The sequence below is a fragment of the Alicyclobacillus suci genome (genome assembly GCF_017329615.1).
Taxonomy (GTDB): domain Bacteria; phylum Bacillota; class Bacilli; order Alicyclobacillales; family Alicyclobacillaceae; genus Alicyclobacillus; species Alicyclobacillus suci.
Genome location: NZ_JAFMTW010000002.1, coordinates 57361 through 114315 on the forward strand (window position 1 = coordinate 57361; position 56955 = coordinate 114315).

Genomic DNA, 56955 nt, shown 5'->3' on the forward strand with positions numbered 1-56955 from the left:
GCACTTGTTACAGGAGAGCAATCTTCGCTACAAGCGCTGGAACCGTTGGTTTCTACTCCTGCCGTCGCTGTCTAAGATTGATAGTTTATGCCTCTTGACGACGGCAATTGGGTTCTTTTTGTTGTTTGCAGCGATGGCCATCGGTGACGTGTGGGGGAAGCTCGTGTTACATCAATGGCTTGTGTGGTCCGCCAAACCGATTGCGACCATCATCGTTTGGGTCATGTATGGCGTATTTCTCGGTTTGCGCGTTCGCCGTTCGGGCACGACACGAGGCATGATGATTTATCAGGTGGCATGTTTTGTCGCGACGCTGGTCAACTTAGGTGCGATTGGCCACCTATTGCCGCTACACCAACCGGTGTCACCGTAAAGTGAGGGAGTTTTGATGAGACGTATACGCGTGGCGTCACGCCGCAGTCAGTTGGCGATGACGCAGACAAACTGGGTGATTGACGCGCTTCGCGCCCGGCGCCCTGATTGGACATTTGAAATTGTCCCTATTACGACAAAAGGGGACGAGATTCTCAATGTAACCCTTTCGAAAGTCGGTGGCAAGGGGTTGTTTGTCTCCGAGATTGAAGCCGTGCTCACCTCGCACCAGGCCGATCTCGCTGTACATAGCTTAAAAGACGTTCCTTACGAACTCGCCGACGGGCTTGTGTTGGCGGGGATTCCGCAACGCGAAGATCCGCGTGATGCACTGGTGTCAAGCGACGGGCAGACACTGTCTGATTTGCCGACGGGCGCGATTGTCGGCACATCCAGCCTTCGCCGGATGGCTCTGCTAAAGAATTTACGACCAGATTTACATGTTGAGCCATTGCGCGGCAATATCGACTCGCGCCTCAGGCGCGCGGAGCGAGGGGAATTTGCGGCAATTATCTTGGCGGCGGCAGGACTTGTGCGCATGGGTTGGCAGAACAGGGTGAGTGAATTTTTACAACCGGACGATTTTATACCGGCCATTGGACAAGGTGTTCTTGGGGTGGAGTGTCGGGAGAGCGACGCGGAGCTCGTTGAGGAATTGAAGGCGTGGACTGACGTCCCGACTGCCTTGTGTGCGCAAGCGGAGCGAACGCTTTTGACGACGCTTCAGGGGAGTTGCCAAGTACCGATTGCGGGCTATGCGCAGCTGGACCAGGACGGCATCATCACTTTGACTGGCTTTGTCGCGGCTCCGGATGGAAGCAAAAGTTTGCGCGAGCAGGCGAGCGGGCGCGATGCCGTAGCAGTCGGGAAAACGGTCGCCGAGGCGTTACTCGCGCGGGGTGCAGACGAGTACTTGCGAAGCGCACAAGGGGAATAGCTGGCATGAATTCGACAGTGGTCATTACCCAGTCCGGAGATAGGGGCCGAAGTTTGGTTGACCGTCTCACAGGACTGGGTGTTTGTGCGATTCATTGGCCACTGGTTAAAACAGTGGTCTACAGCGATTCGGACATCGCGCGTCAATGTCGCTGTTTGCCAGAGCAGGTAGACGGCATTCTGGTCACGTCACTGACGGCGGCACGCGTGTTGGCAAAACAGTATCCATCGAGGGATTGGCGATGGGGACAAGCGGTTTGTTATTGTATAGGAGAGGCGACGGCGACGCCGCTCCGGGATATCGGGGTTCGCTGTGTCGTCTACCCGCAGGTTCGGGATGCGAGTGACCTGGCGCACGCGATACTTTCCGAGTGGCCCAATGGTGGCAAGACATTTGTTTTCGCGCGAGGTGTTCAGGCGAGACGAGTGTTAGTGGCGGCGCTTCGTGACGGCGGACACAAGGTGTTTGAGCTCGAAGTCTACGACACGGTCCCAACGCCTGTCGAACAATTGCCAAGGCTGCCTGTCAATCGCGCATTGGTTTGGGTTTTATTTAGTCCGTCAGGTGTTTCCTCGCTGTTGCAATCGGTCGCTCATATCCGAGCGGACGTGCAACAGGGGAGGAGTGCGGTTGTCGCATTTGGCCGGACAACGGCGTCTGCTCTTGATTCGGCAGGCATTCCTGTAGCGTTGATGCCGACTGAGCTGACACATGACGGTTTAATCGATACACTTTTGCAATTTTTGAAGGAGGAAGAGGAATATGGAATTTGAACGGCATCGGCGGTTGCGGGCAACCAGCGGCATACGAAATCTGGTTCGGGAGAACCATGTGACGGTCAATGATTTAGTGTATCCGATGTTTGTGGAGGAAGGGTTGTCTGGTACCAGCGAGATCAGTGCGATGCCGGGTGTCATGCATTATGGTATCGACGCGTTCCGTCGGGAGATTCACCGCCTATCTGAACTCGGAATCCCTGGCATCATTATTTTTGGCGTTCCGTCGGAGAAGGATGAAATGGCGTCATCGGCTTATGCGCCAAAAGGTGTCGTCCAGGAAGCCGTTCGCGCCGCGAAGGCGGAGAATCCGGATTTGGTCGTCATGACGGATGTCTGTCTTTGCCAATATAGCTCGACTGGACATTGCGGCATCGTTCGCAATGGCAAAATCGTCAACGACGATTCGTTGACCTTGATTGCGAAGACCGCCTTGTCCCATGCCGAGGCTGGTGCTGACATCGTGGCGCCGTCTGATATGATGGACGGTCGGGTCGCGCGAATTCGCGAAGTGCTCGACGAAAATAAATTTGAAGATGTATCCATTTTCTCGTACGCAGTGAAGTATGCGAGCGCGTTTTACGGACCGTTCCGCGAAGCGGCACATTCGACCCCTTCGTTTGGCGACCGCAAGTCGTACCAGATGGATCCCGCCAATGTCCGCGAAGCAATGCGTGAAGCGGCCTCGGATATCGCTGAAGGTGCCGATATCCTGATGGTCAAGCCGGCGCTTTCGTACATGGACGTCATGCAGCAAATCCGCGACGCCTACGACCTGCCGATTGGTACGTACAACGTTAGTGCGGAGTACAGCATGGTCAAAGCTGCCGCGATGCAGGGATGGATTGACGAGCGGGCGATTGTCATGGAAATGATGACTTCGTTTAAACGAGCCGGTGCGGATATCATTCTGACGTATCACGCGCCGGATGTGGCCCGTTGGCTGAAGGAAGAAAATCGCTAAGCATCGGTCCGACCGAGGTCGCCGCGACCATGGATTCGTGCGCGCTCCTCGGACAGACGCTGATCTAGTGAGGCGTAGAATCTACAGGGAGCGTGATGAGACAATGGCTGGACCGAAATCGACGGCTGCGTTTGAGCGCGCCAAACAGGTTTTGCCTGGTGGTGTAAATAGTCCTGTGCGGGCGTTTAAATCTGTTCATGGGACACCGTTCTTTGCCGAGCGCGGAGAAGGACCTTATTTATACGACATCGACGGCAATCGTTACGTCGACTACTTAATGAGTTGGGGGCCGCTTATTTGGGGGCATGCACACCCACAAATTGTTTCAGCTGTCCAAGAAGTGGCTGGATTGGGCACCAGTTTTGGCGTACCGACGGAGTTGGAGACGCAGGTCGCGGAGAAAATCGTGGAACTGGTTCCGTCGATTGAAGTCGTGCGCATGGTCAACAGTGGTACGGAGGCGACGATGAGCGCCGTGCGTCTGGCGCGTGCGGCCACGCAGCGCTCTTATGTGGTGAAGTTTATCGGTTGCTACCATGGTCATGCTGATCACTTCCTCGTCAAGGCAGGGTCCGGGGTTGCTGATTTGGGCCTGCCCGATAGCCCTGGCGTCCCAAAGGAGACGGCGGAGCGCACGATTGCAGTGCCGTATAATGATATTGACGCGCTTCGCGACGTCTTTTTGCAGCGCGGCGAGGAGATTGCTGCGGTCATTATTGAACCGGTGGCGGGGAATATGGGTTGCGTTTTGCCGAAGCCCGGATACCTCCAGGCGGTGCGCGAACTGACGAGGAGTTACGAAACGCTCCTCATTTTCGACGAAGTCATTACGGGCTTCCGCGTCGCGCTCGGGGGTGCCCAGGCACGCTTTGGGATTGAGCCGGACTTGACTACGTTTGGCAAGGTCATCGGCGCTGGGCTGCCGGTTGGCGCGTATGGCGGTCGCCGTGATCTGATGGAGTTGATTGCGCCAAGCGGCCCAGTGTACCAGGGTGGCACACTTTCAGGCAATCCACTCGCGATGTCTGCAGGGCTTGTTTCGTTGAAGATGTTGGAGGCGGCCGATAAGACAGGCTTTTATGATAAACTCCAAGCCTATGGGCAACAGGTGGTGGATGCGTTTGTCGATCACGGCAAACAACACGGCATCCCCACCTACGGACATGCCTTAGGCGGCTTGTTCGGACTGTTCTTCCACGACGGCCCTGTCTACGACTTTGATGGCGCGCGCGCGAGCGACAGCGCTATGTACGAGCGCTTTTTCCACGCGATGCTCGATAGAGGTGTGACATTTGCTCCTTCTCCGCTAGAATCTGCGTTCGTTTCGGGCGTTCATGGGGATAAGGAGTTAGATATCACACTGTCCGCTATCTCGTCCGTCTTTCAAACGCTTGGCGCTTGACTGAACGTCATCAATTACATGGGATAACCACAGCCGGATAGACGGATTGCTTGTCTCTTGTGGCACTCTGGACACGCTATCGACATATGTGCGCAATCGTGTACATACATTGGTGATGGAATCTGCTTGGCGTGCGAGGAGGGGCTTAGGATGTCTGAACAAGCTCGAGAACCGCTCATCCGGCTGCCGATCGATCAGGAGATTTTCATGGAAACTGTGACCAGCACAGACTCTGTGGAAGATGCGACGGTCGCCACGGAAGTGGTTGCGTTTGAGAAGGACGGCGACGTGTACGAGTTGCACGGTGCCGTGGTCTTTGCTGGTTATGTGCGTTCGTCGGAAGACGGTGGCGGGGCCGAGGCGTCGTTCTCCGTCGGCACGGAAGAGGAATCTGCTGTTCGCCATATTCACCATCGCCTGCCGTTTGTCTTGCGTGTCCCTGTGGAAGCGCAGCAAGGCGGCGTGGTGAACGTGAAGAGCCGGCTGTCGGGCTGGGCACTGGACGTCGTGAGCGACCATTGGCTGAATGTCAAAGGCGTATTGGAGATTCATGGCCTAGTCGGCGACGAGGGGTATCACTTTCAGTGCGGTGCACAGGAAGGAAGCCGACCGTTTTTACGGGAGCAATTGGTGGTCGAGGAGCCGGTGTATGGCGTGTCTGACCCGGAATTTGCAGACGGATTCGCGAATCAGACGTCACCATCGGTGGAACTGTCGAACGAAGCCGACTTGGGCGCTGTAGATGAGGCGATTGAGGAAGAAGTGAACGCCACGGCGGAGGCTGATACGACAGTCGGGGAAGAAGCGAACGCCGTGTCGGAAATTGAAGCACATGTGGCAGATGAAGTAAAAGCAGACGACGCGGAGGTAGATGCGGACACCGTCGGTCAAACCTACGATACAAACGACTATCACGCCAGTGAAGAACCATCTCCGGAGCTAGTGGGCGCACAAGCCGACATGTGGCGACACGAAGACGGTGACGCGGATGAGGATAGTCAACCAAATGGAGTGGAATCTTCCCACGACCAAACCGACGCACGCACGGGTGACAATCACGGATTGGAGAAAGTGAGTGAGGCGCGCAGGGGTCATGGCTGGGCCGAAGAGGAAGCACGGGGAAGCGAATCGCATGAACAACCGTCGCCATCAGCGCAACCACCGGCGGTCGAATCCGTTCGCAGTGAATTGGTCAATTTGGACCGCTTCTTTGTTTCACCAACGCCGCAAGCCGAAGCGCCAACTGCAGCACAAACGGAACCCACACCGGTTGCCTCGTTCGAGTTTGAGCACCAACTCGACGATGAAGTGCTCGAAGCTCCCGTAGAGGATGCTGTGCAAAGCGCAGAGCTTAAAGAGGATCTTCGCAGCGAACCGCGTGAGATTCCGAAGTTCACGATTTCTAGTGCGGTGCCGACGGATGACCAGAATCTGCTGGATGTCGAATCAGTGGCAGAAGTGGTGGAAGAACCGCGAGCGGAGGCCGTGCCATCGGTATTGAAATCGGATTTGTGGTCGTTTGTCGATTTTAATGGGCCGGAACCGCGTTACACGCTGCGCTACGCGATTGTCGCAGAAGAAGAGACGTTAGAGATGGTCGCCGAGCGCTGTGGATGCCTCCCGAGTGAATTGAGTCGCATCAATGATTGCCCCAATGGTCAGGTTACTCCGGGCCAAGCGCTGCGGATTCCAGACGTGCCGTTTACGATTCCTCGCGTGCCGTCGGCGTAACGGCAGCAAGTTGGGTCGAAGCATTCCGAATGAACGAGATTCAGGGCCGCGAGTGATTCGCTGGCCCTGTTGGCGCTTGACCCTTAATATTTCGCTGCGCGTACTTCGTTCAACGCGACAACTCGTCCCATTCACTGACAGTCGCCAATTTGGCTTGTCGCACGCGGCCCATCAGCCTGAGGTTGGCTTCTATACCTGATTGGCCAGGGCCGCGCGCGTTTCAAGGTGCCCCGATGAACATAGCGACAAAGACAATAAACAGTAGCATCAGAATGAGCAAATCGAGTGCGCTTGGCCAAAAAATTGACCTGAGAAACAGAAGGAAAATCGCTAGGGCGAGGATAATCTTCACGAATCTCAACAGGGAATAGAACAGTCGCATGGGCAAACCCTCCTTACATCGGGTCACTAATGTATATGCGCGTGTCCCCTTCAGGTATTTGTCCTGTGACAAGAGTTCTTTGCATTTGTTAAGATAGGGACGTAATTTCAGGAGACGGACAGGCTTTGGCCTTGACGACGTTTGGGGGAAGATAGTTGAATCAATCAATGAATCCTGGAGGGCAAGGTGTGTGGCGAGGCTGGTATTGGCGTTTTGTCGGTACGACGGTGGTGGTCCTCGCGATACTGGAACTTGTCGCGTACTATGTTTCGAAGGGGAGATACTCCTTTATTCAGACTGGCGAGTTGGGCATGTTTATCGCCGCAATTCTGGTGGTTCAGCGGGTGAAGGAGCGCCGTATGGCGAATACGCTCTTGGTGACCATCCTCGGGTTTGTCATCAACCTGATTTTTCAGCTGACCATCGGCTATAAAGGTACCCTTTACTATGGGTGGGGGTATTTCGTTGAACAAAATGCCATTATCGGCGGTATCGGGATTTTGTTTTCGATAGTTTATTCGCGGACGTCGGCGTGGTCTGACCGCCGACGTGCCCAAGCGCAAGCGAAGCGACAAGCGACATCTACAAAGACGGATGGTCGCGATGAAGTGAAGCCAGTGCGCGTGCACCGCGTGAAAAAGAAACGCGGCCGGGGGCGTCGGCCGCGGTAAGTGGCGAGTGGTTTTATCTCGACAAGACTTGACAATTCCGTATGAAATCCGTACTATACAAAGCACCTATTGCCATATGAACGGCGTTGAAAGGGAGGAGTAAGGCGGTTTCGATTGTCCAGAGACGGTGCAGCGCGCTGAAATGCACCGCTTTCGTCCGTCTGAAGGTCGCCCTTGAGCTGCTTACCCCGGGTCATTCCGTTATCGATGTCGAGTGTTTCGTTCGTCTCGCGATGAGCGGAAAATTCAGGTGGTAACGCGGAGCCTATCCGTCCTGAGGACGGATAGGCTTTTTTTGGTTCAGGAACGATTGCATGCTGCCGCGCGTTATGGCAGACAGGTATTTCGATAAGAGGAGGCAATCTCATGACAGCAAGGGAACATGAACTTTCAACCGTTTATGATCCGCGCGCAGTCGAACAGCGCATCTATGAAACATGGGAACAAAGAGGCTATTTTCGGGCCGGTCGTCATCCCGAACGACCGCCGTTTTCGATTGTGATGCCACCGCCGAATGTGACGGGCGTACTGCATCTTGGTCACGCATTGGACAACACATTACAGGACATCACCATTCGTTATAAGCGGTTGAATGGATTTGACGCGTTGTGGGTTCCTGGTACTGACCACGCCGGCATTGCCACACAAGCACGCGTCGAACGGTCCATTCAAGAATCCGAAGGAAAATCGCGCCATGACCTTGGTCGCGAAGCATTTGTCGAGCGCGTCTGGGATTGGAAGCATCAATATGGCGATGCCATTACGCGGCAAATTCGCGCACTCGGCAGTTCTTGTGATTGGAGCCGCGAGCGGTTCACAATGGACGAAGGGCTGTCTGCAGCTGTTCGTGAAGTGTTCGTCCGACTCTATGAAAAAGGTCTTATCTATCGGGGACATCGGATTATCAACTGGTGCCCGCGGTGTGCCACGGCGCTGTCTGACATCGAGGTTGAGCACAAAGAGCAAACCGGTCATCTCTACCATATCCGCTATCCGCTAAGCGATGGTAGCGGGGAAGTTATCATTGCGACGACGCGGCCTGAGACGATGTTTGCGGACGTCGCGGTCGCAGTGCACCCAGATGACGAGCGTTATACACAAATGATTGGCAAGATGGTTCGCCTTCCGCTTACAAATCGGGAGATACCTGTGATTGCCGATGACTATGTCGACATCGAGTATGGGACAGGATGTTTGAAAATCACCCCAGCCCATGATCCCAACGATTTTGAGGTTGGCGAACGCCATCACTTAGAACAACTGCAGTGTATCGACGCGGATGGGCGCTTGAATGTGCTGGCGGGCGAGTTCCAAGGGCTCACGCGCGAGCAGGCTCGCAGTGCTGTCGTCGACGCGCTAGAGCAAGGTGGACAGTTGGTTCGGACGGAGGAAATTTCGCATTCAGTCGGCCACTGTAGTCGGTGTGATACGGTCGTCGAGCCATTCTTATCTGACCAATGGTTCGTCCGCATGGAGGATTTGGCGCGTCCTGCCTTGGCTGGTGTCGAGCGGGGTGAACTACAGTTCGTACCTCAGCGTTTCACCAAGGTCTTCGTACACTGGTTGGAGAACGTCCGGGATTGGTGTATCTCGCGGCAACTCTGGTGGGGGCATCGCATCCCAGCCTGGTACTGTGACGACTGTGGGGAACTGAGCGTCTCCAAGACCGATTTGACAGAATGTCCACATTGTCACAGTAAACAGTTACGCCAGGATGAAGACGTGCTGGATACATGGTTTTCCTCCGCGTTGTGGCCGTTCTCGACACTGGATTGGCCAAATCTTGAAGCACCGGATTTTCAGCGGTATTATCCGACGAGCGCTTTGATGACAGGGTACGATATCTTGTTCTTCTGGGTTGCTCGGATGGTCTTCATGGGCCGTGAATTCACTGGCAAAATGCCGTTTTCAACGGTTGTCCTGCACGGGTTGGTTCGCGATGCACAAGGACAGAAAATGTCCAAGAGTAAGGGCAACGGCGTTGATCCGATGGAAGTCATTGACCAGTACGGCGCCGACGCGCTGCGCTTTATGTTGGCGACTTCGACGTCGCCTGGTAACGACCAACGGTTCACGTGGGACAAAATCGAAGGGGCGCGCAATTTTATCAACAAAATTTGGAATGCCTCCCGGTTCGTATTGATGAACTTGGATGCCGATTTTGAGCCGCTCGATTTCACAGGTCGACAACTTGATGTGGCCGATAGGTGGATATTGCATCGGTTGTCAGAAACCGTTGATGCGGTGACACATCATCTAGATCACTATGACTTCGGCGAGGCAGCGCGGGCGATGTACGACTTCGCTTGGGATGATTTTTGCGATTGGTATATCGAGTTTTCCAAGCTTGCACTCTATGGGGATGACGGAGCGCGCAAGGCGGTTGCACAAACGGTTTTGCATCGGGTATTGACCTCACTTTTAAAGCTGCTTCACCCGTATATCCCGTTTGTGACAGAGGAGATCTGGCAAGCGTTGCCGAACACTTCGGAGGCTCTCATTATCGAAGTGTGGCCAAAGGCCGACGATGCACTTTGCGACGACCAGGCGGTCAGTCAAATGCGGCTGGTGATGGATGCGATTCGCGCTGTCCGCAACGTCCGCGCAGAATTGCAGGTTCCACCCAGCAAGCCGGTGTCGATGTACATTCGCTGTGAAAGTGCGGATTATGTCCAACTATTTGAGTCCGTTCGCCATTATATCGCCCGTTTTTGCAACAGCGACGATTTGACGATTGCCGCAGGTGGTGACGCGCCGGAGAAATCCGCTACGCAAGTGGTGACTGGTGCCGTGATCCACATTCCACAGGCGGGACTCATTGATGTGGAGGCGGAGTTGGCTCGGTTGCGTCGGGAGGAATCGCGCCTCGTCGGAGAGGTCGAGCGCATTGAGAAAAAACTTGCGAATGCCGGATTTGTCGCGAAAGCGCCCGAAGCTGTGGTCGCCAAAGAACGAGAGAAAATGGAAGATTACCAAGTGAAGTTGCGGGCGGTCCAGGAACGTATTTCGGATTTGCAGCAATGATTTAATCGAGGTGTCAGTAGTGAATGTGCAAGAGGCATTTGCGTGGGTGGAATCTTTGAGCAGATTCGGCATTAAACCGGGTCTGTCTCGGGTTCAGCGCGTCTTGGCCGCCCTTGGTAATCCGCAGGTGGGCCTTCGCTTTTATCATGTGGCAGGGACCAACGGAAAAGGCTCGGTCTGTGCTATGCTTTGTGCGATGTCGATGGCTGTCGGGCATCGGACAGGCTTATATACCTCGCCTGGTTTTGACGGCTTGAATGGCCGAATGGTGATAGATGGTCAGCCGATTGATGATTCGTCGTTTGCTACCTATGCGACGGTCATTCGTGAGGCCATTGAACAGGCGTCGAGCGAAGACCCACTGACGGAGTTCGAAGTCCTTACCGTGATGGCGCTGTTGTACTTCGCGGATAAACAGGTGGATGTGGTCGTGTGGGAGACGGGTCTTGGCGGACGCTATGACGCGACGAGCGTCGTGACGCCGATGGTGACGGCTATCACGAATGTATCGTACGACCACGTTGAGATTTTAGGACCTACACTGGCGGATATCGCTTATGATAAGGCAGGGATTATTAAGCCGAACATACCGTTTGTGACAGGAGCGGAGGGTGAAGCGTACGGTATCGTAGAGAAGGTCGCCAAATCGGTTGGAGCTCGGGTGGTGCGTCTTGGAGCAGACATCCGTATTGAGCGCACGGCCTACGATGACCATTATCAGACGCTGTGCTATAGAGGGGTAGCGCACGATGTACCCGCGTTTGAATTGTCCTTGTTCGGTCCGCATCAGATAGACAATGCAGCGATTGCGTTGGCGATGTTTGAGCTTGCGCATCCAGATTTAGAGGATGCGGACTGGCTACGCGCGGTGGCGGCGCTTCGCACTGTTCACTGGCCACTTCGCTTCGAGGTGTTTCAACACGGTGCGGCACCGCTGGTTCTAGATGGGGCGCACAATCCTGCTGCAGCGCATACGCTGGCCTTGAGTCTAAAGGAGATGTCGGCGGCCTTGTCCATGGCACCGCTGTGGCACATGGTGATAGGTGTGTTTCGCGACAAGGATGCGCAATCCATGTTGAAAGAGGTGTTACCTCTTGCACAAGACGTTATCGTTTGTCGTCCTAACCATGCAAGGGGTGCAGACCCAGAAGAAATCCGCGGGCTGATTGAAGCGCAGGCGCCGCAACTGCCCATTCGAATCATCGAACAGCCGGCAGTTGCTGTGACGGAGGCTTTAAAGGCACCTGGGCCATTGGTTATCTGGGGAAATCTGCATATGGTAGAGGACGCGAGGAAAGCTATTTCTAAACTGGGAATGAACTACTGGACATGAGGACGGTGAGGCGCGTGCGCGGTTCGCAACACGTGCATTTTGTAGGCATTGGTGGGTATGGAATGAGTGCCATCGCTCGTGTCATGCTGGATTTGGGATATCAAGTGTCCGGGTCGGACGTGTCTCGTCAAGAATTGACGGAACGTCTCGCAGCCCGTGGCGCGAACATCTTTTACGGCCATGACAAACGGCAAGTCGAGGGTGCGGACATCGTGGTGCACAGTACGGCTGTTCACCAGGATAATGTCGAACTCATCGAGGCGAGGGCCCGCCAAATTCCTGTGATTCATCGCAGCGAAATGCTCGCTCGATTGATGGAAGACCGAGTGGGTGTCGCTGTGACTGGGGCACATGGGAAGACGACCACCACGTCGATGATTGCATACATGATGGAACGCAATAATTTGGATCCTACTTTTGTCATCGGTGGCGTCGTTTCCAATATTGGTGACAACGCAAAAGCCGGGGGCGGCCAGTTTGTCGTGGCGGAAGCGGATGAATCGGATGGCTCATTTCTTCATTATCGCCCCGCGATTGCGGTGGTCACAAACGTTGAAGCTGACCATCTTGAGCACTACGACGGAAAGTTCGAGAACCTCAAAAATGCGTACAGAACGTTTATTCAACAAGTTCCAGCAGACGGCTTGGCGGTGCTTTCAGCGGATGATGCGCATCTGCGAGAATTAAAATTAGACGCGCACGCACGCGTGATTACCTACGGTTTTGCGGACGATGCAGATATTCAAGCGAGACATGTGCAATTGTCTGGGCGGACCAGTTCGTCTGAGGTGTATATAAACGGTGAGTTGGTCGGTCGTCTGTTGCTTTCGCTGCCAGGTGAGCATAATGTGTTGAATGCGCTGGCCGCGATTGCGGTAGGTCGGGAAGCTGGCTTGTCGTTTAACCAAATTGCCGTAGCCCTTGCGGAGTTCCATGGCGCGAAGCGGCGTTTTCAGGTGATTTCTGAGGCGAACAATGTCCTCGTGATCGACGACTATGCGCACCACCCAACGGAAATCAGCGCGACCATCGCGGCGGCAAAGGCGACGGGTCGGCGCATTGTAGCGGTATTCCAGCCGCAGCGATACACGCGGACGTACTTTTTGTTTGACGCCTTTGCTCGTTCTTTCTCACAGGCAGACGAGGTGATTATTTCGGAGATTTATTCGCCTGCAGGGGAGAAGCAAATCGAGGGCGTCACAGCTGAGCGGCTTGCGGCAGAAATCCGCAAGCAGAGTAATCCGCGAACACAGTATTTGGCGACACAGGATGAAATCTTCGCGTATCTCCGATCTTCTGTGCGCGCTGGCGATCTCGTGCTCACCATGGGGGCTGGCGACATATGGAAGGTTGCGGAGCGCTTGGGTGATGATTTAGAGCGCACCGCTCATAAAGCGCTAGTCTAACGATGGCGCATGGAGTGAGCGTGTCGTAGATAAAAGAGGTGAGAATCCGCGTTGTCGCGGTTCTCACCTCTTTTGCGGTCATGGCAGGTCGGCTGCTGGTTAGGTTGGGTCAGATGTCCGCACCTGCCTGCGTTGCTATAAGGCATGCTTTTTGTACTATTTTTGGATTTTTCATTGGTACGGTATGGCGGACTTAGGACACGCCAAATGCCTATTTACTCAAATGCTGCCCGATAAAGGCTTAAAATCGGCGCTTAGCGAAACCACCATGGGCCCCGTTTCCGACGTGGATCACGGTTTAACACCCTCGCTCCGCGCGCGTACAAGTAGTAGGCTGCGGCAAAAATGAGGACAAGGACAGCGAGTTTTAATAAAAACACAAATAGCACCGATAAAACGATGACAGCCGCAATGATGGCGAGCACGCTGATCAGAAGTGATGGTTTGCGATACATATCAATAGCTCCTTTGTGTGAGCGAATTCTATCTTCTACTAGGATAATTATATCATATCGTGGCGAATGCTTAGGTTTTACGCAGGACTTTGGCCCATCTCGTCGAATTGACGCATGACCAGACAGGGGGCATCGCGTTGATTGAGGCATTTGTATCTCTGTATCTTTTTTTGGTAGGCGCCGTATTTGGGTCGTTTGCAACCTTGGTTGGGGAACGTGTGGTTGATGGCGAGTCGATGGTCCGTCCGTCATCGCGGTGTAATCACTGTCAAACGCCACTGCGCCCGTGGCATCTCGTGCCTGTGGTCTCGTGGATTCTGCTTGGCGGCCGCTGCAGTGTTTGCCACACGCGGATTCCAATGCGTTATCCGGCACAGGAATTGCTGCTGGGCACGGCGGTAGTCTTGTCGTTCTGGCATCATTCAAACGTGTTGCTCAGCGTTGCGTCCTGTCTCTTGTGGTTTGTTTTGGTGATTGCTGTCAGTACAGACCTGACGCATTTGATGGTGCCCAATTGGTTGACCTATCCGAGTTGTCTTGCGCTGTACGCGCTCTGTGCGGTTGGTGAGGGGGATTTTGTTCGACCATTGCTCGGAATGGTGGTCGGTTTTGTGATGATTTTCCTGGTACATTTGAGCTCGGGCGGCAGGATGGGGCTGGGTGACGCCAAATTGTACTTGAGTATAGGTGCGGTGTTGGGGGTAGCGCGCTGTGTAGAATCCTTCATTCTCGCGTGTCTATTTGGCGCGGTTGTCGGCATATTATTGCGATGGACAGGTCACTTGGAACGACGCCAATTTATCCCGTTTGTTCCGTTTATTGCAATGGGTGTTGCGTGCGCCAATTTCCTGTTATCCGATTTACCAGACTGGTATCTCCATCATGTGCTTCATGTATAAGCGTGGTTTTATATCGAGAAAATCCTTGATATACCGCTTGTTGACGCATCCTGTCGGAATTTCGATAGGGCTTGCAGGGCAGACGCCGACATGTTTCAGCAACAATTGTCATACCGTCTGATATACACTATCCCCAAGTCTAGAAGGAAGGTTTGGCTGACAGAAGTTGTCTTGCATTTGTAGAGGGGGATCGTTATACTAACCGCAACCCGGAGCCCCCTATCAGCCTTCTTTCTTTCGTGAATAGTTAGGAAGAGGTGATGGAGTGCGTCTACCAAAGTCGAAAACCGTTTACGCCACTGCTGCAGCAGCACTGACGCTGCTGGGCGGCGCAGCGACCACGTATGGTGCTGCGTTTAAGACGGTAACGGTCCAAGACAGCGGGCAACGCAAGACGGTACGTGGATTTTGCACAGGCACGGTAGGACAATTTCTCGGCAAGTACGGTATCCACGTAGATCAAAGAGAGCGCGTCAGCCCGGCGCTTGATAGCCCTGTGCAAAACAACATGACGGTCGTAATTGAACATCCGAAGACGATTACTATAAACGACCAAGGTCAGTTGGTTAGTGTATCGACGTTTGATAAGACAGTGCAGAAACTTTTGCAAGACCAGGGAATCACCCTTACGAAGTCCGACCATCTCAGTGTCCCGGTAGATTCATCGTTGTCGGGTGGAGAGACTATCTCCATTCATCGCACTTCTCGCAAGGTATCCACTAGGACGCAGGAAATACCGTATCAGACCATACGTCGCCGAACATCTGAGTTGACTTCTGGAGATGAACGCGTGGTGACGCACGGTGTGACAGGGTTGATGCAGATTGAGACGACGAGTGTTTACCGGGATGGTCACAAGATTTCTGAGAGCGTAAAAAAACATATCGTTCGAAACCCAGTGGACAGCGTAGTGGAAGTTGGCACCGCGCCAGCCGTTCACCATTACACGCTTGCGAGCCGCAGCAGTGCGCCGACCAGTAGTCTCTACAGGTCGTCGCTGACTGTGCTTGCCACCGCGTATGCGGCAGGCGGTACGACGGCGTCTGGGCGCCCCGCGCAGCCGGGTGTCATCGCGGTAGATCCGCGTGTCATTCCGCTTGGTACGCGCGTGTATGTACCAGGTGTCGGTGAATTGGTGGCTGCGGATACAGGCGGAGCCATTGTCGGCAATCATATCGACATTTGTATGTCGTCTGAGTCGGCTGCTGAAAGTTGGGGAGAACGCACGATTACAATTTACATCCTCAATTGATAGTATCCCTCATCATGAGGGAGCTTATATGAAGGGTGATAGGGTTAAGGGGTCTACGCGTGAAACTTCGGTTTCACGCGTTTTTTTTCGTGCGCTCAAGAATAGGTTCGTTTACAATCAGGATCCTTCACGATGAAACTTCGTGCAGTCTGTTGATGGTCAGACGCAGGACATCGCAACGCTTGTAGCGAATCATGTTGCAAGACTATGAATCGTGTCGAAGAGGTGCCTGTATGCGTATCGACCAAGTGCTGTCTCGGGCTGCTGAACTGCGCGCGAGTGATGTTCATCTGGGGGCCGGTCATTCACCTACATTTCGGGTTGACGGCCAATTGATGAAGGAAGGCGCGACCATTACAAACGAACAAATTGAGTCATGGATTCAGGAACTCTTGAGCGCTGAAGAATTTGAACGGCTGCGTCGCGAAGGTGAAGTCGATTTGTCGTATAGCGATGGCGAAGGTTCTCGTTATCGCGTGAACGCATTCCAACAGCAGGGCCTTTTGGCGGTGGCGATTCGGCCCATCCCCAAGTTGATTCCGTCCTTGACCGAACTCCGCCTGCCACCGGATATCACGCGCCTTATTAGTCAACCTCACGGTTTAATTCTCGTGACGGGTCCGACAGGCAGTGGCAAGACGACGACACTCGCTTCGTTGATTCACGAAATTAACGTGACCAGCGCTAAACATATCATCACGTTGGAAGATCCCATTGAGTACGTCCACGAACACGTGCAATCGGTCATTCATCAACGGCAAATCGGCCGGGATACAGCAGGGTTTGCACCTGCGCTGCGCGCTGCATTGCGGCAAGATCCGGACGTTATCCTCGTTGGCGAATTGCGCGATTTGGAGACGGTCAGGACAGCGGTTACGGCGTCGGAAACAGGTCATTTGGTTCTCTCGACGTTGCATACGGGAGACGCGGTACAGACCATCGATAGACTGATTGATATGTTTCCCGTCGAGCAACAGGCGCAAGTGCGGTCGCAACTCTCGTCTGTCCTATTAGGGGTTTTGTCGCAGCGCCTTTTGCCACAAACAGGCGGTGGTCGTGTCGCCCTGGCGGAATTGTTGATTAATACCCCTGCTGTCGCCAATTTAATTCGCACCCAGAAGACGCATCAATTGCGCTCAGTCATGCAAACATCCCGACAAATTGGGATGCAGACATTTGCGATGGCGGCTCGAGAGCGGATGCAATCGGGCGTCATTTCTATGGAATCTGCAAAACCTTGGTTGGACATAACGGCATAGTTGCTAGTTTCCGCTCATAGAGTCATAGTATCTGAGACTCGGGAGGAAACGATGATGGCTGAGAGTGGAGCGCACAAGTATACGACGCACTCATCGTCCATTCTTGTTCGTCTAGGCGATAAGGCGTGGGAGATTCATCCTGACGGCGACAAAGAAAATCGGTTTACTGGAGAAGAAACGTCCGCGGTGACGCCAGAGGATAGCCGTAAGGTGTATATGTCTAGTGAAGCGGTGCGCGAGGCGGTGCGCAAAACGGTGGACTCGACAAACGACCGCCGTTTACAGGTTCCATCAGGACAGTTTGGAAGAGTTCCACGGTTTGCAAATGCCCCATGGAAGGCGCTCATGATGTGGGTGGCCAAATTAGCTGCGTCTGTGGTGTATACATTATTCCCTCGAAAAGGAAACCGTAGTTTGGCTGCTTTACAAGGTGGTTTATCGGTTGGCATGGTATTCGGGTGCATCGCGATGTTTTTGTTTCATCAGATGTCTCCTGCAGCTGCGGCGGACCTTGAAAATACGAAGACGACGAAACCTCAGTCGACGCATGTGGCAGCCATGACGACGCCGACGCGCGCTTTGAACTTGCCAGGTAACCACGTCTATTTTGTGACTTTAGGTACATATGCTACGGAGGCGAAGGCGAAGGCGGCCGCTGCCAGCGCAGGGAAACAGGGTGTGTCAGCGACTGTTGTTCCGATGAATGGCTATGCTGTGGTTGCGTCTGGCGCCGTCGTCGAAGCGGATGCGAACGCGCTTGCCGCGCAGTTACGCAAGTCCCATTTGAACGCAAACGTCGCATCTGTGGTTGAGACGGCCCGTCCAATTCAGGTGCTCGGCAATGCGGACGGCTCCACAATCACTGCGACGCAACGATGGTTAGCACAGACGTCAAGCGGCTTATTGGCTTTGGATACGTGGTTGTCCGATCACGGCCGCGTCGTCGATGCCCAAACTGCGCTGGCCTTGGCTATCAAAAGCTATCCGGGTGATGCCGCCGTCGCAGAGACGGGGATTGGCAGTCAGTTGACGGCGCTGCAGGCCTCGTTGCAATCGGCCAATCAAGCGTTTTTACAGCGCAATCAAACCAATTCCATGAAATATTTGATAAAATCGCTCATCGAATTGAAAAATTTACAGGGGATCAATTGAGCGGGTACTTCGATTATAATGGAATCGACAACGTTCGGCAGGAATTTCTTCTATTGTGTCGAAACATGTCCGTCATGCGCAATTTAGACTGTTTGGGGTGAGATTATGCGCAGTGGCGGTTGGCACAAAGTAGGCCTGGTGATTGCTGCGAGTGTTGTCGGTACGTTAGCCGACATCCTGCTTGCCAGTCGACTGCCAGCGTTGGAACCTCATACGCACGTATCTTGGCATCCAAGTGTCAATTTAGCTGTCATCCAGTTCTCACTATCGTTGACCTTGACGGTGAACTGGGGCACACTTGTCGGATTTGTGTGTGGCTGTCTTCTTGCACGCCGCTCGAAACGCTCCAAATAAAGTTTTGCGTTTTGAGTCAATGCGATATACATAGACACTTTAGGGTTTGTGGTGTCCGATGTTCCTTCGTACAGTGTAGGAAACTACCTGTGGAGGGATTCACTTGCTTGCGGACAAGAATCAATTGCTCACACCGTCGATACCCACTGAACAACCTCGTGAACGATTATTGCACTTAGGTCCGGGTGCATTGCGGGCGGACGAGTTGCTTGCGTGTATTATGCAGTCCGGAAATGGACGCCAGACGGTATTTGATATTGCTCATGCGCTTCTGGAGAACGTTGGCGGATTGTACGCGCTCGTCGATACGGAAGTCGCAGAGTTGTTAAATGTTCCGGGGATTGGGCGCGCAAAGGCGATTCAAATCGCGGCCGCCATCGAGCTGGGTCGACGTATTGCGCAAAAGCCGAGCGAGACGAGGTTACAAATTCGTACGGCAGAGGACGCAGCCAGGTATGTTATGGATAGGATGAGGTACCTTAAAAAGGAACATTTTGTAACGCTGCTCTTAGATACCAAGCACAGGCTTGTTGCGGAAGAGACGTGTTCCATCGGAAGCCTGGATGCGTCGATTGTTCATCCACGGGAGATTTTTCGGCGTGCAGTACGGCGAGTTGCGTCTGCCATTCTTTGTGTGCACAACCACCCAAGTGGTGATCCGACGCCGAGTCCGGAGGATATTGCGGTCACGGAACGGTTGATGCAAGCTGGCCGCGTACTAGGTATCGATGTGCTTGACCATCTCATTATTGGAGACGGGCGCTTTATCAGCTTGCGAGCGGCTGGTTATATGGACAAATGATGTCGAGAGGGGATTCCATCACAGATGTTTGCGGTTCGAGATATGGGTGTGGATTTGGGAACGGCCAATACTCTGGTATATGTAAAGGGAAAAGGCATTGTCGTCCGGGAGCCTTCGGTCGTCGCCTTGCGGACGGATACGAACGCGATTGAGGCTGTCGGCTCTGACGCGAAGCAGATGATTGGCCGGACACCGGGTAATATCGTGGCGGTTCGGCCGATGAAGGACGGTGTTATCGCCGACTTTCAAACGACTTCGACGATGCTTCGCCACTTTATCCGTCAAGCGATGAAGGCGAAGTCGAATTGGTCTGGCAAACCTCGCGTCATGATTAGCGTTCCTTCGGGAATTACTGCAGTTGAGAAACGTGCGGTCGAAGATGCGGCGCTGGAAGCGGGTGCTAAAGATGCACAGGTGATTGAAGAACCGATGGCAGCCGCGATTGGGGCGGGTTTGCCTGTGGGTGAGCCGACCGGATCCATGGTTGTCGATATCGGTGGCGGTACCACGGAAGTGGCGATTATTTCGCTTGGGGGTATTGTGACGGCGAGATCGATTCGCGTGGCGGGCGATGAGATGGACGAGGCCATCATTCAGTATGTCAAGAAGACATACAATCTGATGATTGGCGAGCGGACAGCGGAGGAATTGAAGATCCAAATTGGTTCTGCCGCCCCGCTGGAAGAACCACGCTCACTCGATATTCGCGGTCGTGACTTGTTGACGGGGTTGCCGCGCACGTTTACGGTATCCTCTGAGGAAATCTGTGAGGCGCTCTCGGATACAGTGGGCTCCATTATTGAAGCGGTCAAAGTGACGCTCGAGAAGTCGCCGCCGGAACTTGCGGCGGACATTATGGATCGCGGGATTGTCCTGACGGGCGGCGGCGCCTTACTCAGAAATTTGGATCGCCGGTTGAGTACCGAAACTGGGATGCCGGTCGTCGTCGCTGAAGACCCACTTGATTGTGTCGCGGTGGGAACTGGCAAGGCGTTGGACAATTACGACGTGTACCGCAAGCGCAGTGTGGCGCTTCGGAAGGCGCAGGGTAGAGGGTAAGTACCAGAAGGGGAAGAGGGATACGGGTGTCCCGTTACCTAACGAGTCGACGCTTGTTTTTGCTTTTGGGTAGCATTATTGTCCTGGTCGTCATCGCTGGATTGACGATTTCGAGGACAGGCCGCACGGCCAGTTGGCCGGAGCAGATTGTGATGAATGTCGAAAACACGGTATCCGGATGGGTATATCGGCCTGTCAGCAAACTTACCGCGTTTTTCGGCGGTCTGCACGATTTGCGCCAAATGTATGTGGAAAACGCCGAGTTGAAACACGATATGCAGGATTATCAAAGTTTGAAAGCGCAGTTGAACGACGCGGAAGCGGAGAACAATCGGCTTCGCCAAATGGTTCACTTCGCACAGGGCGCAGGGAAGTCTCTGCCGCGGGTTCCTGCGCACGTGGTTGGCCGTGAGCCGTCTGAATGGAATTCACAGTTGACCATTGATGCAGGTAGCGCGCAGGGTGTGCGGCCGGACATGGCTGTGGTGGCGCCGGACGGGAGTTTGGTTGGCCGCGTGGAAAAGGTTGCGTCGCACAGCGCGAAGGTCGACTTGATTACGGATACGCAGGTCGGTGACGGTGTGTCGGCATTCGCGGACACGTCATCGGTTCAGCCATTCGGTGTCGTCACCGGATCGACACGGAATCAGGGTGCATTGGACATGACTTTCTGGGGTTCGCTCGTGCAACTGCCTGCCAAGCAATTGGTTGGCCAGGAAGTGGTGACGTCAGGTTTGAGTGACGTGTTCCCAAGAGGGATTGTCATCGGGAAAATCACGAAGGTACAGTATGGGCCGCACAATACGGTGCAAACGGCGGTCGTGCAGCCAGCGGCGAATTTGGACTATCTGCAAGATGTCTTTGTCGTTCGCACGACGAATCAGGCGGGGCAGGGCCAATGAAACTCACCATCGCATTTTTGATGTTGTGGGTCGGCTTAATTTTGGAGGCGACGGTATTTCAAATTCCGCCGATGAACGCGATTCATCCAGGCTTTGTCCTGGTGATTCTCGTGCTTATTGCGTTGATGCGCGGTCCGAATACTGCGGTTGTCATGGCTGTGTTGATTGGGCTTATCGAAGACATTTCGTACGGTTCTTTCATTGGGTTAAACGCATTTTCCTATGGGTTGATTGCCTACTTCTCTGGGGCACTTTTTGGGCAGTTCTTGCATCGCAACTTGGCTGTGACGTTCATTGACACATTGATGATGACGTTTGTCTATACGTGGATTACATATGGTTTGACACGGTTGTTTGACGTGACAGCGGATAGGCCAATCTTCGTCTTCCAACAGTCACTTGTCTCGATGATGGTCAATGGACTTTTGGTATTGATGTTGTATCCGCTAGTTACGCGGCTGTTTACCAATCACAAACGAAATCGATACAACGTCTCGAATGGAGACGTTTGAGTATCGTCGCAGGTGCAAAAAACGACCCGCTCGCGGGTTGTTTTTTTGTTTGAGAAGGAAAACCCGCTTGCAAACGCGAATAAAGCCTTTCGGGCAAGTGCCACCCTGGAGGGAATTTTGTGATTGTCAACAGTGAAGCGTTGTATGAGACGAAGCCGCTCGTCACTGTGAAAGGGACGCGGGACGGACTTCTTTTTCTTCTAGATGAACAGTCCGATATGGACGATTTATGCGCGTACGTGAGCAATTTGTTGTCTGGTGAGTCTGGCAAGGTGTTTGATGGCCCGATGGTTGAAATCGTCGTCGATTACGGGCGCCGAAAGCTCACGCCGGCGGATTGCAATCGTATTTTGTCCCTGTTTCTGGCACGTGAAAATTTTGTTTTGCGGACTTGGGGTTCCGGCACAGAGGCGCGGCAGTCACTGTTCTATCGCAACCGGACCACTCGGCGACAGACGATTTATCACGGGGTTGTGCGTGCGGGTGAGCCGCTGTCGTTTGACGGAGATGTGGTCATTATTGGAGATGTCAATCCGAGTGCGCACGTGCGCGCCACGGGTGATATTTACGTGTTCGGGAGGCTGTTGGGTATCGCACATGCCGGCGTCTCCGGGGATTCGAGCAGCATCATCGCGGCGACGGAATTTTCGCCGATGCAACTGCGCATCTGTGACACGGTCAGTCGCGCGCCGACATTGCACGAGCAGCCGATGCAGGCATTTATGGAGTTCGCATATTTGGATAATGGACATTTGGCTGTCTCCCACATGCGATATTTTGCGCAGTGGGAAAAGGCGCGTAGTCGCGAGAGAGAGACCACACAGAAGGGGAGTCGTGCATGAGTTCGGCCATTGTAGTGACCTCAGGCAAGGGCGGGGTAGGGAAAACCACGTCGACCGCGAATATCGCAACGGCACTCGCCCTGTTGGGGAAAAAGGTATGTATTGTCGACGCGGACATTGGGTTGCGCAACTTGGATGTCGTCATGGGTCTGGAAAATCGGATTATCTACGACATTATCGACGTTGCGAACGGTGACTGTCGCTTGCAGCAGGCGCTGATCCGGGACAAACGGTTCGAACAGTTGGTGTTGTTGCCAGCTGCGCAGACCAAGGATAAGCGGGCGCTTACGCCGGACGTCATGAAGCGTTTGGTCGCGGAGCTCAAGGCGGATTACGAGTATATTGTGATCGATTGCCCAGCAGGCATTGAAGAGGGGTTTAAGGTCGCGGTGGCACCTGCGGATTTTGCGATTGTCGTGACGACCCCTGAGAATACTGCTGTGCGCGACGCCGACCGCGTGATTGGGTTGCTCGAACGCGAACAAGTTGGGTCGCCTCGACTCATCATCAATCGCATTCGACCACAAATGGTAAAACGCGGTGAAATGTTGGATATCGACGAGATTGTCCAGATTTTGGCATGTGATTTGCTGGGGATTGTGCCGGATGACGAGTCGGTTATCAAAAATTCAAATTTGGGCGAGCCAAGCGCAATGAATCCGGATACGCCTGCCGGTTTAGCGTATCGCAACATTGCAAGGCGAATTCTTGGTGATTCAGTGCCGCTGATGTCTCTTGAAGAAAAATCTGGTCTGTGGGGTCGCGTTAAACGATTGATTTCGGGCCGCTAAACGGACGACAGAAGCATATAAAAAAGCGGACTCTGCTCGGGTCCGCTTTTTTATACATACTTGTCCCTTGTCGCTCATAACCATGTGGTGAGAGTGAGAGGGGGGAGTGCCTGTGCCAAATGTCAAACGAAAGTGGCCTTGGCAGGGCAGTTTACGAAGTCGGCCCGAGAAGCGGGAGCAGGACTTGTTGGCAGCGCCCGAAACTACACATTCGTCGTCCGATGAATCACGCCCCGCGCCAACGCGTTGGGTGAGTGAAGGCCAGTCGGATTTATCCCCCTATGGCTTTGCCGAAGACGACGCGGGTTTGCGGCAGGTGGAGAGTGGCGCGTGGCGGCGAGCGTTTAGTGGCGGCGGACAGAGCCGAACGCCGCACAAGCAGTTCGTGCCGATGAGCAGTGCGCGGACGCGACCGCCGTCGGTGAACTCAAATAAACCGTCTTATTTGAGCCGGACGATTGTCTGGCAGACGTTTTGTGCACTGGTATTGGTCGGCGTGGTCTATTACGTTGATCACCACCCGGACGCCGTCCCGCCAGAGGTGGTGAGCCAGGCGCAAACCGTGTTGCAGACAGATTATACTGCGGATGTGGCGCCGTCGATTGATAAGGCGTTTGCGGATATGCACATCAGTGCACCTCAATTTGGCGCGACAACGGCGGTTAAACTTCACAACCCGGTCTCAGGCACCATTGTTGAGGATTACTCGTCTACGCATCCAGAGGTCTCCATCGCGGGGACGGCAAAGGCACCTGTGTTGGCAGCGGGCTCGGGTACGGTATTGAACGTGGTCAACGTCGGTGACACCAAGCTTGTGCGAATTGATAACGGTGCACTGGGTACGACGATTTACGACGGACTTGGCAGCGTGAATGTGAAGGCGCACGAATATGTGACTGCGGCGGAGGTGATTGGCAAACTGCCAGCGTCCCCAAGTCATCCAGCATTAAAATTCTCTATTGTCAAAGACGGAAATTACGAAAACCCGCATGCGGTTGTCAATTTTGACGGTGCGTCACCATGAATGTGGTCGCTCGTTTGGAAACAACCGTCGGACAGGCTTTAGGCGTCGGGCGGGTGCGTGTGCACCCGCTCTTTCTGGCGCTGATGGTCGGCGCGTTTTTTGCTGGCATGTTGAAAACGGCGCTTCTCTTGTTCACATTTGTGCTGCTGCACGAGTTTGGACATGCCATCACTGCGCGCCATTTGGGGTATCGCGTAGAAGAAGTATCCCTGCTTCCGTTCGGAGGCGTCGCGAAGGTGTCGTATGCGCGCCTCGGTTTTTCACCTAGGCAGGAAGCGATGGTCGCGATTGCTGGCCCGGTGGTAAATCTGTTGTTGTGTATCGCTTGTACGGTATTGTCGCTGTTCGGGTGGATGAACGAGGGAACGTATCAGTTGTGTATGCAAATGAATAGTTGGATTGGCATATTCAATTTGTTACCGGGTCTACCACTGGACGGCGGGCGTATTTTGCGCGCAGCGCGATCACGCCGGATTGGCTATGAGCGAGCCACACTGGAGGCGTACAACGTGGCGTTTGGACTGTCCATCCTGTTAATGTTGACGGGCGTGTTGGCCTTGTTCACGGGACACCCGCACCTTGGCATGATGCTGCTCGGACTATTTTTGTTTGCGACGGCGTGGCGCGGGAAGCGGGACGTGCGCAGTGAGACTATGCGCTTTCTCGACGCAAAGCGGCGCCAGCCAAAGACAGTGTTGCAGATGTCGACGCTGGCGGTGCCGAATACCGTCTCCATCCGCGATGTCGTCGTTCAATTTTCGCCGGATAGGTATCATATCGTCTATATTTTGGGGAACGACGGGCTCGTTCAAGCGCTTTTAGAAGAGATTGAACTGCTCGACGCGGTGTTTGAAGGTCGCTGGTTAGAGCCGGTCGGTTCACTCTTGACGGATGCCTGATGAACAAATGCCTGATGAACAAACGCCGGCGGCTATCTTCTGGCGGACGACGCATCAGTTGCGCCGGTGCCCGGTATATGATAGAATATGGCGCGTGTGTATGCACTACAACCGCATGCTTCCTGGGTTTTGAAATTGGACATCGAGTCCATACCTTAGGCAGCGAGTCTGAGTGAAGGAGCCTAAATGATGTACGCGATTGTTGAAACTGGTGGAAAGCAATTTAAGGTTAGTGAAGGCGACACGATTTACGTCGAGAAACTCGAAGGTGAAGTCGGTTCGTCCATCACGTTGGACAAGGTTCACTTGATCCAAAACGACGGTTCAGTTCGCGTTGGTACGCCGACGGTTGAAGGCGCGAAAGTCGTCGCAAAAATTCTTGAACACGGCCGTGGCAAGAAGATCATCGTCTTTAAGTACAAGGCGAAGAAGAACTATCACAAGAAGCAAGGTCACCGTCAACCTTATACCAAGTTGACGATTGAATCTATTCAAGCGTAACCGATGATTACGTTTGAAATTCTGCAGCAGCGCGATTCGGTAGCTGGATTTCGCGTGAAAGGGCACGCCGGCTACTCGGATTCGGGTTCCGACATTGTCTGTGCTGCGGTATCGGTTTTGGTATATAACGCGATTAACAGTTGCGAACGCTTTGCTGGTGTGGCATTAAACGTGATTGATCAAGGTGAGATGTTAACTTGTCGATTGCCGTTGCAGCCGAATGAATCGGTTCGATTGCTCATCAACAGTTTATTTTACGGCGTAGAGCAGGTCGCGGAACAATATCCTGAGTTCGTCAGGATAACGACTACGAATATCGCGAAACTTTGAAAGGATGAATGAGACATGTTGAAGTTAAACCTGCAACGGTTTGCTCATAAAAAAGGTGTGTCGTCGACCCGCAACGGTCGTGACAGTATTTCCAAGCGCCTCGGCGTCAAAGAACCAGACGGTAAAGTCGTCAGCGCGGGAAGCATTTTGGTTCGTCAACGCGGTACCAAGATTCACCCAGGCATCAACGTTGGCATTGGCAAGGACGACACCTTGTTTGCAAAGGTGGAAGGTCAAGTGCGCTTTGAGCGGCTTGGTCGTGACCGCAAACGCGTCAGCGTATATCCGGTTGCCGTTGCTGTCACGCAATAACGCTTGACTTCAGGATGTTGTTGAAGGGCCTGGCAGAAATGCCAGGCCCTTTTTGAGAGGCGGTTGAAAAACGTGCCGGAACATGATCACGGTACATATGAAGCGATTTCCTTCCGACGTCACCGTCACGATGTGCTCAATGAACTGCAGTTGATTCGCGGCTATTTGCAACTGGGGAAACCTGAGCGGGCGTTGGCTGTGGTGGACAGAACGGCGACGTGGCTGCAATCTCTGACGCGTTGGCAGTCGCTTGGAGACGTTGGCAAGAAACTCGTGTGGGAAGCTGCGACTTGTCCACACCTTCAATTGCGGCAATTGCATGTCGATGGGGACTTGTCTGATGGGGTTTTAGAACCGTTTTGTGCTTGGCTTCACAAATTGAATGATTACGCCGCAGAACAAGGCGTTCACCTAGAACTCGATGGGCAACTTCACCCGCGTGGTGCCGAGATTCGAGGATACGTAGAAGCGCCGTTTGCACTGGATGAAACAATGGCAAGCAGCTTTCCACAGATTGCATTTACCGTGGTCGACAATGGAAATCATACGGAGATGAGGGGGTGAGCGCATGTTTACAGACCACGCGTCGATTTATGTAAAAGCTGGAGACGGCGGAAATGGTATTGTCTCTTATCGCCGCGAGAAGTATGTGCCACTTGGCGGGCCTGCGGGTGGCGATGGCGGCAAAGGGGCGGATATCATCTTTGTCGTGGACGAAGGGCTCAGAACCCTGATAGATTTTCGGTATCAGAAGCACTTTAAGGCGCCACGCGGAGAGAATGGTGGCACGAAAAATCGGCATGGTGCCAACGCTCCAGATATGATAGTCAAAGTGCCGCCTGGAACGCTGGTGCGCGATGCGAAGACTGGTGCGTTTTTGGGCGATTTGACAGAGCATGGCGCTCGACTTGTCGTCGCCCGCGGCGGACGCGGCGGGCGCGGGAATACGCGGTTTGCCACGGCAGTCAACAAGGCGCCGGATATGGCTGAACGCGGTGAGCCGGGGGAAGAGCGGTATCTGGAATTAGAGTTGCGCGTGCTGGCGGACGTTGGATTGGTGGGCTTCCCATCGGTCGGCAAGTCGACGCTCTTGGCGGCGGTGACGCGCGCGCGTCCAAAGGTGGGATCATACCATTTCACCACGTTGACGCCGGAGTTGGGCGTTGTCGAGACGGCGGACGGCCGGGATTTTGTGATTGCGGACTTGCCAGGATTGATTGAAGGCGCACATGAAGGTCATGGGTTGGGTCACGAGTTTTTGCGCCACGTCGAGCGAACCCGGATTATTGTCCACGTCATTGATATGGCGGCTGTGGACGGTCGTGATCCGGTGGAGGATTTTCGCGTGATTGAACACGAGTTGGAAGCATACGACGTGGCGTTGGCGGATAGGCCACGCGTCGTGGCGGCAAACAAGATGGACTTGCCGGACGCCGCTGAAGGGCTCGAGCGCTTCCGAAAAGCATATCCAGAGCTCGAGGTGTTCCCTATCTCTGGTGCGACGCACCAAGGCCTTGACGCACTGCTTCGGCGCCTTGCCTCGATGCTCGATGAGCTGCCGAAGGATTTGAAGTCAGTCGTCGAAGATACGGACGAGCAATCGCACAAAGTGTACCGCTTGGAAAAGGTGGAACCATTTACGATTCGTCGCGAAGGCCACGAGTTTATCGTGGAGAGCGAGGAATTGGAGAAGTTGGTCAAAATGACGAATTTCCAGCAATTTGATGCGGTCAAACGGTTCCAGCGCATTTTGAAAAACCGTGGCGTCGACGACGCGCTGCGCAAACGTGGTGCCACGGAGGGCGACAGCATTCGCATTGGCGATATGGTGTTCGACTTTGTGGAGTAAATGTGCCAGCACCACCCTTCCCGAAGGGATTGCTGCCGCGTTGAAACAACAGGCAGCGTTCGCCTGGCCGAATGAGTGCGTCGGGTTTATCGTGCAAACGGATTTGCGGTGGTTTGTCATGCCGTTGCCCGCGCAATCTGGGCCGCAGTACGTCTTTGTGGAACCATCTACACTCTTGTGTGCGGCCGAGGCGTTGGACGCCGCCCATGTACAGGTGGTGGCGGTATACCATAGCCACCCCGACGGACACGCGTGCTTGTCCGCCGCAGATTACCAGTTTTCTGCGTGGGCTCGCACGCACTTTCTCCTTGTTCGTGTGGACGAAGGTTGGCATATTCAGATGTTTCGTTGGTCGTAACGGTTGTCGTTACGACCTTTTCGCGTGTTATCTTCATATATATTTTCGGATAATTCTTACAAATTTTATTGGGTTGATACTGATAGAGAACAGGCATTGACTGGCTGTCGCAGAACATGTAGGCAAAGGGGGATAGGACATGGAGGCTTTTACGGCGGCAAGGCTGTTACAACAGATGATTGATGCGGCGATTATGGCGAGTGCGACAGACATTCATCTTACGTCCGTGAATTCGGGACTTCGAGTTGCCTTTCGGGTCGCGGGTTGTGTTCGTCCATTCGTCCATTTGACGGAACGTGGCGACGAGGTACTGCGCCGTATTAAGGCGTTGGCAAGAATGGACGTCACCAATGCGCATACGCCGCAGGAGGGAGCGTTTCGTTGGGATATGGAGGGAGCGAGTGTTCGCTTGCGCGTTTCGACCGTTCCTGTCTACGCGGGAGAGTCGATTGTCATCCGCGTGCTCAGGCAGGCACAACGGCCGTTGTCCATCTTCGAGTTGGGACTGAGTGCTGATCAAATGGGGCGTCTCGTGACACTCTTGTCTGAGCCGCAGGGGCTTGTGCTCGTGGCTGGCCGCACAGGGTCAGGTAAGACCACCACGCTGTACGCCATTATGCAGTATTTGGCTGCGCGCGGGATGCAGGTATTCAGTCTCGAAGACCCGGTTGAAATGCCTATTGCAGGCTGTCGACAGGTCGAGGTTCGGGAGCGTTCTGGAATGACGTATGAGGTGGCTATGAAATCACTTTTAAGGCAAGACCCAGACGTTCTGATGATTGGCGAGATTCGCGACGAGTTGACCGCGCGAATCGCGGTTCGTGCAGCACTCACAGGCCGACTTGTCTTGGCGACGACACACGCCGTTGGCGTGTCTGGGTCCATTGACCGACTCCTGGAACTGGGGGCTAAAAAAGTGCTTTTATCGGCAGTGTTGCGTGCAGTAATGGTTCAGCGCGTTCACGCCCAGCAAGCTGGCGCGTCTGAACGTACCTATCGTCTGGAACTTTTTGTTGGCGACGATGAGATGGCGGGGTGGCGTATGGATGGGCGACATGTGGATAGCACGTCTGAGGAAGAGCTTGTCGCAAAAGTTTCAGATGGTGAGTTGGGTGCGCAATCGACCGCAATATAGCGCGGACAGGCAGTGGATGCGCTGGAAACAACGGGCGCAATTTCTCGCATTCGCGGAAAACTTTGCTGAATTATTGGAGGCCGGTGTGGGGGTATTGGTAGCACTCGCAAGGTTGGCCGAATCTGGTTCGAGATTTCAACGCAGTCTGTCTCAAAGCCTGTTCGCATATGTCGAAAGGGGCTTGCCAGTCTCCGGTTTATTTGAACCTTATGTCGACTTGATTTCCGCTCGTGCCCTTATAGTGGCTGAGAATGTGGGACAGTTGCCAGCGGCGCTCAGCTCGTACGCACACCGCGAGCGACAGCGACGAGCGTGGCGACAATCGCTTGTGAAGTCGATCACGTATCCCTGCCTGTTGCTTGTCTCCTGTTTTGCGTTAGCGCTATTCGTTCGTCTGCAAATTGACCCGGAATTGGCTTCCCTGCAGGCGAGTTTGAATCAGGCGCCTGGACTTGCGCACGGATATATTCAATCGGTGCTCTTTAACCTGTCTTTGTATCTGATGGTTATCATTCTTGCTTGTCCGCTTGTGTATCTTGGTCTGCTCTTTGGTCGCCGCAAGCTACGATGGCAGGGTCTCCATTTGCCCTTTGATGAACTCACTCGTGCGATTCGGTCGGAGCAATTTGTCGATAGCGTTCAAAAACAGTTGGAGGCGGGTCTTTCTTTGATTGAGGCGCTTGGGGCGCTAGAACCTGGGCCAGACACGTGGTTGTGCCGCCAGTACCAATTTGTTCTCGGCAATTTATTGGACGGCAAGCGTCTAGCGGAATCTTTGCCGAGCAGTGTGAGTCCGGTCGTCTGGGATCTTTTGTCGGTCAGTGAACTAACCGGAGATGTGATGTCTGGCTTGGCTCGGGCGGACAGCGTGCTTCGAGGACAGATTGCGAGGGCGTTAGAAAAGCTGAGTCATTGGTTAGAACCAGTGGCGATGTCGGTGATGGGGCTTGTTGTTGGAACGACGATGTACAGTGTCTTTGGTCCGATGTACCAAACGATTTCGTCGTCGCAGTAACTGTGGAGTAACTGTATGGATACGAGGGGGGCTAGTTCGTGACATGTCGAAGACGACGGGGAACCGTTGCCGGATTTACATTGTTGGAGTTGATGGTTGCAGTGTCCATTGTCGCTATCATGATCGGTCTGATTACGCCACATTTGATGGGGGCGTCACAGCGCGCTTCCACGACCGCCTGTCAAGGTGATGTCAAGACCATCTCGGCTGCGTTGGCCGAGTATGACTTGTTGCATCAGTCGCTGCCGTCAGGGGACTCTTCACAACAGTTGAAAACGCTTGTTTCAGAACAACTACTTTCCGATGATGCACTCACGAAAAATTTCACGATTGATGACGCTGATCCATCCAATATCGTGGTCACGTGCGGTGCACCAGGAGCGGACAATGCAACATAAGCGCGCTTGGCAAATGCCGTCGTGCTGGGGTGGAGCATCCCGCCCACGAGAGCGAAGCGGTGGTTTCACCCTACTTGAGACCGTGGTGGCGGTCGCTGTCACAGTCGTTGCGTTTTCGATGGTTGTGCCCATGACGGTAGTGATTAAGCGTGCGGCTGATTTAGATAGTTCTGCACTCGACCTTATCACGAATTTGCGTACTGCGCAGTCCATTGGCGCAACTTCAGACCAGGCGGGCATTATCTGGCTAGATCCATATGATACGAACTATCACATGACGCAAGGTACCGTGACCACAGGTACGTATTCGCTTGCGACGGATGTGACGTACGTAGATGGTTACTTACAGTTGCCGAATCGCAGAATTTCCTATGACAACCTCGGCGACGCTCAAGTGGCGGGAAAGATTCGCTTAACGGATGGGCGATTCGAGCGCGACATCGACGTCTATATGGGTGCTGGCCTTCAGCAGGCTGGGTGGTTGTCGCCATGAACTTGTGGGAAACGATTGTGGCGATGGCTGTTGTGGCCGTTTATTTGCCTGCTTTCTGTCTGGCTGAATTCAATACACTCTTCGCGCGTGAGCAAATTCATGTAGAAGACGGAATGCGGGCGGTCGAGCAAAGTGTTACAGACGACTTGTTGACGCACCAAAGTGTGCCACATGAGATGGAAGAAGGGGGGCTCACCTATGTCGTGTCGATTGCGGACGAGAATGGGATCTCATGTGAAGGGACGACCGTGCAAGTCACATCGTCGGCGTCGGACAAACCAGATTCGCTGTTTGTCCCCTTTTGCCAACCGGGGATTTTCACTGATTGAAGTATTGGTCGCAATGTCCATTTCGACGATGATTGTCAGCGCTGGTGTGCGATTGCTCGTAAACACCTACCTTTTTTACAATCGGACTGCGATTGACCTAGAAGATAGTGCGATGTTTGGTTCCTGCTTGCGTTCGCTGAGTCAGGATACGCATGCGGCCGCTGCGGCCTCGGTGTCGCCACATGCGCTTACGCTCACCATGTTATCAGGCGTCCAGTATATGTACGATGTCAATGTGAACCATCAGTTGATTCGCATTGAGGCTGGGGGCGGAGATGCGGTGATTGCCGCCCATGTTCAAAACGTCACGTTCTCCCGTCAATCGAATGTCATTCACGTCAGTCTCGAGTTGGGGGACGGGCAACAGGAGATGTTTGATGCGCGGTTGACGAGTGGGCCGGCTGTTTCATGAGGGCGCAAACAGGCGTTGCGCTCGTCAGTGTCTTATCAATTGTCCTCGTCTTAGCAGTTCTTTTATCGACATTGGTCGGGGTATCGCACGCGGTATGGGCGATGGGCGATAGGGAGCGGCAATTTGCTCACTGTTCGGCTTGTGCAACTGGTGTCGCACAATCGATGCTCAAGATATTGGAAGCGGGAAAGGAATTACAAGCGGACACTTCGTTACAATTTGACTCTGTGACGGTGGATACCCGGACCACCGTCGACGATGACCTGGCTTTGGTGAAAGTGGAAGCGAAAATCGGCGATGTGACAGATACGATTTCTTTTACTTATGATACAATCGCTCATAGATTACGAGCTTGGCAGGACAATGGCCCGGGCATCGTGGAGTGATAATCATGATACATCAAAGAATAGCGCTGGTGGGCTTTATGGCGAGTGGCAAGTCGACCGTGGGTCGCGCCCTTGCCAAGGCTCTCTCATATTCGTTTGTCGATCTCGACCAATGGATTGAATCGTCCACAGGTCGCACGATACCTGATATATTTACCACCCTCGGCGAAGTGGAATTTCGTCGCATAGAACAAGCGGCGCTATTCGACCTTGGGCAGGCCGATGGCGCGTTCGTATTGGCTACGGGTGGCGGAGTTGTCACACGGCCTGAAAATCGGGAAGCGCTGGTACGCGATTGGCAATCTGTTTATTTGCGGGCGCGGCCGGAAACGATTGAGCGTCGGTTGGATGCGGACGGCGCGGTTCGTCCGCTGCTTGCGGTCGCGGATCGAACGTCGACCATTCGTCACCTACTAGAAAAGCGGGAGGCATGGTACACGGAAGTCTCCTCTCACACAGTAAACGTCGACGAAATGGATGTGCCTGAGATTGTGCAAGAAGTGGTTGCTTGGTTGTCGCGTGAGCGAGGGAGGGCCTAATGCAGCACATTCAACAGATTTTGAATAAGTCGTTAGAGGGTCACGATAAAGGCTACGATGCCGCGTACTTTCGGCGCTTGATTCCTGAACTCGACCAGTTCTCGGTCAGTGACGCGTTTATTGATCGGTCACGGGCCGCCTTGTTGGAGTATCTGCGACAGCAAAATATCTGCAGTCGCTGCAGCGGATTCCAAACTTGTGGAAAAGAAGGCGACATGCGTGGCTTTACACAGGTGCTTGAACCGTACAAGGGACAAGTGACCATCAGTGTTCAGCGCTGCCAGCCTTATCTTGATCATATTGCGAAAAAACGCGTCGACAAATATGCTTCGATTGCAGGTATGCTTGAATTAGATGAGGCATTTCAGTTCGAGAATTATCCTGAGGAACAAGCCAAAAAATATCCGAGATTGATGCGTTATGCGATGGAATTTGCGATGGGCTACCAACCGGAAAATAACGTAGGCACTGCGAGTGGCGTGTACTTGTTCGGGCCACCTGGCGTCGGCAAGACACATCTGATGCTCGCTGTGTTTAATCGTTTGCGAACCCGCGGCGTGCCGTGTCTCGTCGTTCGTTCTGATTCGCTGTTTGACAGGATGCGTCACTTGATTGCCGACAATCAGGATTTGGAACCGTTTTTAGACACACTTTCGACCGTGCCGGTACTTGGCATTGATGAGTTCGCCCAGGAGCGGGCGAACGATTTTACCCTCGAAAAGTTGTTCCGGATTGTCAACCAGCGGTTTCATGCGAATTTGCCCACTTGGTTTACGAGTAATTACGCGCCGCCGGACGCCTATCGTCGGCGAGGCGAAGACGTCAATGATTCTGTGTATCCACTGCGGTCTCGCATCATGAAAATGTGTATGATGGCCCATCTTGAAGGACCGGACGCAAGGCAGCGCAATCTGCGTTCGCTCACCTAGAGGGTTCGTTCACCGGTTCAGATGGTTTCTCACATGGCTCACGTATGGCGTATCGGCAGTCCGACAAGCGCCACCTGTGTGATGTGAACCTCTGTTCGCGGCGCACTTTTTTTGATGAGGTTCGCCCGTTTTCGTTGGTGTTCACGCAGGAGTTCCTGCTGTGTGTCTTCGTCGTAATCAGGTAAGATGCTTTTATAGTACGTGTCGAGTTGGGACAAGTCGTCCGTCAGTCTGCGCTTCGCCTCGTCTGCCCAGTCGTCGGGCAGCGTGGCGATGTGGTCGGACACGCACGATTTTGCAAAGGCAAAGGCTTCTGGTAGGGACATTCTTGCGTTTTCCAGAATTCGCGCTGGATTGGCCGCTGTCATGTCGATAGCCTTCACTTTTTCGTAAAACCCGAAGACGTGTTGGTGGTTCGCTAAACAAATTCCCACAGATAACCACGTTTCCTCAACGGAATCGGTCACGAATTGCACGAGCAGGTTGAGCACCAGCCAGGGAACCAGTTGATCTCTGGCCGTCGCATGGGCGGGTTGTACGCAGGCAAATTGCCCTCGGCGACGCGCGCTGTCGACGATTTTGTTCAAGCGAAAGCATCCGAGCGTGATGAGTTCAGTTGTCGGTGGCTTTGCAAACATGCGCTCGTATGGATTTTGTGGTGGGTGCTCTTCCAGGTACGCTTGGTACGCTTTTGCCAAACGCGCGTCCTCGCGTGCTTTTGCCGCTTTGGTAAATGAGAGACGGAGCGTAGTCGGTTCGACCTTTTGGTTGGTTTTTTCTACCCATAGCCAATAAAACGGCCTATCGGTCAACTCTTTGTCGACGTCGATTGGCAGACGCACTTCGCGATATCCGTCGGCGCGATAGATAGTTTCTGCGCCGACAGAGTCGAAGTACGCTTCGCAAAACGAAAGTCGCTCACTTTCTTCGCGCAACGGCACGTGATGTTGCACGCAAGAACCCCCTTTTAGGCGATAAGTCAGTCTATGTATTGGCGCTTCATTTGCTTGAGCTTGGCGGCGAGATCTGCTGCGTCCGTACTGGTCATGGTAGCTTCAAACAGTTGCTTGTCCCAGTTATCTATCCGCCTGTTGCTGACAATGTAGTCGAGTTCGCCAATCACTGATTCAAACATTTGAATCTTTTCGTGTAGCAGTTTGACGATGTGTTCTTCGATGGTGTCTCGCGTCGCGAGATTGTATACATAACATTTCTCCGTTTGGCCCAGTCGATGAATGCGTCCGATGCGCTGCTCCAAGCGCATCGGGTTCCATGGTAAATCGAAATTTATCATGTGGTGACAGAACTGTAAGTTGATACCTTCTCCCCCGGATTCCGTGGCGACGAGCACTTGTGCTTTCTTCGAGAACAAATCTTTCATCCAGTCTTTTTTTCCTCGTTTGAACCCACCGCGGAATGGGACGACGGAAATGCCCTTTTTCTTTAGCATATACATGATAAAGTCCTGTGTAGCCCGGTATTCGGTAAAGACGATACACTTGTCACCAATCTCGTCAATTAAATCGAGTACCTTCGTTATCTTCGTGTATTCAGAAATGCTACTCCCCAATTGAATGAGTTGCGCGAGCTGTTGTTGACGGGTTGGGTTCGTCGCTTTTTTTTGCATCTTTTCGAGCGAAATCATAGCTGCATATGGCGAACTGCAAATTTCACGTTGTAATGTTAAGAGTGGCAGCATGGAGATGCGTTGACTTTTACGCGATTCGTACTCGTCGCGCAAGAGCGATTGAACCTCGTCATAAAATTTGCGCTCGTCGGCGTTCAGTTCGAGCGGGACGACTTCTACGTGGCGCGGTGGCAGGGCGGTGGCGCCATCTTGACGACGATTGCGAATCATAATGTCGCTCATCGTCTCACGAAGTCGAATGGCGTCTCGCGGTGTTCGGCGGCTCGCCATGTGATTGCTCGAGAACTCCGAAACATTGCCTAAATGCCCGGGTTTCAGCAATGTGACGAGGGTATGTAACTCCTGTAATTGATTCTGCATGGGTGTTGCCGTCAATAACAGCAAGTACTTATTTGGGATGGCGTTCGCCATTTGCCAGTTCTTTGTGCGTTGATTTTTCAATTTGTGGGCTTCGTCAATAATCACCATATCCCACGGCTGCGACAGGACAATGTCCTTGTGTGGTGGGCGCTTGGCTGTATCCAATGAAGCGACCACCACGTCGTATTGCTCCCAGGTCCACTGATTGCGCTGCGCGGTGGCGGTCAACTGGAATTTTTCGTTCAGTTCTCGCGTCCACTGTAGAACGAGGGAGGCTGGGACGAGAATGAGCGCCTTTTTGACGAGGCCGCGAAGCATGTACTCCTTGAGAATGAGTCCCGCTTCGATGGTCTTACCAAGGCCGACTTCGTCGGCGAGAATGGCGCGTCCGCGCAGTTCCCGTAAGACGCGTTCAGCTGTTTTCACCTGATGCGGCAGCGGTGTAAAGCCATGGATGTGATCAAGGACGAGCAGCGACTCAAAGGTTGGCGACATCTGGGATTGGGTACCTAATGCTGCCAAGCGGAATAGCGGCCAAGTGGATTTGCGGGTTGGCTCGTCCGTCGGATCGACTGATTCAAGGTAGGTTGTAAAGGCATTTTCTAGACCATCGTCAACAAATTGAATGTCGACAGATACCCGGTTGTTGTTTGGTTTCGAAATTTGTAGCAGGGGATGATTTTCCAAGTCTAAATCCATTGAACATTCCTCCGCCAACGCTTGTTTCCCTCGCATTCTGTCATGTAGTATGTGACAAGTGGACTACTTTCTTTCATCCTGTCGAAATTTGTCGCGACAGACTCTAAGGGGGACACCAGATGACGGCTCCAAAGCACACCCCACTCTACGACAGACACGTCGCATTAGGCGCGAAGATGATTGACTTTCACGGCACCCTGTTGCCCGTGCAGTATCAGAGTATCGTGCAGGAACATCGCGCGGTTCGCGATGATGTGGGCGTATTTGACGTCTCTCATATGGGAGAATTCAACGTCACAGGTCAGGATGCGTTGACGTTTGTGCAACACCTTGTAACCAACGACGTCGCACGGTTGGCTGACGGTGAGGCGCTGTACACGTTAATGACAGATGAATCTGGCGGTGTCATTGATGATTTGTTGGTTTATCGAATGGCGGCAGACAACTTTTTGTTGGTCGTCAACGCCAGTAACATCGACACGAACTTTTCGTGGGTGACGAGTCACGTAGGCAATTTTTCAGTGGCAGTCGAAAATGCGTCGGACGAGATTGCGTTAATTGCGGTTCAGGGGCCGCGTGCGGCTGAGCTATTGGCGCAAAATACCGACGTCGACATAGCGCATCTGCGCCCGTTCACTTTTGCGCGCGGGGCGGTGGCAGGCATGTCGGCCATGGTCTCACGTACTGGTTACACGGGTGAAGACGGTTTCGAGATTTATCTGAATGCATCCGATGCGGCAACCGTGTTTGACGTGCTGATTGAACAAGGGGGCGTGCCTTGTGGACTTGGTGCACGCGATACGCTCCGGCTCGAAGCAAAACTCGCCCTTTATGGCAATGAACTGTCTCGCGAAATTACGCCGTACGAGGCGAGTCTCGGTATGTTTGTCAAGCTCGATAAAGGCGATTTCATTGGCCGGGAGGCCCTCCTGCGTCAAAAGGAGGCAGGCGTGTCGCGCAAATTGGTCGGTGTTGAGGCACAAGGTCGAGCCATTCCCCGCAGTGGCTATCGGGTGGTCGCGGATGGTCGCGAGATTGGATACGTGACTTCAGGCACCCTGTCGCCGACGTTACAAGTGCCCATTGCGCTCGTACTGATTGATGTCGCATACGCGCAAATTGGTCAGGAAGTCGAAATTGATATTCGTGGGCGCACGCATCCGGCACGGGTGGTCAAAACGCCGTTTTACAGACGAAATCGGGCTTGAACATAAGAATTAGGAGGCCGACTTGGTTGAACGAATTTGGCTATATACCGCACACAGACGCCGATAAAAAGGCGATGCTTGAGGCACTGGCGTTGGAATCGACGGAGGCCCTATTTGCCGATATTCCGGATGACATTCGGTTAAAGCAACCCCTCGCGCTCAAGAAGGCAATGTCGGAATTAGAAGTCATGCGCCATCTGGAAAAGTTGGCCGATAAAAATGCCCATCTTGGGCGCCTGGTGAGTTTTTTAGGGGCTGGTGCCTATGAACACTATCAACCGAGTGTTGTTGACGCTATCATCAGCCGGTCAGAGTTCTATACGTCGTACACGCCGTATCAACCAGAAATGAGCCAAGGGATGCTTCAGGCGACGTTTGAGTACCAGACGATGATTGCCGACTTGACGGGAATGGATGTCGCAAATGCGAGTATGTATGATGGCCCGACCGCGTTTGCGGAGGCTGCGTTGGTGGCTTGTGTGCACACGCGCCGCAACCGCATTCTTGTGGCGGACTCCGTCAATCCGGAATATCTCGCCGTCCTTCGCACGTATGCAGCTGGACAGACGATTGAGATTGGTTATCTTCCACAGAAAGATGGCCGCCTCGACACGCAGGCCTTGCAAGCTCAACTCGATGATTCGGTTGCTGGCGTCATGATTCAGTATCCGAACTTTTTTGGCGTCGTCGAGGACATACAGGCTATCGCCGATTTAACACATCAGGCAAATGCGCTACTGGTGGTCAATACGTACCCGATAGCGCTTGGGCTCTTGGAGGCACCAGGTAAGCTCGGAGCAGATCTCGTGGTTGCTGAAGGGCAGTCACTTGGCAATGCGATTTCCTACGGTGGGCCATACTTGGGCATCATGGCGGCGAAACAGCCGCTGTTGCGCAAACTGCCTGGGCGAATTGTCGGACAGACGACAGACCATGAGGGACGGCGTGGCTTTGTGCTAACGCTGCAGGCGCGTGAACAGCATATTCGCCGCGAGAAGGCGACGTCGAATATTTGTTCCAACCAGTCGCTGTGCGCTTTGGCCGCAACAGTTTTCTTATCTTACATGGGCAAACAGGGCATGCGCGAATTGGCTGTTCAGAACTATCATAAGGCGCATTATTTACAAAAGCGTTTGTTGGACTTGCCGGGAATAGAGGCGGTCTTTGCCGCGCCGTTTTTCAATGAGTTCGTCGTTCGTTTACCTCGCCCAGCGGCGGATGTTCAAGCGGCACTGCTCGCGCGTGGCATTCTGTTTGGATTCGACTTGCGCCAGTCCCATCCTGAACTAGGCGACGCCGTCTTGCTCAACGTGACTGAGGTGCGAACCAAATCGGAGATGGATGAGTTGGTTGAGGCGCTCAAGGAGGTGATGGTGTGACAATTCAACGCGAAGGAGAAGAAAAGCTCATTTTTGAAATGAGTCAGCCGGGACGCAAGGCGTATTCGCTGCCAGAACTTGATGTTCCGGAAGCGGATTTAGGTGAGTTGGCTGGACTCACTCGACTGGAGCAGCCGCCGTTGCCGGAGGTCAGCGAGGTCGATGTGATTCGACATTTTACGGCCCTCTCGCAAAAGAATCACGGCGTGGATTCGGGTTTTTATCCACTGGGGTCGTGTACGATGAAATATAATCCCAAGCGCAATGAGCGGGCGGCCCGTCTCGATGGTTTTGCGCGCATTCATCCATTGCAACCGGCAAGCACAGTCCAAGGTGCACTTGAATTGTTGTACCAGTTGCAACAAGATCTCGCGGAAATCACCGGAATGGACGCTGTCAGCTTGCAGCCAGCAGCGGGTGCGCAAGGCGAGTGGACGGGACTGATGATGATTCGCGAATATCACGCAAATCAGGGTCAGAGCCAGCGAAACAAAGTGATTGTTCCAGACTCGGCGCACGGAACCAACCCTGCGAGCGTGAGTATGGCCGGATTGAAAGCCATTACCATTCCGTCTAAGGCGGATGGCAGTGTTGATCTCGACGCCTTACGACAGGCAGTTGGCGATGACACGGCGGCGCTCATGTTGACGAACCCAAGTACCTTGGGGTTGTTCGAGTCGCAGATTGGGGAGATTTCGAAGATTGTCCACGATGCGGGTGGCCTACTTTATTATGACGGCGCGAACATGAACGCCATTCTCGGGTATGCGCGACCTGGCGACATGGGCTTTGATGTCGTTCACCTCAATTTGCATAAGACGTTTTCGACACCGCATGGCGGTGGCGGCCCGGGCGCGGGTCCGGTAGGTGTGAAATCGTTCTTGGAAGCATATTTGCCGCGACCTGTCATCCAAAAGGTTGGCGACAAGTACGAATTATCTTCTGACCGGCCGCTCTCTATCGGCAAAGTCAAGGGTTTCTATGGGAATTTTGGGATTCTCGTACGGGCGTATACGTACATTCGCACGCTGGGGCCTGACGGTCTCAAATTGGTCTCTGAATCTGCGGTGTTGGCGGCCAATTACTTGCTCTCGCAACTCAAGGATGATTACGATGCACCGTTTGCCGGGCCTTGTAAGCACGAGTTCGTGTTGTCCGGCAATCGTCAGAAAATGAACGGCGTGCGCACGCTCGACATTGCGAAGCGACTGATTGACTTTGGCATTCATCCGCCGACCATTTATTTCCCACTCATTGTGGACGAGTGTTTAATGATTGAGCCGACGGAGTGCGAAAGCAAGGAGACGTTAGACCGCTTTGTGGAAATTATGAAGCAGGTCGCGCACGAAGCGGCGACGCAGCCGGAGTTTGTCCGAGCTGCACCGCACCGTACGATTGTCAGCCGACTAGACGAAGTCACGGCGGCGAGGTCACCCGTGCTGCGATATATCCATTCGTGACCCAGTGGGGAGTGAGATGGGCGTCGAAAGGTGCGGCGTCGCGTTAATGGCTGTGATGCGAAAGGCGCCGCCTTCGTACTTCAAGCACGTGATACTGGTGTTGTCGATGGGTTCGTTCTGCAGGCCGAGCCAACGCAGGGCGGCCCGGACGACACCTCCGTGTGTCGCCAAGATGACCCGCCCTGGCACGGGCGTGGCGACGAGGTCTGTAAGGAACTGACGGATTCGTTCTTCGACGTCCTGTGGCGTTTCTGCGCCTGGAATGCCGTTCGGAAAACGGCGTTCCTTTTCTTCGCGCAAGAGTCCTTCCGCCTGTCCAAAGTATTGCTCGCGCAGGCGCCGTGTCGTACTGATTGGCGTACCTGTTTTTTCGGCAATCGCGCGTGCCGTGTTGAGCGCTCTCGATAGGTCACTGGCATAGATCTGGCGAAACGGGATGCCTTCTAAGTAACTGGCCAACTTTTGCGCCTGTGCGCGCCCGGTTTGGTTGAGAGGGATATCTGTCCAACCTTGGACGCGGCCACTGACGTTCCAGTCTGTCTCACCATGACGGATGAGCCAGATGTCCATGTGCTCGTCCTCCTTCAATTCGTCATCGTCAGTATAGCAAGGACACTCGGCCCTGTGGTACAATAATCGCGGTTTTGACTGTGTTTTCGGCAAATCTGTGAGGAGGCATCTCGATGGAAAAACCGTATCTCGTCGTGATCCACGGCCCGAACCTCAATCGGTTGGGGGTCCGAAAGCCGGAAACGTACGGCACTCAAACACTGGACGACGTGATTTCGTTGGTCAGAAGTGTGGCGGACGGATACGGACTCGACGTGTTGGATAAACAGTCCAATCACGAGGGGGATCTCATCGACTTTTTACAGTTGCACGGACCTGGTGCAGCGGGAATTTTAATTAACCCTGGTGCATTTGGTCATTACAGTTACGCCATCCGCGACTGTCTTGAGGATATCGCCCGACCGACTGTTGAGGTGCATATCTCGAATGTCCACCAGCGAGAGCCATTTAGGCATCAATTGGTTCTCGGGGACGTCGTCATGGGACAGGTTGTCGGGCTTGGGACAGAAGGTTACCGCTATGCGGCGGACGCCTTGTGTCGTCGATATCGAAAGGATGCCGCACAGTTGCGGTGAGCCGTTTGTGCGTATGACTTGTTTGATTGCGTACATAAGCTCGGCTCGATGTATATCATGTTGGTGGAGGGAATAGGCTTGATTTCAAGCAACGATTTTCGTACGGGTACCACGATTGAATATGACGGTTCAATTTACCGCGTCATTGAGTTTATGCACGTCAAGCCTGGAAAAGGTGCGGCGTTTGTTCGGACCAAACTGAAAAATGTCAAGACAGGTGCGGTCAAGGAACAGACGTTCCGTGCGGGTGAGAAGGTGGCCCGGGCGCATATTGAGACGCGTGAGATGCAGTATTTGTATAACGACGGCGAGATGTACACGTTCATGGACACCGAGACGTACGAGCAGACGAACATCAATCGCTCGCAGTTGGAGTACGAACTCAACTTCCTGAAAGAAAACATGAACTGCTACATTGTGATGTACCAGGGCGAGACCATCGGTGTAGACCTTCCAAATACCGTGGAACTCGAAGTGACCGAGACGGAGCCTGGCATTCGCGGCGATACCGCCACCGGCGGCAGCAAGCCAGCGACGGTAGAAACCGGCTATACACTTCAGGTGCCGTTTTTCGTCAATGTCGGCGACCGCTTGATTATCGATACGCGATCCGGCAATTACGTATCTCGCGCCTAAGTTTCGCGGGATTCCCGCGGGATTCAAAGGCGTTTGGTAAAGCCCGTCCAAAAGAGCAGGAAGTTGCTCTATGGACGGGCTTTTTGTGTTCGCTTGGGTTCTTTGGTCCTGGCTTTTCGCATATCAAAGTAGCGAGGGGGCATGTCCAATGTGGCAGGTTGTCGACAAAGTCGTCTATGGCATGGCGTCACTTCGGTTTATCTCTGGGATGCTCGAACTGACTGGCGGGTTGTTGATGCTGTATTTCGGTACAGCACAGCGGGCGTTACAGGTAAATGGATTGCTGGCGTTGGTGGGGCCCATCGTACTGCTTGCGGTCACAGCGTTTGGTGTCATCGGCATCGCAGACGAGGTGAAGATTTGGCGGATCGGACTGTTGGTCGTAGGTGTAGGCTGCATTTTGTTTGCATCGAGATCCTAATTCACCTCGCGTAGCGGCTGCCGGCTTTCACTCTATGATTTTTTTCGCATGAAGCTGAAAACGAGTGCCATGAGAAGCACAAAAATCACGAGGAACACGACAATCCATCGGATCATAACCGAAACATCCACGGGTCGACCCTCCCCATCAAGTTTCCTCGTACCAGTCAATGCCGCATGGCTGCAAATGGTTCCACCTGTGTGACCAACAAACGCGTCCTTTCGCATACAAAGGGGACGTTGTCCATATACATGGACTAGGTGGAGGAGGTGGACAAAGACTGTGCCAGTGTCCAATACGGAAGTAGGCGCTCATTCGTTCACTCCCTGGCGCGAAGCGGTCTCGATATTGCCACCTGAGCTGGAGGAGCGGCTTGAACGCCTGGGACCTGATGTTTTGGCGGCGCTTGAGGAAATCCGTCTTCGCGTCGGACAACCGCTAGAGCTTTGCGGACAAACTGGCAGCGCATTTTTGCACAGTGTGTCCGGTACGACTTCGATTGTGGCGGATGGGGTCATCGTGACGGGCGCGCATATTAAACACGTGCTCGCTCAAATCACCCAGTTTTCGATGTACGCAGTCGAAGAGGAATTGCGCCGGGGGTTCATTACGATTCCGGGCGGCCATCGCGTAGGGGTAGCGGGGCATGTGGTCACGGATTCCAGCGGACAGGTGAAGTCTATCCGCGCCATTGCGTCGCTCAACATTCGCGTCGCGCACGCGTTTCCAGGCGTTGCAACGCGTCTGCGTAACGCCCTCTACCGAAAACAGGATGGGCGCCCCTATAGTGTTCTGATCATCTCGCCGCCGCAATGTGGAAAGACCACGCTCGTGCGCGATATTGCTCGTCAGTGGAGTGAAAACAAGCTCGTGCGACGAACGGTGCCGGCGAAGGTCGCGATTGTGGATGAACGTTCCGAAATCGCCGGGTGCATTGAGGGAGTTCCACAGTTTGCCGTTGGGCCGAGAACGGACGTCCTTGATGGGTGCCCAAAGGCACAGGGGATGCTGATGGCGATTCGAAGTCTATCCCCCGACATTGTCGTGACGGACGAAATTGGTCGCAGTGAAGATGTCACGGCAATCCTCGAGGCGACGCATGCCGGGGTGTCAGTGATTACCACTGCACACGCATTGCGGGTAGAGGATTGGCGAATGCGACCCAATATGGAAACGCTGTTTCAGTCGAAGGCTTTTGACCGATATATTCTGCTCAGTCGGCGGCGTGGGCCGGGCACCATCGAGGCCGTGTTGGATGAGGCAGGTAAGCCCATCAGCTTTGGGGGCGGACCATCGTGTTAAAGCTCGTCGGCGCGATGCTCTTGGTGCTCGCCACTAGCCTCTTGGGATTTCAGATGGCGCGCGCGCATCGCGATAGGCCGCGACAATTGCGTAGTCTCATTCGGGCGCTGACACACTTGCAGGCGGAGGTCGAATATCAATCGACACCGCTGCCCACGGCACTCGCGAATGTAGCGGAACGGGCGAGTCCTCCGTGCTCGTTGATGTTCCGCCGCGTGAGCGACCTATTGATGGAAAAAGGGGCTTCAGTCCAAGAGGCATTCCGTTCTGGAATTGCGGAACTCGTCGCAGATAGTGCGTTGAAGGGAGCGGATTGCGAGCCAATTCAAATGGTTGCGGAGACATTGTCCACCATGGACAGAGCACATTTACAGACGCAATTCCAGCTGTCGATTGACGCGCTGATGCAGGCGGAGCAACAGGCCCGTGAGCAAGGTTTGAAAAATGCTCGTCTGTGGCAGTACATGGGTGTCCTGACAGGTGTTATCTTAGTGATTCTGCTGTATTAATCAGACCTCGTTCGATCCGGGGAGGGCGGACAATGTCTCCAGAGATTCGAGACGTGTTTCGGATATTTGCGGTCGGCTTCATTGCGGCTATTTTGCACACAGTACTGAAACAGAGTGGTAAGGAAGACTTCGCGCACTGGGCGACGCTTGCAGGGTTTATCGCGGTGTTCGCGATTGTGATTGGCTATGTTGATCACCTCTATCAGGAAATCACGAGCGTCTTTTTACTTCAGTAGGTGAGGATGTGCATATTTTTCAGCTCGTCGGAATTGGTATGACCGCGACGATACTCGTGTCTGTGCTCCGTGAACACGCACCACAATTTGCGATGTTGGTATCCATTCTGGCTGGCATTGTGCTGTTGACAATGGTCGTTCACAACATGGATGGCGTCGTGCAGAGCTTGGCGGGTCTTGCAGATGCGGCCAAACTGAACCACAGTTTCTTGTCCACGGTTCTAAAGATCATTGGCATCGCCTATATCGTTGAGTTTGCTGCTCAAGTTGCGCGCGATGCGGGCGAGGGGTCACTCGCCGGAAAAATCGAACTGGCCGGGAAAGTCGGCATTATCATTCTTGCCATGCCCATCATCACGGACGTCGTCGAGTCCCTCGTCCACCTACTGCCTTAGTGAAGGAGGAAGCGGCGTGAGACCACGGCTAACCCGTCTTGTTGTGGCATGTGTGAGTGCTCTTATGGTCTTTGCCGCACTGTTTTCAACCCTTGTGTTCGCCAGTTCGGGTGACAGCTTGACGGCGCCCAACAATCATTCGGTGTCTGCGTCTGCTTCTAGTGCAACGACGAACGCAGTGTCGGGATGGCCCCCGACATCGTCGGGGAGTGATGGGGCAACCACGGCGAGCGCTGGGGAACAGGCTGCAGGTTCGCCTGGTGCTGGCTTTAGCGCACAGACGGAAGCGGCCACGCGAAATGCCATTCAAAAGGCGGCACAGCAGCAACTCGACCAGTTGCCTATAGCCGGAATCGACAAGTATTGGAATGACTTGCAAGCGCAGTACGGCGGGTATCTTCCGGATTTATCCGGTGGCAGCTTGGTTCGCGCAATTCTCGGAAATGGCGGACCTAGTTTTACCGGCGTCGTTCACGGCTTATTACACTATTTTTTCACAGAGTTATTCGACGATGCACAGTTGCTCGGGGGCATTTTGATTCTGTCGGTGATTGCCGCAGTGCTTGAGTCTATGCAAAGTGCTTTTGAACGGCAGACGGTCAGTCAGGTGGCTTATATGGTCGTCTTTTTTGTCTTGATGATGCTCGCGGTGCACTCGTTTATCGAAACGATGGGCGCGGCGCGGCACGCGATTCAGACGATGAACGACTTTATGATTGCGACGATTCCACTGACCATCACGCTCTTGGCCGCCTCTGGCGCCGTTGCTTCCGCTGCGTTCTTTCAGCCGATGCTCTTGTTTGTGGTGCACTTTATCAGCAATATCATTTTTCTCGTCGTGTTTCCGTTGATTTTCTTCTCGGCAGTGCTTGACCTGACAAGTACTTTGTCGACGAGGTATCAGTTGACGCGGTTAGCCGGTCTCTTCCGCGCGGTTGGGATGGGGATTCTCGGTTTCGCCATGTCGGTGTTTATCGGGATAACGACCATCCAAGGGCTCGGAAAAGGCGTGGCCGACGGCGTGGTGTTGCGCACCTTGAAGTTTGGTGTCAGCACGTTTCTCCCGGTTATCGGCAAAGCGATTTCCGACTCAGCTGAAACCGTGTTGAGCGCTTCGCTTTTGGTTAAAAACGCGGTGGGTGTCGCAGGGCTGGTACTACTTGCGCTGATTGCCATCTTCCCTGCTTTGAAAATTTTGGCTGTGTCGCTCATCTATGGTGGTAGTGCGGCGCTGATGCAACCACTTGGCGATACACCGATGGTGGCCTGTCTGTCGACGCTCGGCAAGACGCTGGTACTTGTCTTTGCCTGTGTCGGCGCGGTCGGTTTTATGTTCTTCTTTGCAATTTGCATCTTGTTGGCGACGGCCAACCTGGCGGTGATTACGGCATGACAATGTTGGGCGAGTGGATGAAACAGCTAATTATCATTGTCATGATAAGCATTATCGCCGATATGCTGTTGCCGACGAAAGCGATGCAGAAGTACGTGCGCGCTGTCCTTGGCATCGCGATTATCGCGGCGATGATTCAACCAATTACGCCGTTTTTCCGTCAGGATTGGGCAGACAAAATGGCCACTGCAGCTGCCGACGAGATGCTCAAGGACAGCTCAAGTGGAGCCGATACGACTTCCAATCAAAGTATCGTCAACTACCAGCACACATTGGAAACGCAAGAGGCTTCCGAGACCAACACCATGGTAGCAGACGCCATTTTGGAGTCGTTGCCTAAGGAATTGCGTGCGCACGTGGTACATCTGGCGGTCAGCAACGCATCGACGCCGGCACACTTGTTGGCAACAGTCGACGTCGATACAACGAATTCAACTGTCTGTACACAAATCCGTCAACACATCAAAAATACGCTCGAGGTTTCGGAGAGTCAGGTAGTCGTTCGGCAGAACGGAGGTGAATGAATGGATCTGAAGACGCTGTTCAAGAACAAGTGGCTGCTCTTCATTGCGGCTATCGGCATTCTATTGCTCTTGATTGGCTCTTATTTGCCCGCTAGGCACAACCAGTCGACCTCGGTCGTGCCGACACTCGGTGCAGCGGCCACTGGGGATGGGGGCGGGAGCGCCTCGACGCCGCCGACCGATGGCGCGGGCCAAGGGGATGCTGTAACGCAGATAGAAGAGAGCTACGACAGCCAATTGGAGAACATTCTCGGGAAGATTGCGGGAATTCACGCGGTGACCGTGATGGTGACCGTGGATTCTACGGGCACGTTGAACGTGGCGAAGAATAATTCTTCGAGTAAAACGGTGACGGGCAGCGGTTCGTCATCTTCTACGACCACGACGGAGAATGACCAGATCTATACCTCTAACAACGGTGCGGGGGGGAATGGCCCGTTTGTTCTGTCGAACGTCCAGCCGAATGTTCGTGGTGTCTTGGTGACGGTGAACGCGGATGACTTTGCCGTCGCAAAATCAGAAATCGTTGAATCAATTACGAATGTGTTGGACGTGCCTGCATATAAAATTAGTGTAGAGCCTCAAAAGGAAAACTAGATGCTAGATTAGGAGGATACGACGCAATGGTAAAACGGCAGACAGTATGGCTTTCAACAATGATGGTGCTTTCGCTCATGCTCATCGGTTACTACACGATGAATAATCAGGGCGGCACGGCGGCGACACAGTCGAGCAGCGGGGAATCGGTCGTCACGGGGGCCACGACGCCGTCAGCGACTACGACGGCGGGGACGAGCTCCGATAAGACGAGCGATGGTAAGACGTCATCTTCATCCAGTGCGACCACAAGTACCGCTACGTCCGATTGGTACACCAACACGCAGACGACTGTACAGCAACAAATTTCCGCTCAAATTGAGCGACAGAAAGCCATTCTGGCCAACAACAACGCGTCCCCAGACCAGATTGCCTCGGCTGGAAGCCAGCAAGATGAGTTAGAGAACTTGTGGAGTGGTATTCAGAATGCGACGCAGATGATTGTCGCAGATGGGTTTAAAAATGCAGTGATTGTGCCGGATACGAAACTTCAAAAGTTCACAGTTTACGTGCAAACCAACGACCTCCAGAAAGACGATGCCTTGAAAGTCATGAATATCGTCAGCCAGCAGCTCGACGTATCCATGCTGAATATCTCGGTCAAAGCACACGCCTGAGGCATTCTCTCGCGATAACCCCGCTGCCCAAGCAGTGGGGTTTTCTACGCGGGTTTGATTATTTAGCTGTGCGGTGTACTTATGATATACTTGGACGAGATGTTTATAGGTGTAGGTGTCAGGAGTGACCATTTGAGTGTTTAAGATTGGTGAAATTCGCGAACTTATCCGATTGCTAGATGAAACGAGTTTGTCAGAAATTCATTTGGAATCAGAAGACATGAAGCTACATTTGAAAAAGCCAGATCCGGAACGGGTTGTGCAAGTTGCCGCACCTGCGCCGACAGCGGCTGTGATGCCGTCTGCAGCGCCCGTACAGGCGCCAGCGCCAAGTGCGCAACCTTCGGTTGCGGCACACGAAGCTAGCGGGGCTGCTGGGCGCGACAGTGAGGAAGGCGTTCACATCATTACCTCGCCAATGGTCGGCACGTTTTACCGTGCGCCGTCGCCTGACGCAGGTCCGTTTGTCGAAGTCGGACAGCAAGTGAACAGCAAAACGGTCGTTTGTATTGTAGAAGCGATGAAGCTGATGAATGAAATTGAAGCTGAAGTGAACGGCGAGGTCGTCGAGGTTTTGGCCCAGAACGGTCAACTTGTCGAATATGGCCAACCGTTGTTCAAAATTCGGTTGTCATAAGGAGCAATTCGCATCATGTTTAAACGAATTCTGATTGCCAACCGCGGCGAAATCGCCGTGCGGATCATTCGCGCGTGCCGTGAGCTTGGAATCGAAACGGTGGCGGTGTATTCTGCGGCCGATAGTGACGCTTTGCACGTGCGCTTGGCGGATGAGGCTTACTGCATAGGCCCTGCTTCTGCTAAGCAAAGTTATCTCCATATCCCAAGCATTATGTCGGTGGCTGTTTTACGCGATGTCGATGCAGTACATCCTGGGTATGGATTCCTCGCCGAAAACAGTGACTTTGCCGAAGCGTGTGAAGCCTGTGGCATCACGTTTATCGGACCCAGTCCGCACGCTATCGACATGATGGGGGACAAGGCGGTTGCCAAAGAAACGATGAAGGCAGCCGGCGTTCCTACGGTGCCCGGGAGTGACGGGTTGATTGAGCGTGTGGATGAGGCCGTCGATATCGCGCAAAAAATCGGGTATCCGGTGATTATTAAGGCGACAGCTGGCGGTGGTGGCAAGGGAATTCGCGTAGTGCACGACGAGTCGATGTTGCGGCAAGCGGTTGTGACAGCTCAGCGTGAAGCGGAGTCGGCGTTTGGCAATGCTGGTGTGTATATTGAAAAATATATTGAGCATATGCGCCACGTCGAGATTCAAGTGCTGGCCGACAGGCACGGCAATGTGATTCATCTTGGTGAGCGCGATTGTTCGGTGCAACGCAGGTTGCAAAAGCTCGTCGAGGAAGCACCTTGCCCCGTTCTGGATGAGGAGACGCGCAAACGCATGGGCGACGCTGCGGTCGCAGCTGCGCGCGCTGTCGATTACGTGGGTGCCGGAACCGTCGAGTTTATTTACAGTAACGATGGGAATTTTTACTTTATGGAGATGAATACCCGAATTCAGGTCGAGCATCCTGTGACCGAGTGGGTTACTGGGGTTGATTTGGTACGGGAGATGATTCTTGCTGCGGCAGGTGAACCGCTGTCCGTCAAACAGGAAGATATTGTGTTGCGAGGACACGCGATTGAATGTCGCATTAATGCGGAAGATCCCGCAAGGCAATTTATGCCTTCGCCTGGGACATTGCAATCTTACTTGCCACCCAGCGGCAACGGTGTGCGTGTCGATTCGGCGTGTTACCCGGGATACACAATTTCTCCGTTTTACGATTCGATGATTGCCAAACTCATTGTCTGGGCGCCTGACAGGGAACAAGCGATTGCTCGGATGCTGCGGGCGCTGGAGGAGTTTGACATCGAAGGTGTCAAGACGACGATACCGTTTCACGTGGCGCTGCTGCAAAATGAGAAGTTCCGGGAGGCAGATGTGTCGACTCGCTTCCTCGAAGAGAACCAGATTTTGTGACAGCGTATCTGGGATGGGTCTTTCGGGAAATACTCATTCCTTCGGACAGCTTGTCATAAAATGAAATAACCAATGGTGAAGGAGCGTGGACGACATCGCAGACATGGAATATGAATTGACCGAACATGGTACCGTGCACATTGCGGATGAAGTTATTCAAATCATTGCAGGCCTAGCAACCAGCGAAGTTGAAGGTGTCGCTGGCATGAGTGGATCATTTGCTGGGGGGCTCACGGAATCCCTGACAGGTCGGCGCAATCTTGGCAAAGGTGTGCGGGTCGAGTTTACTGAGAATGATCGGAGTTGTGTTATCGATATTTCTGTTGTGCTCCAATTTGGCGTCAATATCCCGGATACGAGTTACCAGATTCAGGAGCGTGTAAAAAATTCTGTGGAGAGCATGACAGGATTGAGTGTTGCGCGCGTGAACGTTCAAATTGTAGGTATTGTGTTTCAGTCTGAGAAAGAGCGCGTGGTAGATGCTGACCAGTTTGAACGCGCAGAGCGAAATCCGCAATTATAATTTTAGATGACAAGTAGTTTGCGGGTGACTTGCGTCTTGGGCGAATCGGCTGTACACATTGGCTGGTTTGCCCGGGATGCAGACAGTGAGTTGCAGCGGAGGGATCATGTGAGCATATTAGATCGGATTTTGTTGTTTTTACTTTCGATTGCGAGCTTGTGCTTGGGTGTAGCACTTGCACTAGTCGGCGCGAATGTGTTTGGCCCGGATGTACAAGCCTATGTAGAGACGAGCCCGGTCAATGTGGTTGCCATCGTGGCAGGTGTTATCATCGTTCTCATTGCCCTCCGTTTCTTGTTTTATCGTGTTGGCCGTACCCCGACGACCGATTACATAGCACTCACGGGTGATCACGGACAGATTCGAATCTCTTTTGAAACCTTGCGCCAGTTGGCAAATCGTCGCGGGAACCAGGTTCGCGGCGCCCAAGAGTTCGACACACGGATTCGCCCGGGACAGGAAGGTGTTGTCATCTTGGTTCGGATGCAGGTTTTGCCGGACATTGATATTGCGTCCACGAGTCGCGAGGTGCAAACTGTCGTCAAGGAATACGTCGAGCAGCACAGCGGGATTACCGTTGAACAGGTCTTTGTTCACGTGACGGAGTTGTCGCCACATAAACAAGGGAAAGCGTGGAGCGGCGCATGAACTGGCTTCGGCATGCCTTTGGCTGGTTCATCGGATTGCCACGGCGCTATCACGGCGTCATGGTTGGTTGCCTATTTTGGCTGTTTTGGATGGTTTTTGGTTTTTGGCGGACGTTGTTACTGCTCGTCCTTGCGGGCGTGGGATATGTTGTCGGCCGGATTTTAGAAGAGAATCAGTCTTGGCGTGCAATTTTGGATAAACTGTTGTCAGAACGATTTACGGAGTGACTACTTTGACTCGACATGAAGCTAGACAGTGCGCTGTACAGGCCCTCTACCAGATTGATCTCGGCGGGAGTTCGGCGCAAGAAGCGATTGCCTTTGTGCTGGAGGACAAATCGGTATCAGATTCCGAACTGGCCTATATTCGCACATTGGTTGAAGGAACGCGGACGCAGTTGGTCGATATCGACGAGCGTTTGACGCGTATTATGGAGCGCTGGTCCACGGAACGTGTTGGCCGCGTGGAATTGAACGTACTGCGTCTGGCGTTGTACGAATTGATGTTTGACAAATCGATTCCTGCAGCGACCATTTTGGACGAGGCAGTCCGACTGGCGAAAGGGTTTGCGTCGGACAAGTCAGGCAAGTTTGTCAACGGCGTCTTGGCCAGGGTCTTGCCGACGGTTCGTCCGGTGGCTGATGGGCAGGCGGAGAACGGTGGAAAGTCGGAACAAGAATGAAATGCGTTCTTGGAATGGATACCAGTAACTACACAACGTCTGTATGTGCGGTGTCTGCAGAGCAGGGGGAACTCCTCGCGAGTGCTAGAATGCTACTGCCAGTGACATCGGGACAGAGAGGGCTTCGGCAATCCGATGCGCTCTTTTTTCACGTTCGGCAATTGCCGTTGGTGATGGAGGAGTTAATGGAACAACTTCATGCCAAGGGCATTGTACCTGAATGGGTGATGTTAGGCGCATCAGTTCGGCCTCGGCCATACGCCGCGTCCTATATGCCTGTGTTTCAGGCAGGGACAAATTTCATTACGGCGATGGCGCAGGCGCTTGGAATTCCAGCGGTGCGGACAACCCATCAGGAAGGCCATCTAGCGGCGGCGGAATATTTTGTACCGGCGCAGGGCGCGCGTTTTGTGGCCGTCCATATTTCCGGAGGGACCTCGGACGTGATGTTGGCTGAACGCACTGAGTTCGGCTACAAGATTGACTTGGTCGGGGAAGGCATGGATTTACACGCGGGGCAATTGGTCGATAGAATCGGGGTTCGTCTTGGTCTTTCGTTTCCAGCGGGTCCCGCACTTGAGCAACTCGCGGCGACGGTGGTGCGGGACGAACAATCGAATTTGGATTTTACTTTGCCTTCGTCTGTGCAGGGCGCAAAGATGAGTTTTTCTGGCCCCTTGTCCGCTGCGATGCGGGCGCTCGACGGGGGTGTACCCGCGGCAGACGTGGCCTATGCAGTTCAGATGTGCATTGCCACGAGTGTAGCGAAGGCAGTTGAGTATTGCATTCGTCACGGCGACAGCGATGTGCGGGAAGTTGTGATAGCAGGTGGCGTCGCTTCGAACGCAGTCATTCGCGAACACGTTACGAATCGACTAGAACGGCGGGTGCGGAATGTTCGGGTGCGCTTTGCACCACCTGAATTTGCGAGGGACAACGCCTTGGGTGTGGCGCGCATCGCGTGGCGTCGATACACATTTTTACGCCGCAGATAAGGGATTTGTCGTTTGAATATTCAACAATTTATATCGGTATTCGATAGTTTTTTCTCTATTCCTCTTGTATAATGGGCAAAAAGTGTCCATGAGGTACTTGACGTAGATGAGGAGGAAATCGTTTGGCAGAGCAAGAAGCAATTGTGCAGGAGCAAGTAACGGATATGTTAATTATCGGCGGTGGGCCGACAGGCTTGTTTGCCGCATTTTACAGTGGCATGCGTAATGCGTCTTGTAAAATTATTGATAGTTTGCCGGAATTGGGTGGGCAACTCGCGACGTTGTACCCAGAGAAATATATTTTTGACGTTGCTGGTTTTCCGAAGGTACAGGCTCGTGAACTGGTCAACCAACTGGTGGAGCAAGCAATGCAGTTTAAGCCGGGTATCCATTTGAACGAGACCGTTCAGACGTTGGTTCGTCGCGATGATGGTCTGTTTGAGTTACACACGGATAAATCTGTGCACCTGGGCCGTGCGATTATCATCTGCGCGGGTATCGGAGCGTTTACACCGCGTCCGTTGCCGGCAGCGAGTGCGACCAATTTTGAAGGTCGTGGGGTGGCGTATTATATTGATAAGGTGGAAAATTACCGCGGGAAGCGGGTACTCGTCGTCGGTGGGGGCGATTCCGCGGTTGATTACGCGCTTATGATTGAGCCTGTTGCGGAATCTGTGACGCTGATTCACCGGCGTGATCAATTTCGAGCGCATGAAGAAAGTGTGCAAAAACTACACCAGTCTCGTGTGCATATCAAAACTTTTACAGAGCTTTCCGATGTCCAGGGACATGGTTGGGTAGAAAGTGCTGTGCTTGTCAATAATCAGACACAGGAGACGGAGACAATTGACGTTGATTTCATTGTCAGTGGTCTCGGTTTCACGGCGTCACTTGGTCCTATTAAAGAATGGGGACTAGAAATCGAGAAAAACGATATCGTGGTGAACACGAAGATGGAGACCAACATCCCTGGCGTCTATGCGGCGGGTGACGTTGCGACCTATCCAGGCAAATTGAAGCTCATTGCGACGGGCTTTGGTGAGGCGCCGACGGCGATTAACAATGCCAAGACCTACATTGACCCGAAGGCGCGCTTGTTCCCGGGCCATAGTACAGCAATGAAACGCTGACTCAAATTTGCCGGAGTTCACACGTCTCGTGTGGACTCCTTTTTTATGTAGGCGAACCGAAAGGCGAACCCATTTGTGGGTTCAAGGAGGGACAAGCGTTGGCGCGGATCTTGGACGGTAAGGCGATTGCAAAACAGGTAAAAGAGGAACTTCGACAACGGGTAAGTCAATTGCGTGAAACAGGTCTGGTGCCAAAATTAGTGGTTGTGTTGGTTGGCGATGATGCGGCATCCGCTAGTTATGTGCGCTCAAAGTCACGAGCAGCGCAAGATGTGGGAATTGACGCCGAGGTCATTCGGATGCCTGCAAACATTGCGGAGGATGAGCTGATTTGCGTGCTGGAGCGGTTGAACAAGGATAACGCCGTGCATGCGGTGTTGGTGCAACTGCCGCTACCGGCACATCTGGATACTGACCGTATTCTGATGCATGTTCATCCAGCCAAAGACGTCGATGGGTTTCATCCAGTGAACATTGGGCGCTATGCGACAGGGACGCCGCTTTTATGGCCGTGTACCACTGCTGGGATTCTCGAAATCTTGGAGCGTTCGGAGATCTCTATCACGGGATGCACGGCGGTTATCGTCGGGCGGAGTCGCATTGTCGGTTGGCCGACAGCCCAGTTGCTGTTAGCGCACAATGCGACCGTTATTCAGTGTCATCGCCGGACCGTCAATCTGCGTGAATACACGCGGCAGGCGGACATTTTGGTTGCGGCCGCTGGGCAACCGTCGTTGATTGGGCCTGACGATGTCAAGGTGGGGGCAACCGTTATCGATGTCGGCATCAATCGCGTCGAGGGACAGCTGGTCGGCGACGTCGATTTTGCGGCTGTCGAGGAGAAGGTGGAGGCCATCACACCTGTGCCGGGGGGCGTTGGGCCGCTCACGGTGGCCATGTTGATGAAGAATACCGTGCATCTCGCAGAGATTCAGAAACGGGGGAAGGAGGGATTTCGGTGAGTGTAGCCAACGTCGGTTCGGAGAACCGTGTGGTGTTTAGCGTCACCCAGTTGAATCGCATGATTAAGGACCGGTTGGAGTCTGATCCGAATCTGCTCCAGTGTCACGTCACTGGGGAGATCTCGAATTTCAAGCACCATTCGAGCGGCCACATGTACTTTACGTTGAAAGACGAGCAGAGTCGCATTCGGGCGGTCATGTTCGCGGGCCGCAATCGCCGGCTACGGTTTCGACCGGAGGACGGGATGCGGGTGATTTGCGCCGGAAACGTCAGCGTGTTCGACCGCGATGGACAAGTGCAACTGTACATCGAGGATATGCAGCCGGACGGCATTGGCGCTTTGTACGTACAATTTGAGCAGTTGCGCAACCGACTACAGGCCGAGGGGCTGTTTGCAGCCAGCAGAAAGCGTCCGTTGCCTGCATATCCTACGCGCATTGGCGTGGTCACCTCCCCGACAGGCGCGGTGATTCGCGATATCTGCACGACGCTGCAGCGTCGCTTCCCACTTGCGCAGGTCATTTTGGCACCTGCAGCTGTGCAGGGGACGGGCGCGGCAGAGACAATTGTCCGGGGGTTGCAACGGCTGTGGCGGCTCGAGCATCCAGTCGATGTCATCATTGTCGGCAGGGGGGGCGGCTCGCTGGAAGAACTTTGGCCGTTCAACGAAGAAGTAGTGGCGCGTGCCATTGCGCGTTCGCCAATCCCTGTGGTATCAGCGGTCGGCCACGAGACGGATGTGACCATCTGTGACTTTGTCGCCGATGTCCGGGCCGCGACGCCCACTGCCGCGGCAGAATTAGTGGCGCCGCACCTTCAAGATATTCAGTATCAACTGACGCAGGCTGTGGCGAGATCGTTTGGGGCGGTGGCCAATCGCGTGCAGACGGCGCAAAAGCTCCTTCGCACACTCGAAGAGCGACCCGTTTTGCAGACGCCAAAGCGAATGATTGACCGGGAGCGGCAGGGGGTGGACTATATCGAAAGCCGCCTTCGCGAGGCGCTTGTTCGGCCGGTTCGCGCGGCGCGGCGACAATATGCTGAGGTCGAACGACGGCTGCTGCGCGTTGATCTGCAGCGGAGAATGGATACGGCCAAACATCAGACAAGCGCGTTGCACGACAGAGCCAACCAGAGTATGCGCCGCAATCTTGAACGTTACAGTGCGCAGTTAGACCGTCAAATCGGTGTTTTAGAGGCCATGAACCCCCTCTCGGTTCTGCGAAGAGGATATAGCGTGGTCTATGATGAAATAACAGATGAGATTATTTCCAGCACGGCACAACTTTCCCCGGGTCAGCGG

General features: G+C 53.7%; 67 protein-coding genes and 2 other annotated features (2 of these 69 cut by a window edge). Of the genes, 62 read left to right on the forward strand and 5 right to left on the reverse strand.

Annotated features, from left to right (window positions below):
- The 6 genes from ccsA to J3482_RS01770 form a co-directional block, all read left to right on the forward strand.
- A protein-coding gene (ccsA, locus tag J3482_RS01745) for a cytochrome c biogenesis protein CcsA (protein WP_223204115.1) crosses the window boundary here: on the forward strand, positions 1-373 show its 3' portion. The gene continues 446 nt to the left of window position 1, outside the view; the window shows 373 of its 819 coding nt (coding positions 447-819); its start codon lies off the left edge, out of view; the stop codon is at positions 371-373.
- Between the two features lie 15 nt (positions 374-388).
- Positions 389-1309 (forward strand): hydroxymethylbilane synthase, encoded by a 921-nt coding sequence (hemC, locus tag J3482_RS01750; RefSeq protein ID WP_146822686.1) that lies wholly within the window; start codon positions 389-391, stop codon positions 1307-1309.
- A gap of 5 nt (positions 1310-1314) precedes the next feature.
- On the forward strand, positions 1315-2082 hold the full coding sequence (locus tag J3482_RS01755; RefSeq protein ID WP_206921982.1) for a uroporphyrinogen-III synthase: 768 nt from the start codon (positions 1315-1317) through the stop codon (positions 2080-2082).
- A complete protein-coding gene (hemB, locus tag J3482_RS01760; protein WP_146822682.1) occupies positions 2072-3049 on the forward strand; it encodes a porphobilinogen synthase in 978 nt (325 codons plus the stop codon). The genes J3482_RS01755 and hemB overlap by 11 nt, the downstream gene beginning before the upstream one ends.
- A 103-nt stretch (positions 3050-3152) precedes the next feature.
- The gene (gene hemL, locus J3482_RS01765) at positions 3153-4451 is read left to right on the forward strand and encodes a glutamate-1-semialdehyde 2,1-aminomutase (protein ID WP_146822680.1); all 1299 of its coding nucleotides are present in this window, start codon (positions 3153-3155) and stop codon (positions 4449-4451) included.
- Between the two features lie 150 nt (positions 4452-4601).
- The gene (locus J3482_RS01770) at positions 4602-6182 is read left to right on the forward strand and encodes a midas domain-containing protein (RefSeq protein ID WP_206915415.1); all 1581 of its coding nucleotides are present in this window, start codon (positions 4602-4604) and stop codon (positions 6180-6182) included.
- Between the two features lie 220 nt (positions 6183-6402).
- On the opposite strand, the gene J3482_RS01775 is transcribed toward J3482_RS01770, so the two are convergent.
- Entirely contained in the window at positions 6403-6564 is a 162-nt protein-coding gene (locus tag J3482_RS01775; RefSeq protein ID WP_021295724.1) for a hypothetical protein, read from the reverse strand.
- Positions 6565-6719: 155 nt separating this feature from the next.
- Here J3482_RS01775 and J3482_RS01780 point away from each other — a divergent pair, with 155 nt between their 5' ends.
- The 4 genes from J3482_RS01780 to murC all read left to right on the forward strand — a co-directional run bounded on the left by J3482_RS01780 (position 6720) and on the right by murC (position 12998).
- Positions 6720-7235, forward strand: a complete 516-nt coding sequence (locus J3482_RS01780) for a hypothetical protein (protein WP_223204114.1) — start codon at positions 6720-6722, stop codon at positions 7233-7235.
- Positions 7236-7312: 77 nt separating this feature from the next.
- Positions 7313-7515 (forward strand) — a binding site (T-box leader).
- Positions 7516-7601: 86 nt separating this feature from the next.
- Entirely contained in the window at positions 7602-10259 is a 2658-nt protein-coding gene (locus J3482_RS01785; RefSeq protein ID WP_146822676.1) for a valine--tRNA ligase, read from the forward strand.
- A gap of 19 nt (positions 10260-10278) precedes the next feature.
- A complete protein-coding gene (locus J3482_RS01790; protein ID WP_206921983.1) occupies positions 10279-11592 on the forward strand; it encodes a bifunctional folylpolyglutamate synthase/dihydrofolate synthase in 1314 nt (437 codons plus the stop codon).
- Positions 11593-11606: 14 nt separating this feature from the next.
- Positions 11607-12998: a UDP-N-acetylmuramate--L-alanine ligase gene (murC, locus tag J3482_RS01795; protein ID WP_146822672.1), complete on the forward strand. Its 1392-nt coding sequence runs from the start codon at positions 11607-11609 to the stop codon at positions 12996-12998.
- A 254-nt stretch (positions 12999-13252) separates the two neighbouring features.
- Here murC and J3482_RS01800 read toward each other — a convergent pair whose 3' ends face one another.
- Positions 13253-13453 carry a hypothetical protein gene (locus J3482_RS01800; protein ID WP_146822670.1) on the reverse strand — a complete coding sequence of 67 codons (201 nt, stop codon included), beginning with the start codon at positions 13451-13453 and terminating at the stop codon, positions 13253-13255.
- 137 nt (positions 13454-13590) lie between these two features.
- On the opposite strand from J3482_RS01800, the gene J3482_RS01805 reads away from it, so the two are divergent.
- The 28 genes from J3482_RS01805 to zapE all read left to right on the forward strand — a co-directional run bounded on the left by J3482_RS01805 (position 13591) and on the right by zapE (position 34186).
- The gene (locus tag J3482_RS01805; RefSeq protein ID WP_188332221.1) at positions 13591-14352 is read left to right on the forward strand and encodes a prepilin peptidase; all 762 of its coding nucleotides are present in this window, start codon (positions 13591-13593) and stop codon (positions 14350-14352) included.
- A 265-nt stretch (positions 14353-14617) separates the two neighbouring features.
- A complete protein-coding gene (locus tag J3482_RS01810) occupies positions 14618-15604 on the forward strand; it encodes a resuscitation-promoting factor (RefSeq protein ID WP_146822666.1) in 987 nt (328 codons plus the stop codon).
- Between the two features lie 233 nt (positions 15605-15837).
- Positions 15838-16863, forward strand: coding sequence for a type IV pilus twitching motility protein PilT (locus tag J3482_RS01815; protein ID WP_146822664.1), 1026 nt, complete (start codon positions 15838-15840; stop codon positions 16861-16863).
- Between the two features lie 54 nt (positions 16864-16917).
- Positions 16918-18015 carry a hypothetical protein gene (locus tag J3482_RS01820; RefSeq protein WP_206921984.1) on the forward strand — a complete coding sequence of 366 codons (1098 nt, stop codon included), beginning with the start codon at positions 16918-16920 and terminating at the stop codon, positions 18013-18015.
- 105 nt (positions 18016-18120) lie between these two features.
- Positions 18121-18369: a hypothetical protein gene (locus J3482_RS01825; protein ID WP_021295714.1), complete on the forward strand. Its 249-nt coding sequence runs from the start codon at positions 18121-18123 to the stop codon at positions 18367-18369.
- Positions 18370-18472: 103 nt separating this feature from the next.
- On the forward strand, positions 18473-19171 hold the full coding sequence (radC, locus tag J3482_RS01830) for a RadC family protein (protein ID WP_223204113.1): 699 nt from the start codon (positions 18473-18475) through the stop codon (positions 19169-19171).
- Between the two features lie 24 nt (positions 19172-19195).
- Positions 19196-20230 (forward strand): rod shape-determining protein, encoded by a 1035-nt coding sequence (locus J3482_RS01835; RefSeq protein WP_021295712.1) that lies wholly within the window; start codon positions 19196-19198, stop codon positions 20228-20230.
- 26 nt (positions 20231-20256) lie between these two features.
- Positions 20257-21132 (forward strand): rod shape-determining protein MreC, encoded by an 876-nt coding sequence (gene mreC / locus J3482_RS01840; RefSeq protein ID WP_146822660.1) that lies wholly within the window; start codon positions 20257-20259, stop codon positions 21130-21132.
- Complete coding sequence (gene mreD, locus J3482_RS01845) at positions 21129-21644, forward strand: rod shape-determining protein MreD (protein WP_146822658.1); 516 nt, start codon at positions 21129-21131, stop codon at positions 21642-21644. The genes mreC and mreD overlap by 4 nt, the downstream gene beginning before the upstream one ends.
- Before the next feature lie 119 nt (positions 21645-21763).
- Positions 21764-22486, forward strand: a complete 723-nt coding sequence (locus tag J3482_RS01850; protein WP_021295708.1) for a septum site-determining protein MinC — start codon at positions 21764-21766, stop codon at positions 22484-22486.
- Complete coding sequence (gene minD / locus J3482_RS01855; protein WP_021295707.1) at positions 22483-23277, forward strand: septum site-determining protein MinD; 795 nt, start codon at positions 22483-22485, stop codon at positions 23275-23277. The genes J3482_RS01850 and minD overlap by 4 nt, the downstream gene beginning before the upstream one ends.
- 112 nt (positions 23278-23389) lie before the next feature.
- The gene (locus J3482_RS21465) at positions 23390-24301 is read left to right on the forward strand and encodes a M23 family metallopeptidase (RefSeq protein WP_146822656.1); all 912 of its coding nucleotides are present in this window, start codon (positions 23390-23392) and stop codon (positions 24299-24301) included.
- A gap of 14 nt (positions 24302-24315) precedes the next feature.
- Positions 24316-25200, forward strand: coding sequence for a M50 family metallopeptidase (locus J3482_RS01865; protein WP_223204112.1), 885 nt, complete (start codon positions 24316-24318; stop codon positions 25198-25200).
- A 99-nt stretch (positions 25201-25299) separates the two neighbouring features.
- Positions 25300-25380, forward strand: a sequence feature (ribosomal protein L21 leader region).
- A 9-nt stretch (positions 25381-25389) separates the two neighbouring features.
- A complete protein-coding gene (gene rplU, locus J3482_RS01870) occupies positions 25390-25701 on the forward strand; it encodes a 50S ribosomal protein L21 (protein ID WP_021295704.1) in 312 nt (103 codons plus the stop codon).
- A gap of 3 nt (positions 25702-25704) precedes the next feature.
- Positions 25705-26031 (forward strand): ribosomal-processing cysteine protease Prp, encoded by a 327-nt coding sequence (locus J3482_RS01875; protein WP_146822652.1) that lies wholly within the window; start codon positions 25705-25707, stop codon positions 26029-26031.
- Between the two features lie 15 nt (positions 26032-26046).
- Entirely contained in the window at positions 26047-26343 is a 297-nt protein-coding gene (gene rpmA, locus J3482_RS01880; protein ID WP_146822650.1) for a 50S ribosomal protein L27, read from the forward strand.
- 72 nt (positions 26344-26415) lie between these two features.
- A complete protein-coding gene (locus J3482_RS01885; protein WP_188332220.1) occupies positions 26416-26907 on the forward strand; it encodes a Spo0B domain-containing protein in 492 nt (163 codons plus the stop codon).
- 4 nt (positions 26908-26911) lie between these two features.
- Entirely contained in the window at positions 26912-28192 is a 1281-nt protein-coding gene (gene obgE, locus J3482_RS01890; RefSeq protein ID WP_146822646.1) for a GTPase ObgE, read from the forward strand.
- A gap of 40 nt (positions 28193-28232) precedes the next feature.
- A complete protein-coding gene (locus tag J3482_RS01895; RefSeq protein ID WP_188332219.1) occupies positions 28233-28550 on the forward strand; it encodes a M67 family metallopeptidase in 318 nt (105 codons plus the stop codon).
- A gap of 139 nt (positions 28551-28689) precedes the next feature.
- Positions 28690-29685: a GspE/PulE family protein gene (locus J3482_RS01900; RefSeq protein ID WP_146822642.1), complete on the forward strand. Its 996-nt coding sequence runs from the start codon at positions 28690-28692 to the stop codon at positions 29683-29685.
- On the forward strand, positions 29633-30700 hold the full coding sequence (locus J3482_RS01905; protein ID WP_206921985.1) for a type II secretion system F family protein: 1068 nt from the start codon (positions 29633-29635) through the stop codon (positions 30698-30700). The genes J3482_RS01900 and J3482_RS01905 overlap by 53 nt, the downstream gene beginning before the upstream one ends.
- A gap of 38 nt (positions 30701-30738) precedes the next feature.
- Positions 30739-31098: a type II secretion system protein gene (locus J3482_RS01910; RefSeq protein WP_223204111.1), complete on the forward strand. Its 360-nt coding sequence runs from the start codon at positions 30739-30741 to the stop codon at positions 31096-31098.
- A complete protein-coding gene (locus tag J3482_RS01915; protein WP_223204110.1) occupies positions 31088-31591 on the forward strand; it encodes a prepilin-type cleavage/methylation domain-containing protein in 504 nt (167 codons plus the stop codon). The genes J3482_RS01910 and J3482_RS01915 overlap by 11 nt, the downstream gene beginning before the upstream one ends.
- Positions 31588-31920 carry a hypothetical protein gene (locus J3482_RS01920; RefSeq protein WP_188332217.1) on the forward strand — a complete coding sequence of 111 codons (333 nt, stop codon included), beginning with the start codon at positions 31588-31590 and terminating at the stop codon, positions 31918-31920. Before J3482_RS01915 ends, J3482_RS01920 begins: the two co-directional genes overlap by 4 nt.
- The gene (locus J3482_RS01925; protein ID WP_223204127.1) at positions 31814-32332 is read left to right on the forward strand and encodes a PulJ/GspJ family protein; all 519 of its coding nucleotides are present in this window, start codon (positions 31814-31816) and stop codon (positions 32330-32332) included. The genes J3482_RS01920 and J3482_RS01925 overlap by 107 nt, the downstream gene beginning before the upstream one ends.
- On the forward strand, positions 32329-32718 hold the full coding sequence (locus tag J3482_RS01930) for a hypothetical protein (protein WP_206921986.1): 390 nt from the start codon (positions 32329-32331) through the stop codon (positions 32716-32718). The genes J3482_RS01925 and J3482_RS01930 overlap by 4 nt, the downstream gene beginning before the upstream one ends.
- Before the next feature lie 5 nt (positions 32719-32723).
- Complete coding sequence (locus J3482_RS01935) at positions 32724-33257, forward strand: shikimate kinase (RefSeq protein ID WP_146822634.1); 534 nt, start codon at positions 32724-32726, stop codon at positions 33255-33257.
- Entirely contained in the window at positions 33257-34186 is a 930-nt protein-coding gene (gene zapE, locus J3482_RS01940) for an AFG1/ZapE family ATPase (RefSeq protein WP_146822632.1), read from the forward strand. Before J3482_RS01935 ends, zapE begins: the two co-directional genes overlap by 1 nt.
- A gap of 38 nt (positions 34187-34224) precedes the next feature.
- Here the strand turns inward: zapE and J3482_RS01945 are convergent, their stop codons facing one another.
- On the reverse strand, positions 34225-35139 hold the full coding sequence (locus J3482_RS01945) for a YqhG family protein (RefSeq protein WP_146822630.1): 915 nt from the start codon (positions 35137-35139) through the stop codon (positions 34225-34227).
- Between the two features lie 26 nt (positions 35140-35165).
- Positions 35166-36893 carry a DEAD/DEAH box helicase gene (locus J3482_RS01950; protein WP_146822628.1) on the reverse strand — a complete coding sequence of 576 codons (1728 nt, stop codon included), beginning with the start codon at positions 36891-36893 and terminating at the stop codon, positions 35166-35168.
- 119 nt (positions 36894-37012) lie between these two features.
- Between J3482_RS01950 and gcvT the strand changes: the two genes are divergently transcribed.
- The 3 genes from gcvT to gcvPB are packed head-to-tail and all read left to right on the forward strand — an operon-like array spanning position 37013 to position 40940.
- A complete protein-coding gene (gene gcvT / locus J3482_RS01955; RefSeq protein WP_206921987.1) occupies positions 37013-38101 on the forward strand; it encodes a glycine cleavage system aminomethyltransferase GcvT in 1089 nt (362 codons plus the stop codon).
- A 26-nt stretch (positions 38102-38127) separates the two neighbouring features.
- Positions 38128-39480: an aminomethyl-transferring glycine dehydrogenase subunit GcvPA gene (gene gcvPA / locus J3482_RS01960; protein ID WP_206921988.1), complete on the forward strand. Its 1353-nt coding sequence runs from the start codon at positions 38128-38130 to the stop codon at positions 39478-39480.
- Entirely contained in the window at positions 39477-40940 is a 1464-nt protein-coding gene (gene gcvPB / locus J3482_RS01965) for an aminomethyl-transferring glycine dehydrogenase subunit GcvPB (RefSeq protein ID WP_146822622.1), read from the forward strand. The genes gcvPA and gcvPB overlap by 4 nt, the downstream gene beginning before the upstream one ends.
- Here the strand turns inward: gcvPB and J3482_RS01970 are convergent.
- Positions 40911-41510 (reverse strand): histidine phosphatase family protein, encoded by a 600-nt coding sequence (locus J3482_RS01970; protein WP_146822620.1) that lies wholly within the window; start codon positions 41508-41510, stop codon positions 40911-40913. The genes gcvPB and J3482_RS01970 overlap by 30 nt on opposite strands.
- 113 nt (positions 41511-41623) lie before the next feature.
- Between J3482_RS01970 and J3482_RS01975 the strand changes: the two genes are divergently transcribed.
- From J3482_RS01975 to xseA, 21 genes are all read left to right on the forward strand, one after another.
- Positions 41624-42085 carry a type II 3-dehydroquinate dehydratase gene (locus J3482_RS01975; protein WP_146822618.1) on the forward strand — a complete coding sequence of 154 codons (462 nt, stop codon included), beginning with the start codon at positions 41624-41626 and terminating at the stop codon, positions 42083-42085.
- Positions 42086-42163: 78 nt separating this feature from the next.
- A complete protein-coding gene (gene efp, locus J3482_RS01980; RefSeq protein ID WP_021295682.1) occupies positions 42164-42721 on the forward strand; it encodes an elongation factor P in 558 nt (185 codons plus the stop codon).
- Between the two features lie 148 nt (positions 42722-42869).
- On the forward strand, positions 42870-43142 hold the full coding sequence (locus J3482_RS01985) for a YqhV family protein (protein ID WP_021295681.1): 273 nt from the start codon (positions 42870-42872) through the stop codon (positions 43140-43142).
- A gap of 282 nt (positions 43143-43424) precedes the next feature.
- Positions 43425-44444: a stage III sporulation protein AA gene (gene spoIIIAA / locus J3482_RS01990; RefSeq protein WP_223204109.1), complete on the forward strand. Its 1020-nt coding sequence runs from the start codon at positions 43425-43427 to the stop codon at positions 44442-44444.
- Positions 44438-44953 (forward strand): stage III sporulation protein SpoIIIAB, encoded by a 516-nt coding sequence (gene spoIIIAB, locus J3482_RS01995; RefSeq protein ID WP_146822616.1) that lies wholly within the window; start codon positions 44438-44440, stop codon positions 44951-44953. The genes spoIIIAA and spoIIIAB overlap by 7 nt, the downstream gene beginning before the upstream one ends.
- A gap of 32 nt (positions 44954-44985) precedes the next feature.
- A complete protein-coding gene (gene spoIIIAC / locus J3482_RS02000) occupies positions 44986-45189 on the forward strand; it encodes a stage III sporulation protein AC (protein ID WP_021295677.1) in 204 nt (67 codons plus the stop codon).
- A gap of 8 nt (positions 45190-45197) precedes the next feature.
- Entirely contained in the window at positions 45198-45584 is a 387-nt protein-coding gene (spoIIIAD, locus tag J3482_RS02005) for a stage III sporulation protein AD (RefSeq protein WP_021295676.1), read from the forward strand.
- 16 nt (positions 45585-45600) lie between these two features.
- Entirely contained in the window at positions 45601-46977 is a 1377-nt protein-coding gene (spoIIIAE, locus tag J3482_RS02010; protein ID WP_223204108.1) for a stage III sporulation protein AE, read from the forward strand.
- The gene (gene spoIIIAF, locus J3482_RS02015; protein ID WP_146822614.1) at positions 46974-47501 is read left to right on the forward strand and encodes a stage III sporulation protein AF; all 528 of its coding nucleotides are present in this window, start codon (positions 46974-46976) and stop codon (positions 47499-47501) included. The genes spoIIIAE and spoIIIAF overlap by 4 nt, the downstream gene beginning before the upstream one ends.
- Positions 47502-48098, forward strand: a complete 597-nt coding sequence (locus tag J3482_RS02020) for a SpoIIIAG-related protein (protein WP_146822612.1) — start codon at positions 47502-47504, stop codon at positions 48096-48098.
- Positions 48099-48124: 26 nt separating this feature from the next.
- A complete protein-coding gene (locus tag J3482_RS02025) occupies positions 48125-48715 on the forward strand; it encodes a SpoIIIAH-like family protein (protein ID WP_146822610.1) in 591 nt (196 codons plus the stop codon).
- Positions 48716-48851: 136 nt separating this feature from the next.
- On the forward strand, positions 48852-49352 hold the full coding sequence (gene accB, locus J3482_RS02030) for an acetyl-CoA carboxylase biotin carboxyl carrier protein (RefSeq protein ID WP_146822608.1): 501 nt from the start codon (positions 48852-48854) through the stop codon (positions 49350-49352).
- A gap of 15 nt (positions 49353-49367) precedes the next feature.
- Positions 49368-50711, forward strand: a complete 1344-nt coding sequence (gene accC, locus J3482_RS02035; RefSeq protein ID WP_146822606.1) for an acetyl-CoA carboxylase biotin carboxylase subunit — start codon at positions 49368-49370, stop codon at positions 50709-50711.
- An 85-nt stretch (positions 50712-50796) separates the two neighbouring features.
- The gene (locus tag J3482_RS02040; RefSeq protein ID WP_021295669.1) at positions 50797-51234 is read left to right on the forward strand and encodes an Asp23/Gls24 family envelope stress response protein; all 438 of its coding nucleotides are present in this window, start codon (positions 50797-50799) and stop codon (positions 51232-51234) included.
- Positions 51235-51342: 108 nt separating this feature from the next.
- On the forward strand, positions 51343-51882 hold the full coding sequence (gene amaP / locus J3482_RS02045) for an alkaline shock response membrane anchor protein AmaP (RefSeq protein WP_146822604.1): 540 nt from the start codon (positions 51343-51345) through the stop codon (positions 51880-51882).
- Positions 51879-52109: a DUF2273 domain-containing protein gene (locus tag J3482_RS02050; RefSeq protein ID WP_146822602.1), complete on the forward strand. Its 231-nt coding sequence runs from the start codon at positions 51879-51881 to the stop codon at positions 52107-52109. The genes amaP and J3482_RS02050 overlap by 4 nt, the downstream gene beginning before the upstream one ends.
- Before the next feature lie 5 nt (positions 52110-52114).
- Positions 52115-52564 carry a transcription antitermination factor NusB gene (gene nusB / locus J3482_RS02055; protein ID WP_146822600.1) on the forward strand — a complete coding sequence of 150 codons (450 nt, stop codon included), beginning with the start codon at positions 52115-52117 and terminating at the stop codon, positions 52562-52564.
- 14 nt (positions 52565-52578) lie between these two features.
- Positions 52579-53559, forward strand: a complete 981-nt coding sequence (locus J3482_RS02060) for a Kae1-like domain-containing protein (RefSeq protein ID WP_236017774.1) — start codon at positions 52579-52581, stop codon at positions 53557-53559.
- A gap of 164 nt (positions 53560-53723) precedes the next feature.
- On the forward strand, positions 53724-54689 hold the full coding sequence (locus J3482_RS02065; RefSeq protein ID WP_146822788.1) for an NAD(P)/FAD-dependent oxidoreductase: 966 nt from the start codon (positions 53724-53726) through the stop codon (positions 54687-54689).
- A gap of 98 nt (positions 54690-54787) precedes the next feature.
- Positions 54788-55651: a bifunctional 5,10-methylenetetrahydrofolate dehydrogenase/5,10-methenyltetrahydrofolate cyclohydrolase gene (locus tag J3482_RS02070; RefSeq protein ID WP_146822596.1), complete on the forward strand. Its 864-nt coding sequence runs from the start codon at positions 54788-54790 to the stop codon at positions 55649-55651.
- 59 nt (positions 55652-55710) lie between these two features.
- Positions 55711-56955: the 5' portion of an exodeoxyribonuclease VII large subunit gene (gene xseA, locus J3482_RS02075; protein ID WP_146822786.1), read on the forward strand. The gene runs 96 nt beyond the window's last position; 1245 of the gene's 1341 nt are visible here — the first part of the coding sequence; the start codon lies at positions 55711-55713; its stop codon lies beyond the right edge, outside the window.

Coding starts and splice junctions, on each gene's coding strand:
- hemC (WP_146822686.1), top strand. CDS start 389: ATGAGACGTATACGCGTGGCGTCACGCCGCAGTCAGTTGGCGATGACG.
- J3482_RS01755 (WP_206921982.1), top strand. CDS start 1,315: ATGAATTCGACAGTGGTCATTACCCAGTCCGGAGATAGGGGCCGAAGT.
- hemB (WP_146822682.1), top strand. CDS start 2,072: ATGGAATTTGAACGGCATCGGCGGTTGCGGGCAACCAGCGGCATACGA.
- hemL (WP_146822680.1), top strand. CDS start 3,153: ATGGCTGGACCGAAATCGACGGCTGCGTTTGAGCGCGCCAAACAGGTT.
- J3482_RS01770 (WP_206915415.1), top strand. CDS start 4,602: ATGTCTGAACAAGCTCGAGAACCGCTCATCCGGCTGCCGATCGATCAG.
- J3482_RS01775 (WP_021295724.1), bottom strand. CDS start 6,564: ATGCGACTGTTCTATTCCCTGTTGAGATTCGTGAAGATTATCCTCGCC.
- J3482_RS01785 (WP_146822676.1), top strand. CDS start 7,602: ATGACAGCAAGGGAACATGAACTTTCAACCGTTTATGATCCGCGCGCA.
- J3482_RS01800 (WP_146822670.1), bottom strand. CDS start 13,453: ATGTATCGCAAACCATCACTTCTGATCAGCGTGCTCGCCATCATTGCG.
- J3482_RS01815 (WP_146822664.1), top strand. CDS start 15,838: ATGCGTATCGACCAAGTGCTGTCTCGGGCTGCTGAACTGCGCGCGAGT.
- J3482_RS01820 (WP_206921984.1), top strand. CDS start 16,918: ATGGCTGAGAGTGGAGCGCACAAGTATACGACGCACTCATCGTCCATT.
- J3482_RS01825 (WP_021295714.1), top strand. CDS start 18,121: ATGCGCAGTGGCGGTTGGCACAAAGTAGGCCTGGTGATTGCTGCGAGT.
- J3482_RS01835 (WP_021295712.1), top strand. CDS start 19,196: ATGTTTGCGGTTCGAGATATGGGTGTGGATTTGGGAACGGCCAATACT.
- mreD (WP_146822658.1), top strand. CDS start 21,129: ATGAAACTCACCATCGCATTTTTGATGTTGTGGGTCGGCTTAATTTTG.
- minD (WP_021295707.1), top strand. CDS start 22,483: ATGAGTTCGGCCATTGTAGTGACCTCAGGCAAGGGCGGGGTAGGGAAA.
- rplU (WP_021295704.1), top strand. CDS start 25,390: ATGTACGCGATTGTTGAAACTGGTGGAAAGCAATTTAAGGTTAGTGAA.
- J3482_RS01875 (WP_146822652.1), top strand. CDS start 25,705: ATGATTACGTTTGAAATTCTGCAGCAGCGCGATTCGGTAGCTGGATTT.
- rpmA (WP_146822650.1), top strand. CDS start 26,047: ATGTTGAAGTTAAACCTGCAACGGTTTGCTCATAAAAAAGGTGTGTCG.
- obgE (WP_146822646.1), top strand. CDS start 26,912: ATGTTTACAGACCACGCGTCGATTTATGTAAAAGCTGGAGACGGCGGA.
- J3482_RS01900 (WP_146822642.1), top strand. CDS start 28,690: ATGGAGGCTTTTACGGCGGCAAGGCTGTTACAACAGATGATTGATGCG.
- J3482_RS01915 (WP_223204110.1), top strand. CDS start 31,088: ATGCAACATAAGCGCGCTTGGCAAATGCCGTCGTGCTGGGGTGGAGCA.
- J3482_RS01920 (WP_188332217.1), top strand. CDS start 31,588: ATGAACTTGTGGGAAACGATTGTGGCGATGGCTGTTGTGGCCGTTTAT.
- J3482_RS01925 (WP_223204127.1), top strand. CDS start 31,814: ATGGGATCTCATGTGAAGGGACGACCGTGCAAGTCACATCGTCGGCGT.
- J3482_RS01930 (WP_206921986.1), top strand. CDS start 32,329: ATGAGGGCGCAAACAGGCGTTGCGCTCGTCAGTGTCTTATCAATTGTC.
- J3482_RS01935 (WP_146822634.1), top strand. CDS start 32,724: ATGATACATCAAAGAATAGCGCTGGTGGGCTTTATGGCGAGTGGCAAG.
- zapE (WP_146822632.1), top strand. CDS start 33,257: ATGCAGCACATTCAACAGATTTTGAATAAGTCGTTAGAGGGTCACGAT.
- J3482_RS01950 (WP_146822628.1), bottom strand. CDS start 36,893: ATGGATTTAGACTTGGAAAATCATCCCCTGCTACAAATTTCGAAACCA.
- gcvT (WP_206921987.1), top strand. CDS start 37,013: ATGACGGCTCCAAAGCACACCCCACTCTACGACAGACACGTCGCATTA.
- J3482_RS01970 (WP_146822620.1), bottom strand. CDS start 41,510: ATGGACATCTGGCTCATCCGTCATGGTGAGACAGACTGGAACGTCAGT.
- J3482_RS01975 (WP_146822618.1), top strand. CDS start 41,624: ATGGAAAAACCGTATCTCGTCGTGATCCACGGCCCGAACCTCAATCGG.
- J3482_RS01985 (WP_021295681.1), top strand. CDS start 42,870: ATGTGGCAGGTTGTCGACAAAGTCGTCTATGGCATGGCGTCACTTCGG.
- spoIIIAC (WP_021295677.1), top strand. CDS start 44,986: ATGTCTCCAGAGATTCGAGACGTGTTTCGGATATTTGCGGTCGGCTTC.
- spoIIIAF (WP_146822614.1), top strand. CDS start 46,974: ATGACAATGTTGGGCGAGTGGATGAAACAGCTAATTATCATTGTCATG.
- J3482_RS02020 (WP_146822612.1), top strand. CDS start 47,502: ATGGATCTGAAGACGCTGTTCAAGAACAAGTGGCTGCTCTTCATTGCG.
- J3482_RS02025 (WP_146822610.1), top strand. CDS start 48,125: ATGGTAAAACGGCAGACAGTATGGCTTTCAACAATGATGGTGCTTTCG.
- accC (WP_146822606.1), top strand. CDS start 49,368: ATGTTTAAACGAATTCTGATTGCCAACCGCGGCGAAATCGCCGTGCGG.
- J3482_RS02050 (WP_146822602.1), top strand. CDS start 51,879: ATGAACTGGCTTCGGCATGCCTTTGGCTGGTTCATCGGATTGCCACGG.
- J3482_RS02060 (WP_236017774.1), top strand. CDS start 52,579: ATGGATACCAGTAACTACACAACGTCTGTATGTGCGGTGTCTGCAGAG.
- J3482_RS02065 (WP_146822788.1), top strand. CDS start 53,724: ATGTTAATTATCGGCGGTGGGCCGACAGGCTTGTTTGCCGCATTTTAC.